Below are 57,671 nucleotides of genomic sequence, written 5' to 3' on the forward strand. Positions count from 1 at the left end.
GCGGCACCGGCAAGACAGCGATAGCCGTCGCCATGGCCAGGGAGCTGGGCGAGGACACCCCGTTCGTGGCGATAAACGGCTCCGAGGTCCTGGCGGCCGAGAACAAGACGGAGTTCCTGATGCAGGCCATGCGCAGGGCCGTGGGCGTCAGGATGAGGGACGAGAGGGAGGTGGTCACGGGAGTAGTCACAGACCTCAAGTACCTCAAGAGGACCTCGCCGTTCTACCCCTACCCCGTCCTCGGGGGCGCCAAGGTGACCCTCGAGACCAGGGACGACTCGGGCACCTTCACCGTGGGCCCAGAGGTCGCGCAGCAGTTCCAGGAGCTCGGCATAAGGAAGGGGGACGTGATAATGATAGACGTCAACACGGGCGAGGTCAGGAGGCTCGGCAGGGTCAAGGAGAAGGCCGCAGTTAGCTATGACATAGACGTCACTGAGAACGTTGAGATACCGAGCGGCAGGGTCAGGTCCAGGAGGGAGATAGTCAGGACCCTCACGCTTCACGACATAGACGCCTCGATAGCGGCCCAGAGGGCGGCCTTCACTATATTCGGCTTCCTGAGGGAGGAGTCCGCAATAAGCGACGAGGTCAGGTCCAGGACTGACGAGCTTGTGAAGAAGCTGAGGGACGAGGGCAAGGCGGAGCTCGTGCCTGGGATAATGTTCATAGATGACGCCCACATGCTCGACATAGAGGCCTTCAGCTTCCTGACGAAGGCCATGGAGAGCGAGTTCGCCCCAATAATAGTGCTGGCCACCAACAGGGGCATGACAACAGTAAGGGGCACCGACGAGGTGTCGCCCCACGGCATGCCGAGGGACCTGCTGGACAGGCTGCTGATAATAACTACAAAGCCATACAGCGAGGACGAGATAAGGGAGATAATAAGGGTCAGGGCCGAGGAGGAGGAAGTTGAGCTGAGCGACGACGCGCTCAGCGCGCTCACCAAGATAGGGGCGGAGAGGAGCCTTAGGTACGCGGTCCAGCTCCTGCAGCCGGCCAAGCTCGCGGCCGAGAGGAGGGGGTCGAGCAGGGTCGAGGCGTCCGACGTGGAGCAGGTGTCGAAGCTCTTCGCTGACCTGAAGACGAGCATAGAGTACGTAGAGAAGTACAAGGACCTGCTGTTACACTAAAACGCGCCGAGCCTCCTCATGAGCTCAGCCATGGACTCCCTGAGGCCCCTCTCGAGCAGGGGCTGAAGTTTTGGGGACGGCCTCAGCAGCGGCGCCCCTGAGTACCTTCTCTGCAGCTCGCTCAGCGCCCCCAGGAGCCTCCTTGAGTACTCCTCGGGCACCCTTAGCGCGTACACGGTGTGCGTGCTCGTCTCGGCCCTCCTGACCTCCTCGACGAGCCCCTGCTCGGAGCACCTGTCGAAGGCCACCAGCATGGCGGCAAGCTTGGTCACGGGGACCCTGTAGGCGTACCCCCTGGAGCCCGTCGAGGTGACATATTCCATCACGGACCTGTTGTCAGGCATGAACGTGGGCCCCCTGACGTTCAGCCCCCTCCTCCTGGCCTCCTCCATAAGCCACGAGACCCTCTCGTAGCTGCTCCTGCTGTTGGCCTTGGCCACTATCTCCACCGGGGAGTCCTCGACCACGTCTGGCAGGGGCAGGTAGAGGGTGTTCTCGGCAGTGACGCTCACGTCTGCGACCCCGGCGCTGTCAAGCTCGTCTGCCACCTCGTCGGGCAGCCTGCCGGCCAGGGAGACGCTCATGAGGTCCGGGGCCACTATTATGAGCCCCCTGTTCCTCGAGAGCGCTTCAAGTATGAACTTCACCATGTGCTCAGTCCTGTCGCCCTCCGGCACCTCTGCAACCCGCTCGTACTCGTAGATCTCAGCGAAGTCAAAGGAGTCCAGGAGGGCGTTGAGCAGGGGCACCTCGTCTATGCTCGGCTCGTGGACGCTCTTGACAAGCAGGGAGACCTCGCCGCCTGTCACCTCAGGGCTCGGGGCCTCCCTCAGCTCGACGCTTGCCCTGTAGACCCTTGAAGTGAGGTATATCCCCTCAAGCTCCTCGGCGCAGTCCTCTGGGGACGCCTTCAAACGCGCTGCCTGTCTAACACTTGGCCTCCAGGGATTTTATGTGAAGCGTTCAGCCCTCGCTGGCCGCGGGCCTCGCCCTCAGGGCGGGGTCAGCTGTTGGCGTAGGCGTAGACCGCCAGGAAGGCAACAGCGAATATCGGTATGAGCAGGAGGTCGCTGGGCGAGTAGAAGGCCTCGGCGTACCAGAAGGCTGAGAAGGTGAGGAGCATGGCTGAGACGAAGTTCTTGAGGAGGGCCACCCTTATCCTGAGTATGTTCTGCTTCAGGAAGTAGGCGAGCACCGCAACCAGGGCCACGCCCACGGCGAAGCCGAGGGCGGCGGAGGCGTAGCTCTCCGGCAGCAGTGCAAGTATAACAATGGCCGCCTCGAGGGCCTCCGTGGCGCCCACGCTGAAGGCGGTGGCGGCCAGCCCCCTGCCCTCCGAGAGCTCCGAGGCCACGGATGTCGTGGCCCCCTTCCTCGACCTCAGCACGGTCCTCCTCGTGCTCCTGGCCAGCCGGAGGCCGAAGTACAGGAGGAGGGTTGCTGAGAACAGGCGGACGTAGGTCACGGGCACCTCCTCTATGACCTTGCCCGCCACGAACGTGGGCACCAGCACCAGGGCCTCGCCGGCAACCATGGCGCCGAAGGACGCCAGCGCGCTCCTGAGCTCGGCGTAGACTGCAACCCCAACCGCTGCTGCCTCGGAGAGCTCGAGCAGGGTTATGCCGAGGGCGGCCAGGGCCACTCCAGGGTCTATCAACCCCTACCCCAGACGCTCAAGCCTCAAGTCTTTTTTAAGCGTTAGCCAGCCTCCCGTCAAACTCTATCCTGAGCCCCCTCAGCGCCCTCATAACCGAGTCCCTGTAGGCCTCAACCCTCTCCCTGGGCACCCTGGCCTCGGCCTGCTTAAGCACCAGGTCCTCAACCACCGCGTACTTCTTGTATGTCTCGTTAAGCCTCCTCCAGTCTATGCCCTTCAGGGCCTGCTCCACCTCAGGGTCCCTCTTTATCACGCCGGCGAGCATGAGGACTGATATTATGGGGTAGCCCACGTAGCCCCTCAGCTTAGTGCCGTTGTCGTCGCTGTACGCCCTGAAGTGGTCCCCCTCCTTAACTACCTTGACGTGGTACCTCCTGTCGCCCTCGCTGCTGGTCACAACGGCCTCAAGGACGTCGGGGCTCACGGTGTTGAGCAGCTGCACCCTGCCGTCCGCTATGGCCCCTGCGGCCTCAAGCACCTTTATCCTCGGGGGCTGCCTGAGCGTCCCTGTCACCTATAAATACGTGGGCCCGGAAGCTATTAACCAGGAACGCCCTTGACTGAGGTCTGGGAGCTCCCCGGCTCAAGGTTTGACTCCTCCCCCAGGTCCATAGCGGTCATACCCATAGGCTCCGTGGAGAGGCACGGCGACCACCTGCCGCTGGGCACCGACGCCATAGAGGCCGCGTGGGTCGCCCAGAGGGTGGCCGACGCCTTAGGCGCCGACCTCTTCCCAACCATATGGTACGGCGTGTCGCCTGCCCTGGCCAGGTTCCCAGGGACGATAAACGTGGAGACTGACGCCTTCATTGCCTATGTGAGGAGCGTCCTGAAGGAGATAGCCAGGAACGGCTACAGGCTCATAGTGATAATAAACGGGCACGGGGGCAACACTACAGCCATAAGGGTGGCAATGAAGGACGCGGCCTACAGCACCGGGGCTACCTTCGTGATGTTCGACTGGTGGAGGGACGCCGGCAGGGAGGCGCTGAGGCAGCTCTTCACGAGCCCGGGCCACGCCGGCGAGGACGAGACCAGCGCCATGCTCTACATAGACGGGGCCCACGTAGACATGTCGGCCGCCAGGGCCTACCCAAGCGGCTGGAGCCCCAGCAGCGAGGGGGAGGCGAGGGACCTGAAGTCCATGAGGAACTCGATGATATACGTCCAGGGGGTGGCCGTGGAGTCCCAGGCGGTGGACCAGGCGCTCTACCCCTACGCGGTCCTCGGCGACCCCACAAAGGCCTCGGCCGACAGGGGGGCAAAGTGGCTTGAGGCAGTCGTCAGCGAGATAGTGGACAGGGTCAGGGGGCTTGCGGGCACCCTTGGTGTGCTTCCTCCCCGCCCCTGAACATGCCAGTTATCACGTAGGCGGCGGCCACGGCAAGGAAGGCTAGGGCGAGCTCCATTATGGTCACCGGGTTTATCTGCTGCTGGGTTATCGAGCTCGCCACCATCTCCCTCACTATAACTATCATGGCCACCTCCACTATGCTCCGTATTGATATGTAGCCCTCCCTCACGCTTATGACTATGGTCCTCATGAGGTCGGCCGCCAGGAGCATAATAATTACAAGGTCCACCATGCTGAGTATCGTCACGTGGGCCGCGGCCGCGTTGCCAGAGGAGAGCTGGGCCGAGGCAGCCTCGACCTCCACCAGGAGGTTCCAGAGCGAGAGGACCATGACCACTATTATTGCCAGGGCTATGAGGAGCTCCACCGCCAGCAGGAGGAGCCTTGAGGTCCTTCCAAGGCTTGCTGACAATAAATTTCCCTGTGGGTCCTGGGCGGCCTGCAAATTAAAAAGGGTCACGGGTCCTTCATTATCTCCTGCAGCTTCTTCCTGGCCTCCTCCAGGGCCATGGGGTCGCTGGGCTTCGTTGTCTTGGGGTCGAACGGGTACTGGCTCATAACTAGCTTCACCTCGCCGTTCTCCAGCTGGGCGAAGAGCTGGGGGAGCCAGGCCATGCCAAGGTCGTCCTTGTCGCCGTAGGATATGGCGTAGACGTAGTCCTCCTTCTTGACCTCAAGCTCGACGTTGAGCTCCTTGGCCAGCTGCTGGGCCAGGTTCATCCAGTTCTTGTGCAGGGGGTGGAAGTCCTCCGTGTCGAGCACAAGCTTAACTACCTTGCCCAAGGCCTCTCGCCTGCCCCTCAGGGTGTCCGAGGGATTTTAAGCGTAGAGGTAAAGGCGTGGCCCAAGGCTTGGGCCCTCCTGGTAAAAACCATTTATTAGTGGTGTACACGGGACCCTGGGGTCAGGCTTGAAGGCCGTGGTCTTCGACTCCCACGGAGGCCCTGACGTGCTCCACGAGGCCGAGGTCCCTGACCCGAGGCCGGGCCCTGGGGAGGTGGTCGTCAGGGTCAGGTACACCTCGCTCAACAGGATAGACGCGCTGGTCCGCAGGGGCTACCCCGGCATAAAGGTGAAGCTCCCCCACATACTCGGCTCTGACGTCTCGGGCACTGTTGAGGAGGTCGGCGAGGGCGTCGACTTCCTGAGGGAGGGGCAGCAGGTGATAGCTGCCCCGGTTCACGGCTGCGGCCACTGCGAGTACTGCCTCACGGGCAGGGAGAACATGTGCAGGCTCTGGTCAATGCTCGGCTTCCAGGAGGACGGGTCGTACGCGGAGCTCGTCAAGGTGCCGGCCAGGGCCGTGATACCCGCCGAGGGTGACCCGGAGGAGCTGGGCGCCCTGCCCCTCTCCCTGTTGGTCGCCTACAGGTCGCTGGTGAGCGTGGCCAACGTCTCCAGGGGGCAGTACGTGCTCATATGGGGCGCGACCGGGGGCGTCGGCACGCTTGCCATACAGGTGGCCAAGGCCTTCGGGGCCAGGGTTATAGCAACGACCAGGAGCGAGGAGAAGGCGAAGGTGCTCAGGGAGGCGGGCGCCGACCTTATAGTTAACACGAGCGAGGAGGACGCGGTCTCAAGGGTCATGGAGTTCACCGACGGCCGCGGGGCTGACGTGGTGATAGACTATGTAGTGGGCACAACCCTCGACAAGAGCCTCGAGGCCCTGGCCATTGGGGGCACCGTAGTTGTCTTCGGCTACCTCGGGGGGCCTGTGAAGGAGATAAACTGGAACAGGTTTTACCTGAAGCACGCAAGGGTAGTCGGCACCCACACGGGGAGCCCGTGGGAGATGGCTAAGGCGTACCAGCTCTACGCCCAGGGCCTCGTGAGGCCAATAATAACTAGGAGGCTGGGCCTCTCCCAGGCGGCCGAGGCCCACAGGGTGATGGAGGAGGGCTCCCTGGCGGGCAAGCTGACCATGAAGGTCGACCTAGGCTAGGACCTTAACCATGAGTATGCCGTCCTCGTCGCCGTAGTACCTGGGGAGCCTCCTCGCCGGCCTGTAGCCGAACTTGAGGTAGAGGTTTATGGCAGGGTAGTTCGTCTCCCTGACCTCAAGCTTGACCGCCACCGCGCCCTCGCCCTTCAGAACCCTCTCAGCCTCGGCCAGGAGGGCCGACGCTATCCCCCTCCTCCTGAAGGCGGGCCTCACCGCCAGCGACGCCAGGTGCCCGACCCCCCTGCCCTCCACGTAGCCCAGGGCGTAGCCCGCGACCTCGCCGTCCTCCTCGGCCACTATCATGAATGAGCCCCTGAGGGAGAGGAGGTAATCAAAGGTCTCCGGCGTGTACCTCTGCCTTGGAGGGAAGCTCTCCTCCTCAACCCTCAGTATGGCCTCGATGTCCTCCGGCCTGTAGGGCCTCAGCCTGACCAAGCTGCCCCACGCCGCCCTGTTAGGCGGGGTTAAAGGCCTTGAGGCTTGGCACATAAGTGCGCCTTGGAGTTAGCGGTTGAGTCAGGGCAGGGCGCGGGGCAGCGAGAGGGCCACAAGGTAAGTCACGGTCAGCGCGAGCACCGTGTAAAACCTGAACTTCACTGCGGTGCTCAGCTGGACCCTCACGACGCCGACCACTATGAGCGTGGAGTAGATGGCCATCGGCGCGACGGCGAGGCTCAGGAGGCCCCAGGGCCACACCATGAAGGCCGGGAGGAGAAGCGAGGTGAAGACCAGGGCCGCGTACAGCGCTGAGGCGGCCCTCATGCCTACTCTGACGGGCAGGGTCCTCACCCCGTGGGCCTTGTCCCACTCGTAGTCCCTCATGTTGTCAGCCAGGAGGACGGACGTGGTTATGATTGACGGAGGCAGCGAGAGGGCCACCTCCCTGAGGGACAGCACGCCTGAGACGGCGTAGGCGGTGCCCACAACCATGATGATGCCCATCAGGAGCACGTCTATCTCCCCTACGCCGCCGTACTTGAAGCCGCGAGGGGCGGGGTAAAGGAAAAGCAGGGGGGAGCCCAGGGCCAGGAACAGCGGGAGCAGCGGCCTGTTGAGCAGAAACGTCGCCAGGGCCACTGTCGCTGAGCCAGTGCCGAAGAGGGCCAGGCTGTAGTTCCTCAGCTGGCCCACGCTCATGCCCAGCGAGTAGAAGCCGTGGGGGTTATAGGTGATCCTCGGCGCTCCGGGCATGTCAACGCCCCTGAGGGTGTCCATGTAATCGTCGAACACGTTCTCAGCCGCGAGGAAGAGCGAGAGGCCCACGGCGGCCACCAGCGTCACTGCAGCCCCTGCTATGGTGAAGCCGGTGTAGAGCCTCATGGCTATGACGCCGCCCGTCAGCGCGAGGGAGACGCTCGAGAGGAGGGCGCACGGCCTCGTGGCCAGGAAGTACCTCCTTAGGCCTTCCCTCAGGCCTCCCTTCAAGCCGACACCCATATTACACCACTAAAGAGTTGTGTAAAAAAGCTTTCATAAAAAGCTGATTATAATGTCGCCGCCTGCCTTCGCTAAGCGTTAATAGCGGCCCAAAAACCGTTGACGTGGGCGGCGCCTTGGACGTCGTGGCGGTCGACGTAGGAGGCACCTTTACGGACGTGATATACGTTGACAGCTCCGGCTCCGTGAGGCTCTCCAAGGTGCCGACGACTCCCAGGAGGCCCGAGGATGGGGTCGTCAGCGGCGTCCGCTCCGTCTCCCCCTCGGGGACCTTCGAGGTGCTGCACGCCACCACTATAGCAACCAACGCCCTCCTCGGCCAGGTGAGGCTCGAGCTCCCAAGGACGGCCCTGTTGACCACGAGGGGCTTCAGGGACGTAATAGAGATAGGGAGGCAGGCGAGGCCAAGGCTCTACGACCTCCTCTTCACCAAGCCGAGGCCGCTGGTGCCGAGGGAGCTCAGGTTTGAGGTGGACGAGAGGACCCTCAGCGACGGCACCGTGGTCAAGGAGGTCAGCGAGCCCGAGCTCGACGAGGTGGCCTCAAGGATGGAGTCCATGGGGGTCGAGGCCGTGGCCATAAGCTTCATCAACAGCTACGCCAACCCCTCCAACGAGGCCAGGGCCAGGGACCTACTGTCGAGGAGGTTCGCTTACGTCACTGCCTCCCACGAGGTCGCCATGGAGCCCAGGGAGTACGAGAGGACCTCAACAGCCGTGATCAACGCGGCCCTGAGGCCCATAGTCTCAAGGTACCTCTCGTCGCTGCGGTCATCGCTGGGCTCCATGGGCGCCTCCTCGCTGTCGGTTATGTCGAGCGCCGGGGGGCTTGTAGACGTCGAGGAGGCGGCCCTGAGGCCCGTGCAGCTGATAGAGTCCGGCCCCGCCGCGGGGGCGATAGCGGCCTCGTGGCTTGCCAGGGAGCTGAAGGTGGGCAGCGCCATAGGCTTCGACATGGGCGGCACCACGGCCAAGGCAAGCTCCATAGTGGGCGGCGAGGTCCAGGTCACAACTGAGTACGAGGTCGGGGGCGAGGCGCACCACGGCAGGGTGGTCAAGGGCTCAGGCTACCCGGTCAGGTTCCCTTTCGTTGACCTTGCTGAGGTCTCGGCCGGGGGAGGGACCATAATATGGAGGGACGAGGCGGGGGCCCTCAGGGTCGGCCCGCTGAGCGCGGGGGCAGACCCGGGGCCGGCGTCATACGGAAGGGGAGGCTCGCAGCCCACCATAACTGACGCCAACCTCGTGCTTGGCAGGCTCGGCACCTCCCTCGCAGGGGGCGCCGTGGAGCTCAGGCCGGAGCTCGCGGCCCAGGCCCTCTCAAGGCTTGGGGACCCCGAGGGCGTCGCCCAGGAGGCCCTGGAGCTGGCCACAGTTGAGATGGCCAGGGCCGTGAGGCTGGTAACTGTTGAGAGGGGCCTGGACCCCTCGGGCATGACGTTAATTGCCTTCGGCGGGGCCGGCCCCCAGGTGGCGGCGGAGCTCGCGGACGAGATGGGGGTCAGCAGGGTCCTCGTGCCCCCTGACCCGGGCCTCTTCTCAGCCCTTGGCCTCCTGGTCGCCGACTCAAAGTACGAGGCCAGGCTCCCGTTCCCGAGGGACCTGGAGGCGGCCTTTGAGGGCCTCGAGGCCTCCCTGGCCAGGAGGCTCGGCAGGGTGGACCACTTCATCAGGCTCCTCGACGTGAGGTACAGCGGCCAGGGCTGGGAGCTCACCATAAGGGCCCCGGCGGACCTCTCGCCCGCCTCGGTCAGGGAGGAGTTCGACAGGGCCCACGAGGCGGCCTACGGCTTCACCTTAGACAGGCCGATAGAGGTGGTCGCCGCCAGGGTCTTCGCAGTTATCTCCAGGCCAAAGCCCAGGCTCAGGGGGCCGCCGAGGGAGGGGGAGCCGAGGCCCGTGGCCCAGAGGAGGGCCTGGATAGGCGGCAGCTGGGACGAGGTCCCCATATACAGGAGGGAGTCCCTGCCCCAGGGCTTCAGGCTGAGGGGGCCGGCGGTGGTGGAGGAGTACAGCTCGACCACAGCTGTGCCCAGGGGGTGGACGCTCGAGGTAGGCCCCATGGGAGTCCTGGAGCTGAGGCGGTGATCAATGGTAAGCTGGGAGGTAGTGCACAGGGCCACGGTGTTCATAGCGGAGGAGATGGGGGTCGCCCTGAGGAGGTCCGCCCTGTCGCCCAACATAAGGGAGAGAGCCGACCACAGCTGCGCCGTTGTCGACAGTGACGGCAACATAGTGGCCCAGGCCGAGCACATACCAGTCCACCTGGGCTCCCTCAGGGTCGGCGTCAGGAACCTGCTCAGGGCCATGGAGTCCGAGGGCGTGGAGCTCGGGGAGGGCGACGTAGTGGTCTCTAACGACCCCTACATAACTGGGACCCACCTCAACGACGTAACCGTTATCTCGCCGGTCTACGTGGACGGCAGGCTCGAGGGCTACGTTGTCAACAAGGCACACCACGTTGACGTTGGAGGGCCGGCGTTCGGCAGCATAAACCCTGACGCCAGGACGATATACGAGGAGGGCCTCGTAGTTCCTCCAGTGAAGATAGTCGAGGGGGGCAGGCTGAGGGATGACATTCTGAGGCTCTACCTGGCAAACGTGAAGTACCCTGAGGCCTCGGAGGGTGACCTGAGGGCGCAGCTGGCGGCCCTGAGGGTCGGGGCCTCAAGGGTCAGGGAGCTGATGGACAGGTACGGCAGGGGCGCCGTCAGGGAGGGCTGGGCCAGGTCGATTGAGTACGCGAGGGAGCTCGCCTCATCCGAGATATCGTCGTGGCCCGAGGGCACGTACAGGGCCTCTGACGTGCTTGAGGTGGGCCCGGGCGAGGGGGACATGGTTAACATAAGCGCGGAGGTCAGCGTCTCGAGGGGGAGGGCGAGGGTCTCACTTAACGCCCCTGGGCAGCTCCAGAGGCCAGTCAACGCAGTCCTTGGGGTGACCTACGCAGCCTCCTCGTTTGCCATAAGGTCCCTCATGAGGGCTGACGTGCCCGTCAACGAGGGGCTCTACTCGACCATAGAGGTGGAGGCGCCGGAGGGCTCAATGCTGAACGCCAGGCCCCCAGCCCCGGTCGCGGCCGGAAACCTTGAGGTCAGCCAGAGGGTCGTAGACGTTATACTCCTGGCCATGTCAGCGGCCCTGCCGGACAGGGTGCCGGCGGCCTCCTCAGGCACCATGATGAACGTCATGCTGGGCGGCGTTGACCCCAGGACGGGGAGGACGTGGGCCTACTACGAGACAATAGGCGGCGGCAGCGGGGCGAGGCCCAATGGCGACGGCGTCCCTGCAGTTCACAACAACATGACCAACACCATGAACACCCCCATAGAGGTCGCGGAGGCCTCGTACCCGGTGGTGTTCACGTCGTACAGGGTAAGGGAGGGCAGCGGGGGAGCCGGCAAATACAGGGGAGGCGACGGCATAGTGAGGTCCTTCAAGGTCACCGCCCCGGCGAGGCTCTCAATAATAGCAAGCAGGTTCAGGTCAAGGCCGTGGGGGCTCAGGGGAGGCCTGCCGGGCGCCCCTGCCAGGGTCACAATAGTGAGGGCCTCGGGCAGGGCTGAGGAGGTCGTGCCCTTCTCCACCGTTGACCTTGGCCCCGGCGACGAGGTAATCATTGAGACGCCCGGGGGAGGCGGCTACGGGAGCCCCTAGGCCTGAGGGGCCCGCCTGGGCCTCCTGGGCATCACATGCAGCAGGGCCAGGGCTAGGGCAGCTATGGCCAGGGCGAGCCCAGCCACAGCAACAGCCGTGGCCCTGGCGAGCGACGACGCCTGCGACGACAGCCTGCTGCCCTGGGCGCTGACCGACGACGACAGCTGGAGGAGCTGGGAGCGCAGTGCGGTGTAGTTTCCGCCTATCCACGAGGACAGCCTCGAGGCCTCGGCCTCCTGGTACGACATGAGCTGCGTCACGTTCTGCCTGAGCCCTGTTATGTTTGCCTCAGCCACTGAAAGGGCCCTGCCCAGCGACGACACGTTAGACTCAAGCGCGCTGACGAGCTCGGCCTCAGCTGTGACGTTAGACCTCACCTGGGAGGCCAGCGACCTGAACTCGCCGACTACATAGCCCGCCTGGCTGACAGCGGAGTTGGCCTCCTGCAGCATGGCCTTGGCGTACGCCAGGGAGGCGTTGATGGCGTACCCTAGGGCCGTCACGTTGGCCCTCAGCCCCTCCAGGCGCTGCCACGCGGCCGTGAGGTTCTCCATGGTCTGGTAGAGCTGGCCCTGAAGCAGGCTTACGTTGAACCTAACGCCTGACAGCTCGTCGCTCAGGCGCCCCAGGTCGCCCAGGAGCTCCTCCCTGACGAGGCTCACGTTCTCCATGGCCTGGGAGAAGTAGTCAGCCACGAGCGACTGGAGGTAGCCCACGGCCTCCCTAACGTAGGCTGGGACCACCACGCTGACCCTCGACCCGGGGCCCACGGCAAGGCCGCTCACGTTGGACCAGAGCATGGTGAGGCTGGAGTTCACCAGGACGACGCGGCCGAGGCGGCTGTAGGCGAGGGTCACGTTGGAGTCGACTATCACCAGGACGCCATAGGAGCTGGAGTAAAGGATAGTCACGTTGCTGCCAACTATGTAGTCAGTCCCCGCGAACACGTCGTTGTAGAGGGCGCCGCTGAAGGTCATGTTCACGTCGTCAAAGTACGAGTTCACGGGGTAGAACTGGCCGGCTCCCAGGGTCCTGTTGAAATAGTAGTACACGGGCACCTCAATTACCTGAGTTTCCACGGGGGCCAGCTGCGAGTAGACCCCCTGGCCGTAGACCTCGATGTCCCAGGCCTGGGGCTGCCCTGAGCTAATGCCGTCAAGGCTCCCGTTGCTCCAGGGCAGCGTCACCGTGGCCTCCCACAGGCCCAGGGTGGAGTTGAACTCCATGGGAAGGGAGGCCGAGGGGCCCCCGCTGGCAGGCCTCACGGAGAGGGTGAAGTAGCCCAGCCTCGCCGGGGTCCCGTTGAGGTAGGTCACGTTGGCGTAGACCCTGATGGGCTGCCCCATCATCGAGTACGCCGGCGCCTTAAGGGTAGCCCTCAGCGGCGGGGACACGTAGACGTAGCCATAGGTGACGCCCTCCACTGCCCCCAGCTCGGCGGAGCTGTAGTTGGTCTCAACTATGACGGCGTAGTAGCCCTGGCCCACGTAGCTGGGCAGCCCCACGCAGCCCCAGTACTCCCCGAGGGCGGAGTTGTAGTAGACGTAGGCCTGGTAGAAGGTGGACACCAGGCCGCTGCTGTTGGAGGCCAGGTAAACTGTGACGTTGCTCCCGCGCTCAATCATGGCCGAGGCCTCAGGCCCCGCCTCAGCAGGGGCTTTCAGGGAGACTGTGAAGTAGAGGCAGCTCCCCGGCGAAGGGGCGTAGCCCCCCGCGGCCTCGGGCGAGTAGCCCACGGCCACCAGGGGTCCTGAGACCAGGGGCAGCGACGCGAAGGCGGGCGGCCGGGCCTCGACAACGTAGTAGCCCGGCAGCCTAACTTCAATTGAGCCCCCTGGCGCTGTCCCCTCAAGCGCGTAGGTGTTGTTGTTATAGCAGTAGTAGAGGACGTCAAACAGCGGCGGCACATTAACCGGGGTCCCGTTGAGCTCGACCACCTCATAACTCATGCCGAGGGGGCCCAAGTGGGGTCCCGGGCTCAGGTTGAGGTCCTCCACGAAGTAGCCAATGAAGGCCTCGCACTCGTAGATCCCCCAGGTGCCGTTGTACCTGGCCTCAACTGCTATCATTGCGGGCCCCGAGGCGTTGGCCGGCACAGTGACAGAGGCCCTCCAGAGGCCGGCCGAGTAGCTCATAGGTACGACCTCGACCACCCCCTGCTGCGCGGTCTCTATGTAGAGGTTCACGAAGCCCGAGGAGACAGTCTCGTTATAATAGGTCACAGAGGCGACCACGCTGAGCCTCTGGCCAGGCAGCAGCTCGGGCCCCTGAGGGCTCAGGCTCGCCGAGACCAGCAGCCTGGGCACGGTGCAGTTTATCGCCCTCAGGAGGGACCCGTTGGCGAGCCACCTGGCCAGCTGGCCCGCGTTTACAGCGCCCAGGCCGTTGAGCACGCTGTAGCCGCGACCGGCGAGCCACGGGAAGCTGTAGCCAGGGTAGGCCTGCTCAAAGGCTGACCTCGTGGACTCGTTGCACGGGGTCCCCCTGTACATGAGGTACAGCGTGGGCGCTATGAGGCCGAGCCTGTGGCCCACGTAGCCCTCAACGTCGGCCAGCTCGCCTGCCACCACTGCAGCTGCCAGCCCGTTGCCCCAGGCGGAGCCCTTGCCGGAGGCGGTGACCACGCTCAGCCCCGTGGCCGGGCTGGCGTCTGCCACCACGTCAGGCGAGCTCCTGCCGTGGGGGAAGCCCTGGGGAGGCGCTTGCCTCAGCAGGCCCTGCCACCACGGCATCGGCTCAACCCCGCTGACCCCGGCCTGGCTGCCCAGGTCGCCCTCAGCTGACCAGGAGGACTGGGCCGTCAGGTTGCCTGAGACAAATGACATGGAGCCCCCCACTGAGAGCACCCACGGCGACGACGCCGGGTAGTAGAGCGAGCCCAGGGGCCCGTAGGGGTAGAGGCTTCCGTTGTTTCCAGTGGGCGCTACAAAGGTTATCCCCTCGGCGGCCCCAAGGGCGAAGTAGACGTCTGCCAGGTAGAAGTTGAAGAGGTAGAAGCCGTAGCCCAGGTAGTTGACAAGGCCCTCGGGGGCCCCGAAGGGAATCAGGACTACCGGCGTCGCGTTCAGCTGGTCCACCTCTGCGGCTATAGCCGAGAGGGGGAGCCCCTGCCAGGCAGCATATATTACAATTGGGGAGCCCGGGGCCATGGAGTGCACTGCCTCGGCCAGGGCCTCGGCCTCCTCGGCCCACCCGGAGTAGAGCCCCAGGTTAGGGTCATAGGGGCCTACGGGCACATATGACACCGAGGCCCCCGGCAGCCCGTAGGCGGCGTCGAAGGCCCTCAGCTCGTCCTCAAGCAGGGGGTCGCCGTAGTAAGTCACTATGCCGACGGGCACCCCGGAGCCCGTCATGTTGCCAACGCCGTATGCCTCCCTGAGCTCGCCCGGCCCGACGCCCTGAAGGCCTGAGGTCAGGCCAAGGGGCTGGAGCGTGAAGTTCGAGGCGTATACGTAGCCCATGCCCGGCACGTATGAGGCGTAGACGAAGTACTCACGGCCCATGTAGCTGAAGTACCTGGCCTGGCCGCCGAAGTCCTCCTCGAGCTGCCCGAGGCGGGCCCCGAAGAGTATCATGGAGCCCTCCAGGACGCCCAGCACCCTGAAGCCCATGCCCTGCAGCAGGGAGGCGTTGCCGCTCACCTGGGACGGAGGGGGGAGCACCAGGGAGAGCATGGTCGAGTTCATCAGGTGGCCGTAGAGGGGGTTGCCCGGCGTCGACGAGGCCTCGGCGTAGAGGAAGACGAGGTCCAGGTCCCTGAGGGGCACGTAAAGCACGGCCACCGTCTCGGGCCCCTGGGACGAGGCCACTGGCAGCGAGGGAATCGCTGAGATCACCATGAGGGCCACGAGCGCCAGGACCAGCCCCTTGGCCAAGTTCATGGGCTGCACCGAATGTTATGACGAGGAACAAATGTAATAAGGGTTAGCCTCCTTTCCTTTAGCCCGCCAAGGCTAGGGCTTGGCCTACTTTAATACCGTTTAGGCCGCGCCTGCATACACGATAAAATACTTTTAACCATCCCATGTTAACACGTAGAGACAGAAAGGGGTTTCCTTTGGACGCAGCTGTGGAGGTCAGGGGCTGAGGGCTGGCTACTTAACCGAGGACGGCGGCTACGTCAGGGTCCTCAGGGGCGTGGACCTCGACGTCCCCAGGGGGCCATAACCGGCGTGGTGGGCGAGTCGGGGTCCGGCAAGTCAACGCTCGCCAACATAATGGTCGGCCTCGTCAAGCTCCCCCTCGTCGTCGAGTCCGGCTCAGTGATGATAGAGGACAAGGTGGACGTCCTGAGGGCCTCCCAGGAGGAGCTCAACAGGGTCAGGGGCACAGTTATCTATCAGCTACGTGCCCCAGGCCGCCCAGAACTCCCTGAACCCGGTGAGGAAGGTCAAGGACACCATAAAGGACATACTGGCCTCCCACGGCATTGACTACGAGGAGCACGTGGACCTGGTCCTTGACACCCTCCAGGAGGTGGGGCTGGCCAGGGACAAGCAGGTGCTTGAGCTCTTCCCGTTCCAGATGTCGGGGGCATGAAGCAGAGGCTCATACTTGCCATGGCCCTCATGCTCAACCCGAGGATAGTTGTAATGGACGAGCCCACCACAGGCCTTGACGTAGTGACGCAGCACGACATACTCAGACTGATAAGGAGGGTGCAGAGGCAGAGGGACCTCACAATGGTTTTCATAAGCCACGACATAGCCACGGTGGGCTACATAACTGACAGGGTCTATGTGATGAAGGAGGGGAGAATCGTGGAGGAGGGTCCGACAGAGGAGGTGCTCATCCACCCAAGGCATGAGTACACGAGGCTGCTCATAGAGAGCGTGCCGAACCCATATTCAAGGATCGAGGCTTAAGAGTGCTTCCAGCGTGGAATTGGTTGGTCGAATGAGCCTTGAGCTCAGCTGGCCCGGTCTCAGTCATAGTCACCGCCTACAACAGAAGGCAGTACCTTCCCTACGCCCTGCGAAGCCTTGAGGGGCAGACCCTCCCAAGGGACAGGTTCGAGGTAATAGTTGTCAAGAACTTCGAGGACAGAGAGAGCGACGAGATAATTCGCAGGAACGGCTGGAAGGGCGTCTACAGCGACGAGAGGTGGCAGGGCAGGTTCCTCCTGGCGGGCCTCGAGGAGGCGAAGGGGGACATAATAACCTTCCTGGAGGACGACGACATGTACAGGGAGGTCAGGCTCGAGAAGGTCTACAGGGGGCTTGGGTCTCACGCCATGTTCTACAACCTGCAGCAGCCCATAGACGCAAATGGCAGGGAAATAGGCGTGAGGCTCAGGCCCAGGGAGCCTCCCGGGGAGCTTGAGGTCAGCGACGCCAGAGAGGTTGTCCTGTATAACCTTGACTTCAACGCCAGCTCCATTGCCGTCCAGAGGCGCGTGGCCGAGAGGGCAAGGCTTGACCTGGTGAGGAAGTCAGTAGACACCGCACTGGCTGCGGCCGCCCTTGAGGCGGGCAGCATAAGGGTTGTGCCTGAGAGGCTGACGCTTTACAGGGTTCACTCAGAGAACACATCGGCCACCAGGGGGCTCACGGCCGAGGCGCTGGCAAGGAAGTACATGGAGTACTACAGGGACTACATGGCGTTAAGGGAGGCAACCACGTCTAAGGTCTCCAGGGAGCTCATTGACTTCAGGGCCACGTACTTTGGAAGCATACTCTGCCTTGGAAGGGGGATTGAGGGCGTGGAGGTGAAGGTGAGGCCCCTGAAGGCCGTCTGGCTCCGCCTGAGGGGCTGGCCGGTGGACAGGGGGGCCGTGCTGGGCTCCATATTGTGCCTCGTGCCTGCGGACCTCGTCAGGGCCCTGCGGCTTCGGTATTTTTATTGCCGGCAGGCGAGGGGCCCGGGGGTCGGCAGTGAAGGCTGCAAAGGCCCTCTTTGTCGCCCCTCACCCCGACGACGAGTGCATCAACGCCGGTGGGCTGCTCTCAATGCTAGTGTCCCTGGGCCTGGCCTGGGACAACCCATCAAGGATAGAGGAGGGCTGCAGGGTCGACCCTGGGTACCTGGACCACTATGTAGGCAGCGCGGCCTCCCTGGAGCTCAACGATGAGAAGTACGTCAAGGCGTGGATAATGCTCAGGGACGCCCCGGCCGACGACAACACGGCCGTTGTTGGCGAGCTTGCTGGGCCCGAGGAGGAGCTCATAGCCTCCCTTCTGCTGGAGTTCAGCAGGGTAAAGCTTGAGCCGGTCCCGTGACCTCAGACCTCAACTACGGCGCCCTCGCTTACCTTGACCTCCCTGAGGGCGCCGTCATAGTATATCAGCGTCCCGGGCGCCCTGGCCCTCACCCTGTTTCCCTCCACAGTGACGCCGGCGGGCGGCACCAGGAGCTCAGCTATGCCTATCACTGCGACGCCGTCCACCACCGGGGAGAGGGTCAGCAGCTCCGCCTCGAGCTCCCCGAGCTCCAGGTCAACGCCCTCGGAGCCGCCGATGACCCCAGCCTCGCCGCTGACGGACTTGTAGTAGGCCAGCCTCTCGGCGGTCGGCGGCCTCGGCAGGTAAGAGGGCCTGAGGGCCTCCCTGACCCTTGAGCCCCTCCTGGTCACGTTGATGCCCCCGACCACGGGGACCCCCGAGGCGGCGGAGGCCACCTTCAGCAGGACGTCCTCGTTGTATGGGTCCCTGAGCAGCACGTCCCTGGTCACGAGGCCCGGCTCGTCAGCCACAGCCAAGGTGCCGTCGGGCAGCGTCAGCCTCCTAAGCAGGTCCACGTTAGTCCTGTCCGGGAACCTGTCTGTTATGTACACTGGCCCGCCGCTAACTGCAGCGGCCACGGCGTAGGCCAGGGCTCCCTGGTCGTAGGACATGAACATGTCGTAGTCAGGGTAAAGTACGGGCGACAGGAAGGTGCCGGCGTAGGCGCTGAACATTATGTGCAGCTTGGCCCCGGCCCTCCAGAAAGGTATGTAGTCCGCCGAGGCCCTGGCGGTCGCCGCCGCTGAGAAGTTAGAGTAGGCCTCAGGCACCAGGGCCATGCACATCAGCAGCTCGAGCCCCTCCCTTGAAGCCACGGACTGAAGGGCCTCCTCGACTTCTCCAGCTGCCTCGGCTGAGGGGACGTCAACGTAGCCGTCGTGGAGCCAGACCTGGTTGTCGACCTTAACGAAGCTGACCCCCTGCAAGGCCATCCAGCCCAGGTAGTCCTCGTAAAACCTGTCGGCCGAGTCAGGCCTCACGAAGTGGCCGTCCCTGACCTTTGCCTTGGGGTAGCGGCCCGCCAGGCCCTCGGACAGGCTCCCCCAGTAGCCGTTTATCGTAGTCCACAGGCCCATCCTGAGCCCCATGGACCTGAGCTCCTCGGACAGGCCCCTCAGCCCTCCGGGGAACTTTGAGCCGTCGGCTGAGAACTCCCTCAGCGACTTCCCCTCAAGGGACTCCCAGCCGTCGTCAACCAGCGCCCAGCCGAGCCTCACGCCCCTGGCGATCAGGGAGCTGACGGTGGCCTTCACGTCAGCCTCGGTAACGTTGCCGAGGAACGCGTTCCATGAGCACCAGCCGAGCCTCCTTGAGAACGATGGCCTGGGCTTCTGGGACCTCAGCCTGACCTTGGCGCGCCCCGAGGTCCTGGCCCACGCCTGGACTATGGCGTCGTATGGGTCGCCCGAGAGCGCATATGCAAGGACGTGGCCTGAGGCCGAGTCAGCAGGGGAGCCAAGGTAAACTGAGAGCCTGGGCCCTGGGCCCAGGTAGCCGGTGAGCCTGCCGGACGATATGGCCACCGCGGCCAGCCACGCGTCCCCCGTGAAGGCTATCAGGCCGGCCGTCAGGGGAGGTATTGAGCCCTCGTCCCCAAGCCATATGGGGTAAAGCCATGACGTTGGCCTCCCTCCCCTGAACTCCCTGGGAGGGTACTCGACGTCGTCAGGGGGCCTCTCAACGGAGGGCGTGGCCCCAGTCCCGAGCAGGTTGTAGTACCTGAAGCCAACTGCATAGGCGGAGTCGGGGGCGGGGTCGTTGGTCAGGGCCAGGCCGCCTGAGACCCTCAGCGAGAGGCCAAGGCTGAGAGGCCACGAGCGATCTACCTGCCCGAGGGAGGTGAAGCTGACGAACAGCGAGCCCCCGTCGTCAGTCACTTCCACCTCGGCCGAGGGGCACCTGAACCTGTTGCCGGCCCCCTCGCAGGCCTCCTCGCCGCTGGGCCCCCTGACGGCGAGCCCCCTGAGCCCTAAGGTCATGGATTTACCACCTGAGTGAAGGCGCAAGTGTGCATAAATTAAACTTCAAGGACCGCAGAGCGCCTTGAGGCGCCTACCACCTCAATGGCCGACCCCGGCCCTGGCCATAGCACTGCCAAGGTAGCCCTCGACGCTCGAGCCTCCCACCAGGCAGTTGAGGGGCTCCTGAAGATCGCGAAGGCCCTGCTTGACGCAGTCGCCCTTTGGCTGCAGCGGGCCTGCGGCTATTAATAAGCGGCTACATGGGCGGCAGAGGCGGCTCCCTGTGGAGGCTCACCCTGAGCGCGCTGTACCCGCGCTACACTACAATGTTAAGAACAACCGTTCTCGTTTATAAGGACTTCTGGGTTCCGCGCTGGACACATTTTTAAATTTCAGGGTCATCACCACCGCGGCGACAGTCTTGAGTCGCGCGCACTTAATAATAGTCCTGTTGGCGTTGATCCTCCTGGCGCCTCAGCAGCACGCTGCAGGCCTCCACGTTAGCAGGCCATCGGTGCCGAGGCTTCCCGTATCGCCATTCCCTGAAGCCACTACTGAGGCGGCTGTTGGGATAAACGACAACGGCACAGCGCTCGTTAACGGCAGCCAGGTTAACTACTACTACACAACCCGCTCCCTGCTGGGTGTCTTCAACTTCTACGGCGGCTCCTTCTACTCCGGCCCGCCGGTCAACGCCAACTGGTCCTCAGTGCAGCTCAACGCCAACCTCAACGTGACCCCTGAGGTGGTGCTCTGGGCCCAGGACGTGATACTTATCTACGCGGCGGGCAACGGCACATACAACGTGACGATTGTGGATAACCTGTGGAACGCGACCAACCCTGCCGCGCTCAGCGCCAGCGGCAATGGAAATGTAAACAGCTACCAGGGGGAGCAGTACTACGCCTACATCTACTCAATCCACTTTGAGAGCGGCGAGCCGTTCCACGTCTACGTCATGATGAACGTCAGCGTCAACGCAGCCATGGAGCCGGTCATATACATGTACTTCAGGTTCGTCAACTCGACCTACGACAGCGGCTGGGTGCTCTACGACACAATAACAGTTAACGAGGCGGCGTCCAACGACAACCCGACCTTCCTCGCGGGCAGCGTGCCCGGGGTGACCAGCTACGATGGCTACCCATACGTCATACAGTTCGTCACGGCCGGCGGCGGGGGAGGGTCAACGCTTTACGCCTACTCCTGGGGCGCCAGCATGATGCTCTACTACAGGTATGACGACAGGTTCTACGCCGTGCCAGGGGCCTTCTCCCTGGAGCCCTCCTACTTCTCCGGCGGCGTGACGGCCGAGAACGTCAGCGCGGTACAGGGCATAACGGAGTACTACTACGACGGTCTCGTGTATCAGTTCTCCGGCAGCAGCCACCAGGAGGCCCTGTGGCAGGACTCGGCAAGCGGCTACTCGCCGGCCCCGAACGAGGTCTCCGTCAACCTGACGCCGGCCGGCGCCCTGTGGGTCGTGAGCGTCAGGGGCGTGAACTTGAGCTTCTCAAGGACGATGGTGGTGACGTCGCCCCAGGCCCTAATTCAGGTGCCCTCCGGCGAGTACAACGTTATTGCTACCCTCTACGCCGGCAGCAGCCCGGTGTACTCCTTCAGCTCTGAGGTGACCGTGGCCAGCAGGCGGCATGTGATAGCGCTTAGCGTGAGCTCGCTGACGCCGTTCATATACAACGGGCAGAGGCTCCAGGCGGGCAACTACACGTTCTACTCACAGCGGCCCTTCGTGGCGAACTTGACCTTCGTAGCCTACACGCCGTCGGCCGGCATCAGGGTGCTCCCCAGCGAGGTCCTGGTCAACGGCACCCCGGCGCACGTCACCTCCCTCCTGCTGGTGGTCTACAGCAACACCACGGTGGCCGAGGGAGCCACGACGCAGTACTACGTCAACCTGAGCCAGTCGGTCCCTGCCAACGTTAACGGGCTCAACACCACGCTGACAAGCGGCTGGTACAACGCCTCGACGAGGATAATCATATACAGGTACTTCTACATCGACGAGGCCGAGAGGCTCTACGTCAGCCCGGAGACCATAGTTGTCAACCTGAGCTCCCCGCTCATGCTGCCCCTGAGGCCTGTGCTGCAGTTCTACGTGACGATAGACCTGCCGAACGGGACCCTGAATGGCTGGTACGCGAACAGCACGGTGATAGACCTGCCGGCCTACATATACGTCAACGGCTCCGCCAGGTACGTGCTCGAGGGCCAGAAGTCCATAGTTGTCAACTACCCGGTTGTCGCGTTGCCCATGTACGTGGCCCAGTACTACGTCGTGGTATTTCTCCCTAACGGCACGGTCAGCGGCTGGTACAGCGCGAGCTCGACGATACAGCTGCCCAGGTACATTAACGTTAGCCGCGACGCGAGGTACGTGCTGGCCTGGCCGAGCAACGTGCTCATCGTCGGAGGCCCGCTCGTGGCAGTGCCCCAGTACGCGGTCCAGTACTACGTCACTGTTTACCTGCCGAACGGCACCATCTCAGAGTGGCTCTACAACGGCAGCATCATAAGGCTGCCCAGGTACATCTACGTCGCCGGCTCCATAAGGTACGCCCTGAACGCCTCGGACTCCCTGGCGGTCACCTCGCCCTTCGCCGTAAGGCCCAGCTACGTGGAGCAGTACCTAGTCACAGTAACATACGCCAACGGCACCACCAGGAGCTTCTGGGCGCCGCAGGGCTACACCGTCAAGCTTGAGGCGCCAGTCCCGCCTCTCCACGCCGTGAGGTGGGTCGGCACCCTGGACCTCCCCAACGGCGCCTCGGTTAGCGTGGGCGGGCCCATGGCTGAGAGGGAGGCTGTAACCATCAACGCGGCCGAGGTCGGGGGGCTGGGGGCAGCGGCCGTCGCAGCAGCGGTCGTCGCTGTGGCGCTCCTGCTGCTGAGGAGGAGGCCTTAGAGTCAGTAAAACGGTTCTTTTTCCCACCACCTTATTACTTCTGGGGCAGAACCCTTGCTGTTTGACTAGAGGCCCAAGGGCAGGAGGGAGGGACCTCTTCGACAGGGACTCGGAGGTCTCGCAGGTCGTTGAGGGCCTGGGCCACCCGCTCACGGTGATAAGCGGCATCAGGAGGATCGGCAAGATCTCGGTGCTCAACGTGGCCCTGAGCGAGGTCAACGCGGTCACCTTAATCATAGACTGCAGGAGGCTCAGGCCCAACTACAGCAGGGCCGAGCTCTACTCCCTGTTCTCGGAGGCCCTCTCATCAAGGCTTGACAGGGTGGTTGACCTGCTGAGGGGCCTGAGGGGAGCGTCCATTATGGGGAGCGGCGTCGAGCTGAGGTGGAGGGGGAGGGACTCCGTCAGCCTGGCCGACCTGCTGGACAGGCTGAACTCGAGGAGGGCCGTGATAGCCCTGGACGAGGCCCAGAGGCTCAGGGGACCCCTCTCTACGGAGGCCAGGGACGCCATAGCCCACGCCTACGATTACGATAGGAACGTGAGCTTCGTGCTTACCGGCAGCGAGGCAGGCCTGCTCTACGACTTCATAGGCCTCGAGGACGAGTCCTCGCCCCTCTACGGCAGGTACTTCAGGGATGTGAGGCTCGAGAGGTTCAGCCGCGGTCAGTCGGTCGAGTTCCTCAGGAGGGGCTTCAACGAGCTCGGCGTTGAGGTAAGCGATGACGTGATTGAGGGGATAGCCGAGTACTTTGACGGAATCCCCGGCTGGCTCACCTTCGCCGGCCTCAGGGTGGCCGAGGGTAGGGGGCCTTGAGGAGGTCAGGGAGGAGGCGGTTAAGGTTGCCGAGGACGAGCTGCTCGACCTGCTGAGGTCCAGGGCATTCACGCCCGAGGTGACCTACAGGAGGTACAGGGCCCTGCTCTCCTGCATAGCCAGGGGGAGCGACAGCTGGGGCAAGGTTATGTCGTGCCTGGGCCAGGAGCTGGGCTCCACGGTCTCGTCCAGCGTCCTGGACAACATGCTCAGGACCTTAGAGAGGCTCAGCATAGTCAAGGACTACACGTTCCTTGACAACGTCTACAGGGAGGCGGCCCTGAGGCTGAGGTAACCAGCGGTCCCTTAAGCTGGCAGGCAGGGGAGGCCGCTCTAGGGAGCAGTAGAGTTGCTTTATAGCTTATAAATTGCTTACAACGAGTTCTTTTGCAACTAAACGAAAGCTGTATACTGAAGTTTACGCACGGCAGTGTTTAAATAGGTCCCCGTGTAAGAAAGTGTAGAATTAGGGAGGTAGGTGTCCGTATGAGGTCCTCACTCAGCACCGCGGCCATAGCGGCCATAGTTATAGTCATCGTGGTGGTCGCCGCCGTGGGCGGCTACCTCGCGTACGTCTCGACGAGGCACCACGTGACCACGACAACGCCCACCACTACCACAACAAGCGTGACGACGCCGATAACGACCACTACAACCACAACTGTCACTACCATAACGTTCTACACGTGGTGGGCGACCACGGGCAGGGTGGCGCTGGACCACCTCATACCGGCCTTTGAGGCCGCCTACCCGCAGTATACCGTGCAGAAGGAGATAATCCCAGGGGCGGGCGGCACCAACGCCAGGTACGCCATAATGGGCATGATAATAGCTGGCAGGCCTCCGGACCTCTTCCAGAGCCTGCTGGGGGCCAACATGCTTAGCTATGCCGAGGCCGCCCCGCAGGGGGTCAAGGCTTTTCTCAACCTGACGCCCGCGTTGAAGTCCATGGGCTTCCTGAACCCCTCCGTGGTCTCCCTGCCCATAATTGAGGCCGCGGCCTACAACGGCACCACACTCAACGCCCCAGTGAGCGTGCACAGCGGCTTCGTGCTCTACATCAACATGAAGGTGCTCAGGCAGTACAACCTGCCGCTGCCAACAAACATGAGCACGCTCATCTACGACACCGTTCAGCTGGCCGAGCACGGCGTCACCCCGTGGATGGTGCCAGGGGCGGACGGAGGTTATGACCAGGAGCAGCTCTGGTTCGCAATATTCCTCTCGCTGGGAGGCCCCAGGCTCCTGGACGAGGTCCTCTACGGCACTGTTAACTTCAGCAGCCCGACCTTCTGGAGCGTCTTCAACGAGACCAACAGGCTGTTCCTCAACTTCACCTCCTACAACTACCCGGCCTGGAGGTCCATGACGTGGTCCCAGGGAATAGCTGACGTGGCCCTGGGCAAGGCCGTCTTCGAGGTTGACGTCGACTCGGCCACTAACTACCTCTACGACTTCGACAACATAACCGTCTACCCTGCCACCGAGCCCTACATAAGCTGGCCCAACGTGACCGTGGTCGCCGAGCCGTTCCCGGGCACGCAGGACTACTTCGTAGTGGTCTCTGACGCCGTAGCAATACCTGTCTCGCCCTACCAGGACGCCGCGCTTACATTCATGAAGTACTGGCTGTCCTACAGCGGCCAGCAGGCCTGGACCAGGTGGAAGGCGGTCACATACTACCTCAACGGCACGGACTGGTACAACACGCCGCAGCAGTGGTGGATGTACCAGCACCTGGTCAACCTGAGCAGGACGGCGCCGCAGAACTTCGTCATAGACCCGCTGTCCCTGTTTGCAGACACTGACGAGACCATCTACAGCGGCCTCCTGGCGCTCCAGAGCACGGGGCCCTCGTACCTGCAGGGCTGGACGTCAATGTTTGAGAACGCCATGCACGAGGAGTGCGAGGAGTGGCTGACAGGCGCAAAGATGGGCCTCGGCTACCTCGGCCTGCCGGGCGAGCCCTTCGGAGGGTACGTGCCGCCGTGGGTCAACCCGTCAACTTTCACGTTCACCTCTAACTACACCTGCCCCTCGTGACCGTGGGCCTCGAGCCCCTTTACCTTGTTTTTAACTTTTTGGTTTCTCCCTCCATCTCTTCCTTCTTCTTCCTTTTCTTTGTCCCCTCAGGGAGCCGATGCCAACCTCTGGCAGCCCCCGCGGCCCTCAGGCACCTTAAGCTTTAGGCTTCAGCTCAAATCCCTGGCCCGCCCACTGCCCGCCAGTGAAAGCCTTGAGGGTCGCGCACGGCCTCATGAGCCTGGGCCTGCTAACCGTTGCACTCTCAGCGCTGACCCTTGACCTGTCGCCCGCCCTCCTCACGGCCGTAGCCCTTGGGCTCGCCACGGTGTTCGCCGCGAACTTCGCCCTCTGGAGGCCCCGCTCGCCGGCCTCCGTGGCCTTAGCAGTTGTCATAGCAGCTGCATACGCGATCGCCGGCCCCAGGGTGCTCATGGCCTCGGTGCCCGCTGGCGTTGCCATGCTCTCCTCGTGGGCGATGGAGCTGGCAAGGAGGAGGGACGCGTCAACGGTCCTGGGCTCCCTCGGGGTCTCGCTGTTGATCCTCCCCCTGGCGTCCCTGGGCAGAGGGGTCCCGGCGGGCATAGCCATCGCCTGGGCGTCCTCGGCCCTGGCGGTCTCGCTGGCCGCCCTGGGCGTCGTGAAGGAGGCGAACAGGGCCAGGGCCACAGCGCTCTCAGCTGTGACGGCGGCCGCCGGCGCGGCCCTTGACTTGGCTCTCGGGTGCCACGCCTGCGCCTTAGCCCTGGCGCCGCCGGCCGCGCTCACAGCCGCGCTGAGCAGGACCTCGCTAAGGGACCTTGGGCCGAGGCCCCTCAGGAGGCTCGGCGTGATCTCCGCGGCGGCGTCCGCCGCCTCCTTCGCTGTCCTGGCCGCCGTGGAGCTCCTCTAGCCACCTGCACGCTATGTCATCCGGCTCCTCGCTGAGCCCCCTGCTCGAGAGGTACCAGCCTATTACCTTGAACAGCGCCTTCCTCAGGTTCTCGCTGAGCGTCGCGGGTGAGACGCCGAGCTCCTTAGCAACGTCAATTAGCCTGGCCCTCCTCTCCGGGCAGAAGGCCCCCATCCTGTAGGCAGTCAGGAGGGCGGCCAGCTGCGCCTGGGAGAGGGCCAGCTCCCTGTAGGGCTCCCTGGAGAGGACCCTGGGACTGAGCCCCCTCTGTTCCAGGGCCTCAAGGACACTGCCGAGCCTGTTCCTGTGGACGATTATATCATAAACTACCGCGTCGCCGCCCTCCGACCTCCCCCCGAGGACTATGACCCCCAGCTCAGAGAGCGCCCTGCACGCCGAGCAGCTGGACGTCGTCACGAGGTATAGGCTCCGGCCTATCTTAACCCTCCTCAGGCCCCTCAGCTCCTCCTCGTCCTCGACCTCGACGAGGTGGGTTGAGAGCCCCCTGCTTGCAGACATCCTCACAATACTGAAGCCTCCCCTGCCCCCGAGCGCCTTGGCTACCTCGCAGTCGTGCCTCGTGAGCCTTACCCTGACCCTGAGCGCGCTTACCAAGCGCCTCCCTAAAATTTTAGGTTATAATGTTAATCCCAGTTAAAGCCCTTAATGAAATTGGTGAGCTGATTGAGCCTCAGGCGTGACGCCCTGCCCGTCCTCTTGGCCATAATAGTGGTGTTCGCGTTCTCAGGAGCGCTCTTCGCCTACACGTTCTCCAGGCTCCCGCCCGTGCCTCCGGCGGTCGTGACCCAGAACGGCACGGTCCTCTTCACGAGGCAGCAGGTGATAATGGGCAAATACTACCTCCAGAAGTACGGCCTGATGGACTACGGCTCCATAGAGGGGATGGGGGCGTACTTCGGGGTCGACTTCACCTCCTACACCCTTGAGCTCTACGAGCTCTACCTGGCCCAGAGGCTCAACCTGACGGTCTCGTACAAAGGCGGGGTCCCTGTCCTGCCGCCGTCTGAGGCGGCCGAGGTCAAGAGGCTCATCCTTGACCCAGGGGGCACGATGAGCTGGGACAGGAACTACACCGTAAGCGACTACATGTTGGGCGCCTTCAACTACGCCGTGGACCTCTACTCCCAGTACCTCGGCCAGAACTCCTCGGAGTTCAGGCTGAGGCCCGACTTCATAACTAACAGGACCGTGGTGAGGGACCTCGTGGCATACTTCACGTGGAGCGCCCTCATATCACTAAACAACTACACCCAGGGGTTCCCCTACATGCCAGGCCTGACGTCGCCCTCCACGAACGCCTGGGCCGCGACCATGATAATGATAGCGGCCATACTGGCGGTAGGCTTCCCGGTGGGGGCCTTAATAGTCAGGGACCTGGTCTCCCACTGGAACGACCCACTGCTAAAGGTTGACCTTCCATCCCCGGGCCCGCGCAGAGGGCCGTCATACCATTCATGGTACTCCTCATGGTGGCCGCCGGCGTTCAGGGCCTCCTGGGCACGTACCTCATGCACCTATATGCAACCCCGTCCCTCTACGGCCTCGACCTCATCGGCCTCCTCCCCTTCAACGTCGCCAGGGCCCTCCACATATGGCTGGCGATATACTGGATAGCCCTCACCTGGGTGGCGTTCTCCCTCTTCGTGCTCCCCTACTTCGGGGTCGAGCTTTCGAGGGGGAAGGCCATAGCAATAATGGGCTTCCTCTCAGCCGTAGCGGTGGCCTCACTGGCAGGGGTCTGGCTCGACTACCTAGGCTATATGCCCTTCAGCTCGGGCCCCGTTGAGCCGTGGTTCATGTTCGGTGCGGAGGGGAGGGACGTAATAGAGGTCGGCTCGCTCTGGCTGCTTCTCACAGCAGTTGGCGTCTTCTACCTCTCCTACCTCTTCCACAGGGCCTCAAGGCTGGCCGCCGAGCCCCTGAGGCCATTCGCCAGCGTGCTCTCCTACGTGCTGGCCGGCTTCGGGGTGGGCGTCGTCGTGGGGGCCCTTCCTGTGGTGAGGCCCTGGCCGTACTTCACCGAGGACGAGTTCTTCAGGTGGATATTCATACACGCCGCCGTCGAGGGCTTCTGGCCCTCCATAGTGATAACGGTCCTCGCGGTCCTCCTCGTCGTCAGGGGCCTCATACCCGCCGGCCTCGCCAGGTCGGTCGTAATGATTGACGCGGTGACCGAGGTCATAACTGGTATGATAGGGGCCGCCCACCACTACTACTGGACTGGCTTCCCGGCCGTCTGGATGTACGTCGGGGCAGCGCTGAGCATCCTCGAGGCAATACCGCTTGGCTTCGCCATGGCATACGTCGTACTAGTCGCCAGGAGGGCCGGCACGCTGGGCACGCTGACCTCCTTTGACAGGACGCTGCTGACCTTCGTGCTGGTCGCTGGGATAGGGGGAAGCATGGGCGTCGTCTTCCTCGGGGCGGGGCTCATAAACGCCCCAATAGTTAACTACTACGTCCACGACCTCCAGTACACGATGGCCCACGCCCACGCGGCGTTCCCGCTCGCCTACGGGCTGCCGAGCATAACGATGTGGTTCGTGGCCCTATACCTGGCAGGCCACGTGAGGGAGTCCCACCTGAAGTACATAAGGCTCGGGGCGATAGGCTACGGGGTCGGCTTCTACCTCCAGGCCCTCCTCTCCCTCGTGCCGCTCGGCGTCCTGCAGACCGTCTACGAGCTGAGGTACGGCTTCTGGTACGCGAAGACGGTCATAGTGCCGTCAGTCGGCCTCGACCCAGCCCCAGGCTTCTGGGAGACTCGGTTAGCGCAGCTGTTCATATGGCTCAGGATGCCGGGCGACCTGACGGCAGCGGCCTCGTTCGCGATAATAGTGGTGCCCATGGCCCTGGACTGGGTCCTCTCAAGGAGGTCCGCCTAACGCTTTAGGCTAGCCCATTTTAACCATAACCCATACCTCCTTTTGGGATCAGCTTGAGGGTAATGGTGGCCAGAGTTTACGAGAGCCGCGAGGCCGGCAGCTGCCTCGTCGTCCTGGCTGAGAGGCTCTGGCCAAGGGGCATCAGCAGGGAGGAGCTCAAGGTGGACGCCTGGCCGAAGGAGCTCACGCCCTCCGACGAGCTGAGGAGGTGGTTCTCCCACGACCCAGCCAAGTGGGAGGAGTTCAAGTCAAGGTACTTCAGGGAGCTCGACTCCCGCCGGGAGGCGGTCAAGGAGCTCTGCTCAAGGATAAGGGAGAGGGGGTGCGCTGTACTCCTTTACTCGGCCAGGGACAGGGAGCACAACAGCGCGGTGGCGCTGGCTGAATACCTTCAGAGGGCCTGCCAGGAGGCGTAAACGTTGAGGCCGCCAACCAGGACGCAGGAGGGGGCTTCAAGGTCTGACCTTCACTGCACATAAAATTCACGGTCTGTCGGAAACCGTTGACAGCGGCAGCCGCGGCTTTGTCAACGTCCGCCCGCCAGGGGCGATAGCGCGGGCTTTGAGGCCCCGCCACCCACGCCCGTTTAACCTACGTCAGCACCGTGGCGTGCTAAAGTTTTATACAAGGCATTTAACCGCGTCCCCACAGTAGGTGGGCGGCCTGATAGGCCCTCCGCCGGAGGTTTGTCAGGCTGAGCTGGTGATTGTTGACCGCGGCCTACTTCAGGGGGCTCAGGGGGCCCGCGGCGGCCCCCATCGCTATAGCGTTTTTCTTTTTCCTCCTCGTCTTCCTGCTCGTCCCCCTCGCGCTCCCAGGCCCGCCCTCCAGGGCCCAGGGTGGCGGAGGGGTCACCATAATAACCGGGCCCACCAACATAACGAGGCCCGGGTACTACGAGCTCGCGGGCGACATATCCTGCGCCCAGCCCTCGGGGATAGCCATAGGGGTGCTGGCGGACAACGTCGTCCTAAACGGGAGCTGGCACCAGCTGAGGGGGTGCGGCGACGGCACGGGCATCTACATAAGGGGAGACAACGTCACAGTCGTGGACCTGACTGTGCTCAACTACACCTACGGCGTCAGGGCATTTGGCGACTACATTACCTTTGACTACCTGGTGGTCAACTCCAACTTCTCAGTGGAGGCCGCGGGCTCCCACATAACGCTCAACAACACCTGGGACAACTACATCTTCGCCGGCCCATGGTTTGCCGGGGGCTACGGCATAAACGTCAGCGGGAGCTACATAGTCATGCGCAACGTCAGCTCCACGAGCAGGCTCAGGGGCTACGGCATAGTTGTTAGCGGCGATCATGTGAGCCTCGCGGGGTCAAAGGACATAGTAGACAACAACACGCTGTCCTTCGAGGGCAACTACATGAACATAAGCAACGTCAGCGTCGTAGCGGTGGGCAACGGCACCGGGGTCAGGGTGAGGGGAAGCCATGTAATGCTGAGAGACGTGAACGTCACGGGCTCGACCCACAGCTATTACTACGCCCCCACGGTCGGCATAAACGTCACGGGCACGGATATAGCCCTGGAGGGCTCCACTCTGTTGGACAACAACATAGCGATCTACGTTGACGGCCGCAACGTCAGCCTAGTCGACGTGAGCATGTACGATAACCTGTGGCAGAACGGCACCGGCCTCGTGGCCCTGGGGGACAACATATCCGCCAGGAACCTGACCGGGGTCTGGGAGGCAGACGACGTGATTTTCAGCGGACAGGGGCTCACGATAAACGGCTCCCTCCTCAAGTTCTTCAAGGACGGCGTGGTGGCCCACGGCGATAACATAGTGGTGGCCCGCGCCTCCATGGCTTACGGGACCAACGGCACCGTCATAGTTGGCGACTGGCCGCTGCTCTACGGGGACAGCGTTAGCGTCTCAACAGACGCCATAAACGTCACGGGCAACGACGCTGCAATACTATATGACAACACATCCGGCGGGGCTGGGATAATAGTGAAGGGCGACAGCCCTGAGCTCGTCGGCGACGTAATCTACGGCCCGGGCAGGTGGGGGCTAAACGTTACTGGCCCCCATCCCGTGATAAGGGACACTAAGGTCCTGTTCGCGCTCACCGTTAACGTCACTGGCAACGACGCGTACCTCGCTGGGGACAACTTCACCTACCCAATGGTCTTCATAAGCGGCAGCGGCCCCACGATTGTGAACACGACTCTCCTCTCATCGTGGGGCCTCTTCATATCGGGAGACCACGTCAACATGACTGGGGTCTCAATAAGCGTGACCCCTCTCAACAACGGCACCGGCCTCGGCATAGACGGCAACGACCTCCACCTTGAGGGCGTCCTCTTATATGGCTCCACTGCGAACATAAGCGGCTACAACGTCACTGTGGTGGACTCCAACTTCACCTTCGGGCAAAGCGCCGTTAACCGCGTACCTCCGTTCACGCTGCTCCGCTACTACGGGGGCAACCTGACCATAGTCAACACCACGCTCTACAACCCCTTCGGCGCCTGCCTCGAGGCGGACGCGAGCGACGTCACCGTGGTGGGCTCGCGCCTGCTCTACGGCTGGTGGGACGTATACATGGTTGGAGACGACCTCAGCGTGAGCGGCACCGAGCTGCTGGGGGCCAAGTACGGGATCTACGTGGTGGGAAGCCACGTCACGCTTAACGACGACAACATATCTGAGGACGGCTACGGCGGCGTCAACATGACCGGCGACTACCTTGTAGTTGAGAACTCCACGTTCTTCTTCGACTGGGGAGGCATACCTCCTTCAGGCTACGGGGTCTACCTCAACGGCAGCCACGCCACCATAGCGGGCTCCAACTTCACGGACGACGTTAACGACGTTGTAATAGTGGGGGACGACGTCACCCTGGCCAACTCGACGCTGGCAAACACCGTGTTCTCCCTGGCGGGGCAGCCGGACAGCTTCATAGCCAGGTACGGGGTGGGCCTGGTCCTCGTCAACTCCACAGGCGACCTGGTCTACAACAACGTCTTCAACAACAGCAGGAACGTCGTCATGGTGAACAGCGAGGCCGCCTTCTACGTGAGCCCGAGGCCGGGCACCAACATAGTGGGCGGCCTAGTGATAGCCGGCAACGCCTGGCTCAGCCCCTTCGGGGGAGGCTTCTCTCAGGTGACCCCGCCGCTGCCCTTCGACCCGTACCTGTGCGACGCGCCCTACGTCAACGGGAGCGTGGTGGACCTCTACCCCCTCAGGTACCCCGCGGCGGCCCCAGCGAGGCTCTACAGGGTCACATTCACGGAGAGCGGCCTGCCGCCCGGCATAGCGTGGTCAGTCAACGTAAACGGGACCACGGTGAGCTCAAACTCAACAAGCATAACACTGCTCATGGCGGCCGGGGAGTACTACTACAGCGTCGGGGCCGTCCAGGGCTATGAGCCCAGCCCGCCCTCGGGCGTGGTGGGCGTCGCGGGCCCCGCGGCTGTGACAATATCGTTCACTGTGTCTACCACGGCGACCACTACGACCAACACCGCGCCCCCGCCGACAACCACGACTACATCAAGTACCTCCACTACTACAACAACCAGCGCCGCGACGGCCACGGCTAGCGCGACCACAACAACCTCGACGAGCAGCACTACGACAGCGTCCAGCGCTGCCACCACGGCAACCACAGCCACGTCGACAACTACGACATCCGTTAGCTCGGCAACCTCAACGGCCCCGCCGCGCAGGCCCGCTTTAACGGGCCTCTACGTGGGCGTGGTAGTAATAATAGTGGCTGTCGCGGCCGTCCTGCTGCTCAGGAGGCGCTGAGCCGCAGGCAAAGGTCGCTGAAGCGATAAACCCATTCTTTCCTTTTCTTTCCCTTTTTGTTAGACTTTTCCCTAAGCCCTCCTTTTCCTGGCCGCCGGCATTGGCCTCCGTGCACGCGCCGACCTTATGGTTACGGCTATAAACGTCCCCACGAGGCACCCAGCGGCCTCGAGGACCCCTGAGACCACGAGGGAGGCCAGGGGCAGGGCAATAGTCGGCAGGCCGGCTACCTCAGCGGCTGCCGCCGCCTCGGCCACGGCTGAGGCACCGGGGGCCAGGTAAGCCAGCAGCCCCAGGGCGGCTGACAGGGCGAACACCAGGGCCAGCCTTCGCCGCGCTCAAGGTCTCACCATGGTACAGGGCTAATATCAATGGAGGGCGTCAACCCTTGCACCAGATATCAATGTATACTCATATGCTTACCGTATTGCGTTATCCCCAGGGGCTTCAATAGCATCTCCTCAATACACTGCGTGGAGGCGCATAATCTAAGCTCCTCCTTGTTACTAGCCCATTAGTGCACATCTTAAAGCAGGTAACAATTTTATGCAAATATTAACATCAAGGCTTCAGCATGACCACCCTTTAGGGTGATCATTTATTATGATATGAATAAACTATTTTAAATCGTTTAGGCTATTCTAGACTATTGAGAATATGAGAATAGAGGTGTTGAGGTGCCTCAATTGGCACTTAACAAGTATGTTTACTTCGATGATAAGGCCGCCACCAGTTGGGTTGATCATAGCGTCGGTAGGGAATTAGCGGATAAATTGAGAAAGGCCTATGGTTACGTAATCGTTGATTATAATGGCGTAAAGAGTTCCATGGAGAATGCCATAAAGAGTGATACGGCACATGAGTACGCAATAGTCTTCGCTAATGACGTAATTCCCTATGAGCTATTCAGCGATGACATAGACCCAATGAATAGCTTACTAATGCGTTTCATAGCCAAGGGAGGCACGGTTGTATGGATTGGGGACGTACCATTTTGGTTCAGGACTAAGCAAGGTGTTCAGGGAGATAGAGATAGCACCTTCGATAAACTCTTACCATTTAAGGCATTAGGGGTCTTCACTGTGTTTACGGAATCGCCAAAAACGGCATCAATTATATGTGTTGACGGTAAGTGCGCTACCTGGATCTCAAGAAGGCCAATAATTTACCCAAGGGATGTTGAAACTTATAAACTCACAGAGTGCGAGAAGGGTCATACGCATAAGTATATTTACCCACTAACGAGCGTATTAACTATCGTTCGAGGTCTCTACCCACTGCCCGGGGGAGAGATCGAACTAACACTCCAAAAGCCAAGGTTAAGGTGGTGGGAACGGATTATGAGAGCAATAGGTATACGTAGAGTGGAAATCGGCATTGGGCCAGCCTCGGTAAAGCTTGAAGCTTCTGAGCCTGGGCAGGGGAAAACATCAATAACGCCTTACTGGGAGGCAGTGCCAGCCTGGATCAAGTGCTTCGGGAGGGGCCACTTCATAAGACTATTCGACGAACCCTGGAACCCAAACACAATAAGCAATAAAGATCTCGAGGACAGGGCGTTCATAATAAACCACTTCGTTGAGGAGGTTTCGCGGATCAAGCATTAATGCTAGCCCTAATCTATGCATTTTCGGCGTCTTTTAAATATAGATCAACATAGTCTATTGATGGCCAGCAACCAAGGAAGCTAGGTAGTAAGATAATCAACCTGCAGGTCAGGCCGATCCAGGCCTATCGCTAATATCCTGCCAACGCCTCCGCAAAGATACTCTTAGACATGAAGGTTATCTGCTCAATAGCCTTTACAAGGACTTCCTTAAGTCCATGGGGTCCCTAAGGTCTGTCACTTATGATGCAACTGCGTTAGCGCTGTTGATGAGTTACTTAAGGGAGGCAGAGGTGAGACCAATGGAGGGGTTACTAAGCAACAGTCGCCGCCCCTTAAGAAGACATAGTCTCAGTAAATGTTAACGGGAGCCCAAGGTCATTGGAGGTAGCCAAGGGGAAGGCTTCGGCCCTGCTGGACCCTCGATGTGTTAACTTAAGGGTGTGAGACCTTCGGCCTAATGTAGTACGACCTGCCTGAGGCGCTCGGCGGCCTCAGAGGCCTTGACGTAATAGATATTGGCGCCAACGTAGGCGACTCGTCCATATTCTTCGCCATAAACGGCGCCAGCACCGTTGTAGCCGTGGAGCCCCTGCCGAACCTGGCCGAGTGTGTTAAGAGAAATGTTATGCTTAATGGGCTCAGCGATAAAGTAAAGGTATTAAATGCCGCTATTGGATACAGCGCCTCAAAGATTAGGGTTCCCTGCAGGTACTCGGTGCGTGACTCCAGGGCTTCTCGGCTGTCTCGTCAACAGCGCCAGGCAATGAGGGGTGCTGGGTCCCTGCGGTCAGCTTAGGAGCCGCCGTCAGAGGTGAGGAGCCCCTACCTACTATAAGGTCGACTGCGAGGGGTGTGAGGCCGATTTAGTTAGCAGAGAGCCCCACGCAATCAAAGCGTTTAAACATATGTTTTGGAGTCGCATCCTCACGTCACTGGAATTCCTCACGAGGGACTGATATCGTCAATAGAGGGCCTTGGCTTTACCTGCAGACGCCTTAGAGTCACTGTGGCTGACACTGCCACCTTCTGTTGCGCCAAGCGATGAAATTGCTGACTATTGGCCGCGGCCCTGGTTGGAGTCCCAAAGAGGGCTCGGCTAGGCGTTCTTTTCGTTCACAGCTCTGATGCGAGGAAGACTTAAATTGAGCTCCTACCTAAGGACTAGGCTCCTTAATGCGCTGGTTTTCCTTAGAAAATATCTGTTTTTTAGGGCACCTTCGCTTAAAAGCTGCCCATTTAACTCCACATGGAGGATTTCCTAAACATTTTTAGTGTAGAAGGGTCAAACCATTTTAAGGACTATTCAAAGGCTGGGAAGTGCTGAGTAAATGTCGCTGAGGGCCAGGGTCTTCAGGGGGGCCGCCAAGCTGCTGTCGGCGAGCACCTTTGTCACGCTTCTTCAGTTCGCCTTCTACCTCACCATTGTCAGGGTGCTCAGGCTTCAGGGCCTAGGCGCCTACTTTGACACCACAATAATATGGGGCTTCATAGGTTTTGCCCTGACGTGGCCGGCCCAGGGCTTCGGAAGGTTCGTGACGGGTGAGTACCAGGCAGGCAGGGTTGAGAGGGCGAGGCACCTCTACAGGCTCGGCGTGATGATCGGCCTCCTCGGCGGGCTCTCGGCGGCCACAGCCTTCATTGTGTTAGCTCCCCAGGCCGCGGCCCTTATGTTCAGGAGCGCCCACTACACAGGCCTCGTCAGGGTACTTGCAGTTGACATGGTCCTCAGCAGCTACAACGCCTACGCCGGCATAGGCCTCGGGGCCACCATGAGGTTCGGCAAGATATCACTGGTGCAGGTCCTCTGGGCGCTTGCAAGGTACCTGACGGGCATAGCGCTGCTTGTTGCGGGCTACGGGCCGGCGGGGCTCATAGCTGGCTGGGTGGCCGGCGACCTGGTCAACGCGGTCTTTAACACCTACTGGTCCAGGGACCTGCTCCTAGGCCCCACGTCGGCCCACCCGTTAGGTCCTGTGATAAAGTTCGCCGTGCCCCTTGCCCTCAGCGGCGCCGTGGTCTCAGTGTTGCAGAGCTTCGACAGGATCTTCGTGCTGGCCAAGTTGGGCCTCGCGGAGCTCGGCTCCTACTCAACAATAATGCTGGCTTCAACGGTGCCCCAGATGCTCCCGGGAGCCATAGCGGGGGCCCTTGGGCCTGCCATGATAGGCCTAGAGGAGAGGGGGGAGCTGAGGCCGGAGACTGTGGAAAAAGCCGTTAGGTACGTCACGACGCTCTCAATACCGCCCCTGCTCCTCATAGCTGCTGTTGGAAGGCCCCTGGTGCTCCTCTTCCTGGGGCCCAATTTCGTCCACGACTGGGAGGCCTTCACCATACTGACGGTGGGGCACAGCCTCATGACATACGACATACCGATAAGCATGGTCCTAGCAGCTAAAAGGGACTCAAGGGCGTTGGCGATGCAGTCAGTGGTAACCGCCGCCACTATAGCCCTGCTTGCGCCGCCCCTCATAGACCTCTGGTTCGCTGCGGGGGCGGCAATAGCCTACGTGGTCGCCAGGCTAGTGGGCTTTCTAGCAGTGGCGATGCCCAGGGTTAAACGCTATGGCCTGCTGAGGATAGACTTGGGCGAGTACACAAGGCTTGCGCTTACCTCAATAATTGTGTTCGCCGGGACCCTGTCCCTTGGGCTTGCCACTGGGCTGAGGCTAGTCCTCCTGCCGGCCTACATAGCCTTTGGCCTCGCCATAATGTGGGCTGCCGTCAGGGCCCTTCACGTATTGGACGCTGACGACTACGGGGCCCTGATGGAGGCCCTGCCAGCCGAGCTCCACGGGATGATGTCGCGGCTGTGGAGGGGGCTCGGGCTCCCCATGCCCAACGGGTACTTGGACGACACCAAGTAGCTTTGCAAAATCTATTACTTGCCTATGCAAACCCTCGCTATCTGCGATTCTTGTTATAATTCTGTTATTCCTTAAGTCATTGCGGTGTTATACTTTAGGGACTTTATTAAAAGCTCTTGGAACCTGTCTTGATTTGAAAAGCTCTTTGTACGACGTTATTTAACCTTAATTTATAGTTGCTCCAAGAAAAACTACTGGCCGTCTCCACAGATCTTTTAGATAATTTAAGCCACAGGTCTTTATCTTGTATTATCGTCTTGATTACTTTTGATGCTTCATCAATATTGCTATATCCTAGCATAGGGTCTATTCGAGACGCTATGTCCATCCAGCCTCCCCCGTCCCTGTAGACCACTGGTACGGCGCCGGCGGCCGCTCCTTCAGCAATCGCAATGCCGAAGTGCTCGGCAAAGAGAGGGTGGAGGTAAACCTTAGCCTGAGAATAAAGCTCGATCAATCTGTTTTTAGGTACATCCTTTTCAAGAGATACATTTTTGAGTTTTAGTTCATCGATTAGAGTCTCAAGCTGACTTATTACTTTCTGAGAACCCGGTGTTTTAGTAGAACCTACAATCACAAAACTCACATTAGGCAATTTAGATGCAACATAAATTATAGATTTTAAGTTTTTCCCAGGACAATACCTAGAAACCGTTAGCGCTAAATCTTTTTTAATAGAGGGATCGTACATGGATGCATAGGCCTCATAATCAATCGGCGGATACACTATTGAAGCGTCTTTAATAAGCTCATTCATCTTACCGATATTACCTATTTTTGATAGAATAGAATACAACTTTATCAATCTCTCTTTAGTCCAGGACGAATTAACCGCTACTAGGTAGACATTATTGCTATTGTTAGGTCTTTTCTCATAGTTCCTAAGAATGTTGTACTCCTCATGTAAAATAAGCTTCTTATATAACTTAATAAGAGGGAATTTACTATTTGGAATATTTATGTGAAGTAAAGGTATTATCCCTACCTCCTCTACTATAGTCGGATAATGAAGGTACATGATGTCGCCGGGCATTATATCAACATAGTGAAAGTGAATTAGAGAGGGAACTTGCATTGATATAACTATATCATACTCTTTTCTAAGGTCATTGATGAATTCGAGAAGCTTCTTATATACGTGTTTATGCTCGTGTTTATATTCCTGTAATATCTGATAACTAACTAAAATATTTCTTTTTATTAAAAAATTAATCAAAGGGCTTTTTTCATCTACTAATATCAGCTTAGGAAATACACTAAATCCGCTGTTCTCTGCCACCGTTTTTATTATATCCTTTTTAGCGCAAGATGTGTAGAGATCTACCTCATGTCCTTGCTCGCGTAACGCCTTGACTGTCTTGAAAGCTGCTATTTCAGCTCCGCCCGCAGTGTCACAAAAGTTCGTATGATATACTGCTACTTTCAAAGCTGTTCCCAACTAAAAGATCTTACTTTTCCTTTTAAATTCTAAAGTTGAACGTGGCTCTTGACGCAACTATTTATTCGCCTCTCAAGTTTAAATCAAACACTCAATTAAAACTTAAATTAATGTTAGATTAATGAAGATATAAAGAAAGATAATCCAGGATGCTTATTAATTAGTATTAAGTTAATTAGTATTAAGCCTAAGAACTGTTATGTGTTCGTCGCGAGGGAACATGTAACTAACGGGTACTTGGACGACGCTAAATGACCTCACGCAACTCGGCCGCCAGGCTTCTTCGAGTAATGGCTTCCCGCTAGCATTTAGCAGGCGAAGGCCTCCCGTGGGAAAGGTTTTATTTTTGGTATACGCGACGTCGCAGGGTAAACGGGTTGCCCTTTGAGTTCGAGAGGCTCGACATCCCAGACGTGGTCCTCGTTAAGCCAAAAGTCTTCAGGGACCAGAGGGGCTACTTCATGGAGACCTTTGTTGCGAAGACCTTTGAGCAGGCAGGGGTCAAGTTCAACGTTGTCCAGGAGAACCAGTCGTACTCAAGGAGGGGCGTGATCAGGGGGCTTCATTACCAGAGGGGGCAGTGGGCCCAGGCCAAGATAGTGAGGGCCGTCAAGGGGGAGATATACGACGTGGCCGTCGACATAAGGCCCTGGTCGCCCACCTTTGGAAGGCACGTGGCCGTGAGGCTGTCCGAGGACAACGGCTACGCCCTCTACATACCGAGGGGCTTCGCCCACGGCTTCCAGGTACTCAGCGAATATGCAATAGTGGTTTACCTTGTTGATAACGACTATGCCCCGCAGGCCGAGGGAGGCATAAGGTGGGACGACCCCGACATAGCTATCAGCTGGCCCATAAGCGGCCCGTTGCTCTCTGAGAAGGACGCCAGGTGGCCAACGCTGAGGGAGGCCCTGCAGGGGGGCCTCATACCGTGAGGTGATAACATGGGGGAGAGTTACCTGGTGCTGGGAACCGGCCAGCTGGGCTCCGAGCTGGTTGAGCTCCTGAGGGGCGAGAGGGAGAAGGGGAAGGACGTGGTTTACACATACCACGGCTCTGACCCCTTCGGCTTCGGCCAACAGCTTGACGTGACCAATTTCGAGCTGCTCGAGGACCTCGTAATAAAGGCCTCCCCGGACGTCATAATAAACTCCGTGGCCATGACAAACGTTGACGCGTGCGAGAGCGACAGGGCGAGGGCGCTTAAGGTCAACGCTGAGGCGGTAAAGCACGTGGCCAGGGCGGCGAGGGTTGTCGGCTCCTACCTGGTTCACGTGAGCACGGACTACGTCTTTGACGGGACGAAGGGGCTGTACAGGGAGGACGAGGAGCCGAACCCAATAAACTACTACGGTCTCACGAAGCTCCTGGGCGAGGCGTACGCCCTCTCCTACGACGACTCCCTAGTGGTCAGGACCTCGGGGGTCTTCAGGGACAAGGGCTTCCCCTCGTTCGTTATCAGGCAGCTCAGGCAGGGCAGGGCAGTGAAGGCTTACGCTGGCTTCTACAGCCCAATATCGGCCAGGAAGCTGGCCGAGGCGATACTCGCGCTTGCAGAGCTCAGGAAGACCGGGATCATAAACGTGGCGGGCGAGAGGGTCTCGAGGTACCAGCTCGCCGTTGAGGTAGCCAAGGCCTTTGGACTTGACCCCTCCCCGGTAACGGAGGTCAAAGAGGTGGAGGGCTGGGTCGCCAAGAGGCCCTACGACTCCTCCCTGGACATTTCAAGGGCCAGGGCGCTGCTTAACTTCGACTTCTACAGCCTTAAGGAGAACCTGAGGCACGCGGTGGTGTGAGATGGAGGCTGTTGTGCTTCACGGCGGCCAGGGGACCAGGCTCAGGCCGCTGACCCACACGGGCCCGAAGCAGCTCATAAAGGTGGCCGGCAAGCCCGTCTCCCAGTGGGTCCTCGAGCAGGTGAGGGACGCCGGCATAAAGGACGTTATAGTTGTGCTAGGGGACAACAACCCCCAGAGGGTCGTTGAATATTACGGCGACGGCTCCTGGCTCGGCCTCAGGATAAGGTACCTCTACCAGGGGAGGGCGAGGGGGCTGGCGGACGCCGTCTACAGGGCGAAGAACCTGGTCGGCGACAGGTTCATAGTCTACCTGGGGGACAACGTGGTGCCCTACGACATTAAGAGGCTTCTCAGCTTCAGGGGGTCCGCCTCAATACTGCTGGCCAGGGTGCCCAACCCGCAGAGGTTCGGCGTCGCGGTGCTCAAGGATAACAGGGTCGTCAGGGTGGTCGAGAAGCCGAGGGAGCCCATAAGCGACCTTGCCCTGGTGGGAGTCTACGGCTTCACAAGGGAGGTCTTCGATGTCTTAGAGGGGTTAAAGCCCAGCTGGAGGGGCGAGCTTGAGATAACGGACGCGATACAGGGCCTCATAGACAGGGGCAGGGAGGTGACCTATGACGTCGTTGACGGCTGGTGGAAGGACACGGGGACGCCCGAGGACATACTGGAGGCAAACATGGTGCTGCTGGACAGGCACGCCACGAGGTCAATAAAGGGAGTAGTCTCCAACTCCAGGATCGACGGCAGGGTCATAGTTGAGGACGGCGCCCAGGTGGTTAACAGCAGGGTGGTGGGGCCCGCCTTCATAGGCAGGGGCTCTGTCGTCAGGGACTCCTACCTGGGGCCCTACACCATGGTCGGGGACGGCTGCACTGTAGAGGACTCCGAGGTTGAGAACTCCGTCATACTTGACGGGGCAAGTGTGGCTGGCGTCTCGCTGAGGGACTCTATAATAGGCCAGGGGTCCAGGGTGGCCAGGGGAAACGGGAAGCCGAAGGCCATGAGGTTAATAGTCGGCGAGAGCTCCGTGCTCGAGGTGTGAGGCTTGACTGAGACCGTCAGGGTTGCGGTGCTCGGAGGGGCCGGCTTCATAGGCTCGGCTGTCGTGAGGGAGCTCAACAGGAGGGGGATGAGGCCCCTCGTGTTTGACCTGCTCACCTACGCTGGAAGGCCTGAGAACCTCCAGGGAACCGACCACGAGTTCGTCAGGGGCGACATAAGGGGGCCGGAGCTCCACGAGGCCCTCTCCAGGTTCAGGCCTGAGGTTATAATTAACCTGGCCGCGGAGACCCACGTGGACCGCTCCATATACTCCCCCCAGGACTTCGTGACGACCAACGTAATTGGAACCATCAACGTGCTTGAGGCCGCCAGGAGGCTTGGGGCCAGGCTGCTCCACGTGTCAACCGACGAGGTCTTCGGGGATGCCTCAGTATATGGCTGCGCTGATGAAAGCTCGCCGCTCAGGCCGTCGTCGCCTTACAGCGCTTCAAAGGCCTCCGCGGAGCACTTCGTGTTCGCCTACGTCAGGACGTATGGGCTCGAGGCGCTGGTGGCCAGGCCTTCAAATAACTACGGGCCGAGGCAGCACCCTGAGAAGCTCATACCTAAGGCCATAATCAGGACGCTCCTGGGCCTTGAAGTGCCTGTCTACGGCTCTGGGCTGCAGAGGAGGGACTGGATGTACGTTGAGGACACGGCGAGGCTGCTGGTAGACCTCGCCTTAAAGGGGGAAGCCGGGAGGGGCTACAACCTGCCCGGGGGGCGCGTGGCCGCCAACCTGGAGATACTGAAGCTCATAGGGAGGGCCCTGGGAAGGGAGGTGAAGATTAAGCACGTGGAGGACAGGCCCGGCCACGACGTTGAGTACTGCATGAGGCCAAGCTTCAGCTACTGGACCACGCCGCTGGAGGACGGCATTGGAAGGACCGTTAAGTGGTACATTGAAAACCAGGAGTGGTGGAAGCCGCTGTTAGGTGAGAAGTTCTTCATAAACGAGGTTCCATGGAGATCTATAAGCTGAGGCCGCCTTTCAGCCTCAGCGCTCAAATAACTTGCCTAAGATGGGTTCACGTATAAAGAGTGCAAGTAACGGTGCATTGATACGTTAGGGCTCAAGAGCTTCTGACCGCATATAAGGTGCCAACCGCTGGCTTTTCGGTCTTGAAGGGGCCCGTGACAGTGACCTTAAATCCGAGCGTCTCTAACCTACTCTTAAGGATTTCGTATCCATAATGATACTCCATCATGATCTGCTTGAAGCCAGCTATTTGATCGCTGCACAATACAGCTTCATACTCGCAGCCCTCGCAGTCCATCTCAAGCACGTCGAAAGGACCAAACTTCTCTACAATATAGTCAAAGGTACATAGAGGCACCTCAACAGATTCTAGCGCACCTGATGCCATTGAAGCGTTGCCGTGCGTGGGGTCTTCTTTATTAGGCTCATCGAATGTATAGTAGGCGTCGTAGGTCACCAGGAAGGTCCTATGGACAGGACGCTTTGGAAGGGCTATGTTGCCCGACTTCCGGCTTATCCCGCAGTTAAGTAAAATGATCTTATCGGAAAGGCCGTTAGCCTCAACGTTATACTTGGCCATTTCAAAGGCCCAGGGGGAGGGCTCAACGGCGATTACCTTCTTCGCCCCCCTCGCTGCGAACATTAATGGCGAGTCCCCAACATACGCGCCTATCACTAGGACGTTCTTATTGCTCACGTCGAGCTTCTCGTAAGTTTTGACTGCATCGTAAAACGTGAGCAGATCATGCGTCCTTAGCGAGTAGGTTCTCCCGCCATAGAGGAACTTCAAAGTGTAGTTAGTAGACTCGTCATAATTGTCAAGCAGCTGAACTGGCCCCTCATTCAAGAGCTTGATCAGTGCAGTAAGGATTCCAATCTCATTAAGAGGGGCTACAATCCTCTTACCATTATGACCTACTACTATCTCGTTGTTTTCCTTCTTGAGATAAACATACTGAACGCCAGGTTCTGCAAGAAGGTGAGCTAACGCGCCTACGTCTCTTTTCTCGCCACAGAGCTCTACGCCCGATCTTTCCTTAGCGCAGCCTTTTCCTTTAATCAGAAGATTTAGCAGCACCAGAGGCCAATTAGTATAGGCCTTTTTATATATTTTTATTACATTAATTAATCCTTTGACTCTGCTCATCGGCTTCAATGTTTAACGCTCCTCTTAAAATATCACAGGCTAAGGCCATTAAAATTTTCTCAGTTTTATTTTTATGATTTAAGATTTATAATATTTAAAGCACTTTAATAACGGTCATCAATTAACATTTTAGAATAATTAAAATAATTACTCATTGTTTTCTTTAATTTTACAACTAATCGCAAAGCTGTCAATATCGTCCTGTTAAAAGCTTTACTATACTATTACTATTTATCCTACTTACACCTAGAGGTGGATGAAAAGATAGTTTTACCAAATCTTATCTTAATTAAGACTTCTATGCTATACGGAAACCTCAATTAGTATAGATGTATCAAGCTCACAAACTTTAAATAAAGAGAAGTTTTTAATAGTCCCCGTCACATTTCTTTTTAGATCACGCATGCCTGTCACATACAACATCTCAAGTATTACACAAAGGACCAAAATTCATATAGGTTACGGACGTAACGCCAGGTGCTCCTTCTGCTACTACAGGGCCCTGATACACAACCCTAACTTGCCTGTAAAGCTCATTAACGACCAGCTGAGGCTCGCCTACAGGCTCGGCCACAGGGACATAGACTTCACCGGTGGCGAGCCAAGCACAGTGCCTCACATAGAGAATTCCATTGCCTACGCGAGGGAGCTGGGCTACAGGAGAATAAGCTTCATAACTAACGGCATAGTCCTCGCGGACGAGAGAATCTACAAAAAGTTCATTGATGCTGGCCTCAACGAGACCCTCTTCTCGCTGCACGCTGCAAGGAGGGAGACCCACAACACCCTCGTGGGCATACCGGGCGCCTATGACAGGATAACAAAAGCCATGAGAGTCGCCATGGACCTCGGGGTCATCAGGAGGACAAACATTACCATAACAGCACAGAACTACAGGGAGCTGCCAGAGTACGCTGACATAGTCCTCAAGTATGAGCCGGAGAACGTAAACTTTATCTTCTTCAACACGTGGACCACGAAGGACGTTGAGATAAACAGGCACTTAGTAAGGTACACAGAGGCCATGCCATACCTCATTAAGGCCATAGACGTCTTAGAGAAGGCAGGCGTGAAGATAGCCGTTAGGTATATTCCTTACTGCGTAGTCCCCGAGCCCTACAGGAAGTACGTGGTGACTTCTCGCTGAGGCCCCACGACCCATATGAGTGGGCCTTCCCGTTCGCGATGTTCTCAGAAACTATAGCCTATAAGTACACAGAAACCAAGAACCCAAACATAAATGTCGAGCTGTAATGGCTAAAGTTCGTGAACAAGTTGAGGTTGCGGCTTTTGAGGGGGGTTGGCGTCCTCAAAATTGGCGATCTTATGAGTAAAGTTAAGATAAGGCTCTACGAGAAGAGATTCACAGAGTTAGTCGATATGATGGCACATATCGAAACGTGCGACTTATGTAAACTTAGAAGTTTATGCGACGGAATAAAGCATGAATATCTACAATTATTTGGAGGGGCGGAGTTTAAGGGGGTAACCTGGTGAGCAGAGTTACAGTAATAGTGATCGCCCATGATAGAAGGCAGTTCTTGCCAGATGCGCTTAGGTCGATAGTCACGCAGACTAGGAGACCTTATGACGTTATCGTTGTTAAAAACTTCAAGGACGACCAAATAGATGAGTACATAGAAAGGTCAGGCTTTACGTCAATTCTCCTAAGTGATGAAAGAGGAGGAGCAAAATATGAAAGAGGCTTAAGGGAGGCCGACACTGATCTTGTAGCCTTTTTGGACGACGACGACTATTATTTAAATCGAAAACTGGAGGTCGCTCTTGAGGCGTTCGAAAAAACTGCTAACCTAGGCTTTTACCACCACAATGTAGTCATAGTCGATGCCAAAGGGATTGAGCTCCCATGTACGACAGATATAGCTTATTATTGTGAGAAGAAACTGAATAAAAAGATTTTTTTAAATAATAACGATAAATATTTAAAAATCGACTGCATCTCTCATCATGGCGATCCCCTTTTCTGGCTTGGATTCAACTCAAGCTCAATAGTTATGAAGAGAGACGCTATTCTTCCTTTCCTCGATGTCCTAAAGAAGCTATATTATGCGCAGGACGGGCTTTTCTTGATCTCTGCTCTAGTTTCGCCTTACGCCCTACTTCATGATCCGATTGAGCTGACGGCCTACAGGGTTCACGGTTCTCAAACCACGAGGTCGTACAATGACCTCGATTCTTTAATAAGTATATCCAAACGGACGATAAATGACTACGAAGTTCTATCAGACCTTATAAGCGAGCTTGGTCTCCATAATTTAATCAATTTAAGTAAAACAGAGTTTAAGAGGTCTTATGATTGGTCTAGATTGTATTATGGGGTCTCCTTAGGAGACTCGGATCTTGTACGAGAGGCTATTAAAGAACTGCTTAATGATAAAGAGAATAGAAGGAACTTTGCGAAGTCTACAAAGTTAAAGTTTAAGATTTTTTATATGTCCCTATCAGTTCCGATTATTTCAAAAGTTCTTATAAACTATGCTGCCACAAGAATTTTGAGAGTTAGTATAAAGGATTTACAGTCGTTAAGACGCAAGATAAAAGGGGATGTCATTAATAATGTTTAGGGCCTTTCATAAGTCATAAGTAATTTAAGTAATTAATATGTGCATTTGCGTTATAACAAAAATAAATTGGGGCGTTAGTAGCCCTGCCTCTGGAGCTCCTCCTCAATTGCCCTCCTGGCCCTCTCGACGACTAACCTGAAGTCCCACCTCCTCGCGGTCTCAAGGCCGCCTTGGGCCAGAGACCGCCTCAGCTCCCTGTTGTCAAGAACCTGCACCAGGAGGTCTGCTATCTCGCTGGGATCAAAGGTCTTAGCTACCACGGCGTTGTAGCCGTTCACCATGTAGTCCATGTTCCCTTTAGCGTTGGTGCTTACAACGGCGGTCCCGCAGGCCATGGCCTCAAGGGGAGGCAGGCCGAAGCCCTCGGCCCTAGAGGTAAATAGGAAGACGTCAGAGGAGCTGTAGATCCTCGCAAGTTCCTCATCACTTACGCCGCTCCGGTAGAACACATAAGGGAACTTCGGCCTGAACTTAAGCCTAAACTCGTCCTCGGTGAACTCTGATATCACAAGCACCTTAAACTTAGTCCTCATAGCGGCTAAGTTCAGCGCCTCAACCGTAATGTCAGAACCCTTAAGTCTCTGCCGGCGCAGAATTACGCTTACCAATGGCTTCGTCGCCTCTCGTGACTTTTCTGGGGTAAAACGTGTCAAGGTCTATTCCATTGCCTATGTAATATATTTTCGCCGAAGGGTTTTCCGACTTTACGATTTCAGTTGTATAGGACGAAATTGAGAGGAAGCCGAGGGGCGCCCTTAAGACGGCCTTAAATAGCCTGAGCCCAGCGTTACCCAAAGACTCAGCTACTAGCTCAGGGAAGTCCTGGAGGAGGATCATGGGCTTAGTGTCGCTCTGCAAGGCTATGAATGCCGTCGGAAACCACGTAGCAATGGCGACGTCAACGCCCTTTAGTAGCCTGAGCAGCGCGTGGTGCTCGTCAAGCCTGAAGCCCGTTAGCCTCTGAATCACAAAGTCTAATGTAGGTAGACCGGCCTTGCCCTTGCGGCCCAAGACCCTTTTGCCGAAGTTCAACAGCGAACTTAATATGGATGGCATTTTGGGCTTACTATAGGGACCCTGTACTGGGGCCACGGATTACCTGGCTCTGGGGAGACGACCTTAGAATCGAAATGTTTTCCTAGAGCGCTGGCCAACGTGAGTGCCACACGTATGCCGCCGGCTATGAAGAGGCCAGGGACGATGAAGGCAATTTTATGCCTCTGTTCTGCATGCAACGCGCCTGAAGCCTAGGAACTATGTGGCCTGGTGGTAATATAAGTACATTTTATGGTTTTGATGTGCTTCTTAATGGCAGAAATTGCCTTATAATAATACAGGTATCGCGGGCACTGGCGTCTCTACAACTATTATTATATTTGTTGTGTTGTACTAAATACTAACTTTATGGCCGCCCTTTTAGGAACACTTTAATACATCCATGCTAATTCAAAATCAATAAGGGCTACAGGTTACATGAATTCAACGGATGATTTGCAGGTCTCAGTCATAGTTACCGCCCACGGCCGTAGGAGGTACCTTCCCCACGCGCTGCGAAGCCTTGAGGCGCAGACCCTCCCAAGGGACAGGTTCGAGGTAATAGTTGTCAAGAACTTCGAGGACAGGGAGAGCGACGAGATAATAAGGAGGAACGGCTGGAAGAACATAGTCACCGACGTCGTGCCCCTCGGCGGCAAGATAGCCATAGGGTTGGAGGAGGCAAAGGGCGACATAATAACGTTCCTGGAGGACGACGACATGTACAGGGAGGACAGGCTCTCATACATTTATAGGGCCTTTGCGTCGTTGCGTGACGTAGTTTACTTCCACAACGAGCAGGTAATAATTAACGAGGAGGGCAAAGTGATCTCTGGCAAGAGCCAGTTTCCTGCAGTCAAGGCTCGGAGGGATTTCGTCCTTAGCTCTTCCCTGCTCTCAAAAGTTGATGAGAGGCTGGGCGTCTGTTACTATCAGCTGCTCCCTCTCCTCAGGGAGTTCTGTTCATACCCTCCTCACTTCAATAACAGCTCTATTGCAGTCAGGAGGGAGCTGCTTGATAAGGAAAAATTGAAGCCTATGGAGGGGCCAGGATTTGATCATATGCTTTTCGCCTTAGCCCTGAGGCCCAGGGACGAGCGCTCGGTCCTCTACCTTACAGGCGAGCCGCTCACATATTATAGGGTCCACGGCAACAGCTTTTCCGCTAAGGCCTATGGCAAGATTAAGGCCTCCCATTTTAAGGACCCGAGGCTAGTTGAAAGGATGATGTGGCTTCTTAAGGTGAACAGAGGGGTCAGCTGCGTGGCTGAAGAGCTCCCAGAAGGGTGTAAGTGTAACAATTATGAACTCTCTGCAACCCTCGTAAGGCTGGAGGCCCTGTACCTTCCAACGCGGCTTGCCAGGGAGCTCTCACAAAGCTTAGTGTTGCGGCCCTCCGAGCTTCTCAAGTATCTTCGCTGCGGTCTGGTCAACTCGGCGCTGTCGAAGGAAAGAAGCGTCACTTCGTTAGTTATACGCGAAGCGCGGTCACTGATGTACACGACGCTCCCCTACGTGTTGGCCTTCATAGATAGGATAGCCCCTCACGGCTCCGACGTCCCCTTACGCCTTAGAATGATGCTTGAAGCGGTAAGGGCAAGGCTCGGGGCGAGGCTTAGGCTTTCTCGCTAATAAATGCATTGAATTTTTAATTACGCGTTCCTAGAAGCAGTAGTTCCTGGTAAGGCCTTTTGCAGGTCTCAGTCATAGTTACCGCCCACGGCCGTAGGAGGTACCTTCCCCACGCGCTGCGAAGCCTTGAGGCGCAGACCCTCCCAAGGGACAGGTTCGAGGTAATAGTTGTCAAGAACTTCGAGGACAGGGAGAGCGACGAGATAATAAGGAGGAACGGCTGGAAGAACATAGTCACCGACGTCGTGCCCCTCGGCGGCAAGATAGCCATAGGGTTGGAGGAGGCGAAGGTTAACAGAGTTAAGTGGTTGCTAAATTTAGCCAAGTAGCATAGCTTTTGGCATAGCTTTGTGAGTAAGGAGCTTCTGCAGGAATGCGCCTGTAACGCCTATAGCTTCTCGTCAACTATTGCTAGGTTAGAGGCCTATACGTGCCAATGCCGCTAGCGAGAACGTTATCTCAAAGCTTGACGCCCTCAGTCGGTGAGCTCGCAAAGATCGCTAAGTGCGCCGTGACGAACTTTGCTTTGTCGTCGAGCAAGGAAAGCGTAAAAATATCAGGTACCCTGAGATTTCTTGCATTCCTTTTTATGCCTTATGTTTTGGCACTCGTGGACAGAGCCTTTCCTCACAATTCTGGCGTTCCCTTGTATGTTAGAAGGGTGCTGAGCTTCTTAAGGTCAAGGTAGATTAATCCCTTTAGGGTTTGATGGAAAGCAAAGCAAAAAACGCGCCCTATCACTCTAACGTTGAGGGTTAGATGCAAACAATAACAGCAATCATTACAGTACACAAGAGTAGAAAGCAGTATCTGCCTCAGGCCCTGGCCTCAGTGCTGGCTCAGGAGACGGGGAACTTTAAGCTGGAGACAGTTGTTGTTGCAGATTACGAGGATGACACAAGTGGCCTCGCCACGGGCGTCAGGTGGGTCTCCGTAGACAATGAAAGCCTTGGAGCAAAGATAGCCGAGGGCATAGAGGAGTCAAAGGGTGATGTAATTGCCTTACTGGAGGACGACGACGTGTGGCTGCCGGGCAAGTTGAGGTTCGTGGCTAGTCGCTTTAAGGAGGTGAGGGGCCTCGCGTTCCTTCATCACCTCTACCTCACGACCTATGACGACCTGACCCCGATTACTAAGACTATTAGGGGGTGCTACGAAAGAGTCCTCCTTGACCCGTCGAGGGGAGCGCGCAACCTTAAACTGTTGTACCCTTACTGCGTCGCTAACAACAGCTCCATAGCGATCTCAAGGGAGGCGGCCGAGGGCATTATTGAGGGCCTCAGGAGGATCCCTGGGGCCTCCGGCGTCGACAGGTTCATATTCGCTGGCTCATTAGCTTATGGCCCCGCGCTCCACGAGCCAAGGGTATTGACTCTCTACAGGAGGCCTGGCCTTTTACCAGGCCGAGGTAAGCCCGCGGGTCTGACCGAGGAGGGCCTCGAGTACTTAAAGTGGTCGAGGATTGCGTCATGCGGCGATCTCGTGGCAATTGCTGAGGGGGCCAGGATCCTGGCCCGTGCTAAGCTCATGGGTATTGCTAGGTTTTTTGAGAAATATGCCATATCCTCGGCAATTTCATGCTCATTGGCTCAGTTAGCTCTTAGCAAGAAAGGCGCGAAGCCTGGTGAGGCCTATTGGAGCTTTGGAAGGGCGCTGCTGGAGGGAGCCTTTATGCTGACAGGGCCCGCGCCGTTCCTTGACGGCATACTGTCTTTATTAGCGCCCTTTAAGACTTTTGACAAATTAATCATGCCGGCGTTAGCCCTGCTTCATAGGCCTAGAAGGTAAGGCAAATTAAATTGATAGAAGGCTTCACCACTCTTGGGTTATCATTTATTGAGCTTCGATACGATATCGTGTGAATAATGGAAGAACCACCTCGCAGGATCAGGCGAGTACTGAATAAGGGACTCGCCTATGAGCAGCGACCTTGTCACAGAGTCCTGGCTATTTGAAAACAGCTTTGCTATAAGTGGCACTAAACTTATCGTCGGAAGTTGTATGTTAAGTAGCTTATGTTTAGTAGGTAGGGAGGCTATCCCTAGGGTTCTCATAATGAAATTCTTGGCGCAAGATATACGTCCTATGTCTACATAGCTGGCCTCTTGCAGTAACGCCAGGTCCATCAAATAGTGAATATAAGTCGTAATCCATTTCCCGCGTAGTCCAGTCAGTTGATGGTAACGACCTGGAGTGCTAACTCCCTTTAAGGTTAATATCTTAGGGGTTATATATAGGTCTCCTTGATCAATCAGTGAAATATAGAAAAGCCAGGGGTCGATATAGATAAGATGTTTTAATATATTAAGCCTTTTTCAACTATCTCCTTTTTAATAGCGTGATTGCTATTAAAAAGGGGCCCAAGTAACTGTTATCAAAAGATCGGTCACCCTTCTCTTTGCACAGCCTTGAATTAGCATATCATGATATAGTAATGCTCCCTTGGTCCAAGGTAAACTCCTTTATCATCAATATAACCATAGTCATTATGAAAATAAACTAAATTTTATGACTAATAAACGTCCTATGTATAAACTTTAATCGATCGGCATCGTAAACGTCATCGTCCTCTAAAATAGTAATGATCTCCCCTCTGGCTTCTTCTACCCCTACGGCTACCTTGCCTCCAATGTGCGGTTCCAAAGTAACTATATTTTTCCATCCGTTTCGCTTAACTATACTGTCTATATAATAATCTTCGTAAGGCTTAACAACTATTACATCAAATAACGCTTTATCCAAGCTCTGCTGCTCTAAGCTCCTTAGCGCTCTTGGAATGAAATTCCTCCTTTCGTGAGCTAATACTATAACTGATATGAAAGGCTCTGGCACTGCGTGCTCCGCTAAATCTTCCAAAGTTGAGGTTATATTTATTTACTCATTCTCTAAAAAGCGCATGTAGAACCCTAAATTTACAGAAGCTCCTTGTAAAAATGTTCTAAGCTATCAACTATCCTTTCTTGATTCCATTTAGCCAAGGCAGCTTCCCTTGCTCTTAAGCCCATGTCTCTTAGCTCCTCCCTTGATATAGAACTTGTCTCTATCAAAGACCTCGCAAATTCCTCCACGTTGTACACGTTGACGTGAAATCCCGTTACCTTATCCTCTACCTGCTCGACAAGCCCTCCGTTACCTTTGGTGACAACAACGGGCCTTCCAGAGAGCATGGCCTCTGTGACAACCCTTGACCAGGTATCAAACACCATGGTTGGAACAACTACAACGTCAACGTCCCTGAGCAGCTCCTTAAGCGAGGAGGCGTAGTTCTCAAAGGACGCCCAACCGGTTAGCTCCACCTTATCCCTTATCCCCAGCTCCCCTACTAACCTTACAACGTTGGGGCTTGCGAGCCCGCCGTATATCTTAAGTCTTAGCCTAGGGTTTGCTTTGATGGCCAGGGCAAAGGCCTTGATCAGCTGGAAGACGCCCTTACCCTCGTCGGGGTAGCTCAGGTAGGCGAAAGTGAAGGCGTCGGAGGACTCATAAGGTGAGTACTCTATATTGTAAGGCATTAAGGCGTTAATATAAACGACCCTTATCTTGGCCCCTTCATAACCTGCCTTTACGAGCAGCTCTTTGGTAGACCTGCTTACAGCCAAAACTGCGTCGGACCCCATTAAGTTCCTCCTGATCCACGACCTCTTCAGCTTCCAGTAGAGGGCCTCCCCCAGGGCAAAGGCCTTTCTCGGCCCTCTCCTCCTGCTGTAGATGCACTTGGCGGCCTCCAGCACGCTTGAGGTGCAGCCGCAGGCGTTGTAGCCATAGGCGTTAAAGTAGCATATGGGCCATGGGTACTGAACGGTGATCGCACTCTTAACGCCCTGACCGTGAGCAAGGTAGGCCAGCTCATGCATGGCGTTCATTGAGTGGACTATGGAGTCCTTAGATGGGTTGATGGCGTTCAAGGCTTTTCTCGCATAAGTTGGAAGGTTGACAGCCGCCTCATAACCAAGGGGCTTAAATGAGGGGGGCCTAGGAAGAACGTTGAACTCTGAGGGAAAGGTTGTCCACAATCTAACTTCATGTCCCCTCTCTCTAAGCTTTTGGAAAATCACTTTTGCGGTGGCGTAGGTACCTCGTTGGTTGGTCTCTATAACTAGATTAACGTTAAGACTCTCCAATTTTCTGTCGCCAAGCTATAGGTCATTAACTTTAAGTTTTAAATGTTACCAATACCTATAAGAAACCTCTTCTATAGAGCTTCCTAGTACAGTGTACAGTACAAAAAGAGCCTCGGCCTGCCTCCGCTTGAGGTCATGGCTTGCAGCACGCCAGTAGTTATGACCAAGAACCTGGGATTCCTCTCCTACGCTAGGCATGACTATAACAGCCTGATAGTAGAGGAAAGGAGCCTGGAGTCAGCGACGTCTACAGTCTCACAGCTCCTTGACAACCCGGCCTTAGCTGATGAGCTTTCCCTTAGATGAGCTTTCCCTTAATGCTAGGAGAACCGCGGCTAACTTCAGGTTTGAGGACTTCATGAAGAGGTTTAAGGCGTGCATAGGTCTCTCTTAATAGGCCTTATTTAACATAGGAGGTCAAAGGAACTTGGTAATTATATTGATCAACCTATCAACGTATGCGCCAAGCGAGAATCGCTGCGCGGCACTTCTCATCAGGCTCGCCTTCTCATAGTCCCAGAACTCGACGGCCTTTTCAACCTTATCTATGGCTTCATCAATGCTGTTGAACATGTACTCCTCAGGCGCGTAATCTAAGTGCCTCAACCCTCCTGACGACAGGCAGGGCTCTGGCAGCCATGCCTTCAACAACCGCTATTCCAAAGCCCTCAACAAACATGTTAGCGTTGAAGTAGACCTGAGAAGTCTGAAGGTACGCCTTCTTAGTCGGCTCGTCCGCGTTTGGAATTACCTTAACGTTGCGCAGGAGCCTTGAAAGCTCCGTGAGCGAGCTGACGTTTTTGACGGAGCCCATAACTACGAACTCGTAGTCAAGGGAGGAGGCTACCTCCTTAATTACCTTAAGCATGTAGTCGTCCAGCCTATGGACAACGACGATCCTTTTGGGCCTTGGAGAATAGGGCCAGTCGTCATACCCTTTCTACGTGAACTGGTGGATGAAGGATCTTAACGTTGGTGAGCCCAAAAGGGCTCTTGGCCCCTGCCATAGTGAACGTGGAGTTCACCAGGACAAGCCTGCTATTCTCCTTCGCTTTTCCAGCCTTTCCAAGGAACTCCCTCCTGACCCCCACTGAGGGAAGAGCTTCAGCTTGGCCTTAGCGCTGCTCCTGAAACCGTAGTCTATGTTGAACTGATGAAAGTAAATTATGTCGGTGTTCACGGGCTACACGTCGCCATGAAAGTTAAACCTTGACTCGCAATCGGAGGGAAAGGACTGAAGAGCGTCCAGTATTATATTAGCTGTGGAGGTCGGTAGGGGCCTCCTGAGAGCTACCTGCACACTTCCCATGGACAGAAGCCTCCTTAAGAACCAGCTGCTTACTCGCCTGGTGACCAGCGTCACGCGAAAGCAGCCATTCATCGCAGTGACTCAACAGTGTTAAGGACAATTAGCTGGATGCCGCCAGCGCCTCGGCGTCGTCTAACAACAGCAAGCAAACGTTTAAGCCCCACCGCCCGAAGGCTACGCCTCAGCTTTAATTTAATTTCTGCCAGGCTTTAGCAGGTTTATAATGGGTTCAAAACCTCGGTGGCTGCAGTGGTGTTTCAAGGCCTCTGTCTCTACGGCACGGTGCTGAACTCAGTTAACACAGTCGAGGCCTCCGTCAGGAGCGTCTACAGGCCCGACGCGGAGATAGTCGTTGTAGACGGAGGCTCAAGGGACGGAACCTACGAGAGGCTCCTTGAGATTGCCAAGGACTACAACGTGAAGGTGTACAGGCTGCCTGGATCCACCAGGGGCAGGGGCAGGGACTACGCGCTGCGCATGTGCCCAGAGGGCTCCTACGCGGCATACTTTGACCTTGACGACGAGTACAACGCTTACTTCCACAGGGCTATAGAGTGGGGGATGGCCACTGGCAGCCAGAGGCCTCTGCCATACCTTGCGAAGAGGGACTACGCGGTTGCCAGGGGAGGCTGGAGGGACCTCAACTACGCCGAGGACATAGAGTTCTTCACGAGGGTCGGCTTCGACTTTCACGTGCCGGTGCTGTTCAGGAGGCCTTTATCAAGGCCTCATGGAGGGCGCCCGCTGGGAGACGCTAGGCGTTACATGAGAGGTACCCTTAGCGCGGTCTCTAGGTCTGTAAGAAACGTCATTGACCTAATTAGAGGCAATGGGTTTAAATATAGCGAGTTTGCGTCCCTGCCTTACATAAGGCGAAGGCCTTACCTCCTCGTGGCCCCAGTCCCGCTGATTTATACTGTGGCACTAGTCAAAGGCATATACAGGTACGACCCGCTACTTAACAACTATGACTTAATGTTTAAGTACATGGTTAGCGGGCTCGTGGACCCAATTAAGGAGGTCGGGGCCGACGGCGACCATGCGGTGTTCTCAGTACTTCTCTCAACAGCCAGCAGACTAGGTCTTAACTGGGTAGTTGCAAAGGTCAGGTCAGCTAACCTTAAGCCCTACACATGCGGCCAGGGCGACTCAAAGGTGTTGGTAGGCGTGGCCTCCAGTGAGGCCCTGGCATCAGTGGGCTTCAGGGACTGCGCCGAGGTGGATTCGCCATGACAAGGATTTCCGTCGTCGTCCCCACCCTGTGCAGGCCTGAGCTCAGGGACCTACTCTCGTCCCTGGGCCTGCAGAGGAGGCGGCCGGACGAGGTGATTATAATATATGCATGCGAGACGGCAAGGCTTAGACCCCTGGTGGAGGACGAGCCCCTGCCCATACAGGCCTACTCCCAGAGGGGCGTTGGGGTCACGGAAGCTGTCAACCAGGGCCTGGAGTCCGCCGAGGGGGAAATCATAGTAATCGTAGATGATGACGCTGTGATTCCCTCCTCCCTCCTGCTGAAGTACGAGGAGCTTTTGGGAAAGCTGCCCAGGGCCTTCGCCGGGGCGTGCAGCCGCGACATACTTTATGAGAGGGGCAGGGGTCCCGTGAAGGGTCCCGACGACAGCGCCCTCGTAAAGCTCTACAGGAGGCTCTACGTGGCTAACCTAGTGAAGCCCTACCCAGGCCTTGAGGTATTTGCAAGGGGCGTCTTCGTTGACAGGGGGCTGAGGGTCAGGCACGGGCCCTGCATACCTGATGGCGACTGCATATCCCTCCCCTTCAGGGCCGTAAACATGGCTCTTAGAAAGGAGGCGGTTGATGGCTTGAGGCTCCCAGAGGACAAGGACCTGGGGGCGGCGAGGGGCTTCGAGCAGCTGCTGGGGGTAATGCTGGCAGCAAAGGGGTACCTCTACGCATACACGTCGGACAACCCAGTTTACCACCTTCACCACACCAGCATCTCAAGGTCCCATAGGTCAGAGGCCGAGGAGAGGGCCATGAGGAGGTACATGGCTGAGGCCCTGAGCAGGCTAAACGGATGAGAGGAAGTCAAGGAGCCTTGAGGCCTGCTCGTCCCACGTCGGGAGCTTGGCCCTGCCTGAGAAGGGTCCCCTGGCCCTCCCCGCAAGGTTTGCTACAGCCTCGCCGAGGTCAATGCCTGGGATCGCCAGGGCCAGCGGGTACCCCTTCAGCGCCGCCGCCAGGATGCCCTCAAGCGACTTGGGGGTGGCAACCAGCGGCAGCCCCGCTGAGAGGTAGTCCATCACCTTCATGTGAACCCCTGTGCCCGAGACGTTAAGCGCTACGGCCACGTCAGCAGAGCAGAGCAGGTCATCAAGGTCGTCAACGAAGCCCACGTAGAGGACGCTGTCCGAGAGCCACCCTGGCCTCATGTCAGAGCCCCCCGCGACCACAAAGACGACGCCATGCTTACCTCTGCTCCCCCTGCTCATGGTCAACAGCGCCCTGAGCGCGTCCATGTTAGGGCCGTACCTCAGGCTGCCATGCATGACAGCAACGACCTCCCCCTCCCTTACCCCCCACGAAGAAAGGACTGCTCTTAGCTTACCTCTCCCCCTGCAGCTGACCTCCCTCAGGCCCGGCACGAGCACCAGCTGCCTCTCGGCCTTAACCCTGTAGAGCCTCCTGGCCTCCTCAAGGACCCGCTCGCTGATTGCAACCACCGCGTCCGCGCTCTCATACATGGCCCTCTCGAAGGGGACCACCGAGGCCCTGCACGCAAGCCCCCCGCACACCTCAGCCTCGTTGCCGTGGCTGTCATATACAAGGGGCACCCCGGACAGCCCTGAGGCGAGGAGAGCCCACCTGTTGATGCCGTACACGTGTTCAGCAATGATGAAGTCGGAGCCCCTGGCCGCCTCCGTTATTGCGGCCAGCGAGCTCATGCCTCCGGCCCAGGCAGCAGCCCTACCTGGGAGCGGCCTGACGACCTTGAGCTCTGAGGCCCAGGCGAGCCTCTCGGGGTGAGCGGCCCCCTGCGTTACGAGCCTGACCTCAGCCTTCCTGGCGACCCTCGAGTACAGCTCGTAGGTCCTGGCCTGCTGCCCCTTCCCAGGCACGGAGAGGTCCGTGTCGTCAACCAGGGCTATTATCAAGTTTTCAACCCTACGCTGACAACATATCGCTGCAAGAATATAGCCTATGTTCTTGCAGGCCCTTTATATGCAGGAGTCTCTTTTGAGCAAGCATAGCACTGTGCCAGAGGAAACAGAGGTTAATAGAGTTCACTCTTTGGCATGACACGTTTCATCGAATAATCATACTAAAATTTCCGTTTCATATTATGTTCATATTTCATATCATATCATATATATATCATATATATAGCTGCTACGCAACGGGAAAGGCCTTATCCGAATAGGGCAATAGAACTTGACAAGAAGTCGTGA

Annotated in this window: 55 protein-coding genes and 1 pseudogene (1 of these 56 only partly in view); 35 read left to right on the forward strand and 21 right to left on the reverse strand. The window is 58.1% G+C overall.

The window, feature by feature from the left end:
• Positions 1-1,136: the 3' portion of a RuvB-like helicase gene (locus tag ACZ5OO_RS07395; protein WP_464078575.1), read on the forward strand. It extends 214 nt beyond the left edge of the window; only the last 1,136 of its 1,350 coding nucleotides appear in the window; its start codon lies beyond the left edge, outside the window; it ends in the stop codon at positions 1,134-1,136.
• Here ACZ5OO_RS07395 and ACZ5OO_RS07400 read toward each other — a convergent pair.
• From ACZ5OO_RS07400 to ACZ5OO_RS07410, 3 genes are all read right to left on the reverse strand, one after another.
• A complete protein-coding gene (locus ACZ5OO_RS07400; protein WP_464078143.1) occupies positions 1,133-2,050 on the reverse strand; it encodes a hypothetical protein in 918 nt (305 codons plus the stop codon). The genes ACZ5OO_RS07395 and ACZ5OO_RS07400 overlap by 4 nt on opposite strands.
• Positions 2,051-2,139: 89 nt before the next feature.
• Positions 2,140-2,793 carry a hypothetical protein gene (locus ACZ5OO_RS07405; protein ID WP_464078144.1) on the reverse strand — a complete coding sequence of 218 codons (654 nt, stop codon included), beginning with the start codon at positions 2,791-2,793 and terminating at the stop codon, positions 2,140-2,142.
• 34 nt (positions 2,794-2,827) lie between these two features.
• Entirely contained in the window at positions 2,828-3,307 is a 480-nt protein-coding gene (locus tag ACZ5OO_RS07410; protein WP_464078145.1) for a hypothetical protein, read from the reverse strand.
• A gap of 42 nt (positions 3,308-3,349) precedes the next feature.
• Here ACZ5OO_RS07410 and ACZ5OO_RS07415 point away from each other — a divergent pair, with 42 nt between their 5' ends.
• A complete protein-coding gene (locus ACZ5OO_RS07415) occupies positions 3,350-4,144 on the forward strand; it encodes a creatininase family protein (RefSeq protein WP_013266546.1) in 795 nt (264 codons plus the stop codon).
• Here the strand turns inward: ACZ5OO_RS07415 and ACZ5OO_RS07420 are convergent.
• Together ACZ5OO_RS07420 and ACZ5OO_RS07425 are read right to left on the reverse strand one after the other, a co-directional pair.
• Entirely contained in the window at positions 4,098-4,559 is a 462-nt protein-coding gene (locus ACZ5OO_RS07420; protein WP_464078146.1) for a phosphate-starvation-inducible PsiE family protein, read from the reverse strand. The genes ACZ5OO_RS07415 and ACZ5OO_RS07420 overlap by 47 nt on opposite strands.
• 44 nt (positions 4,560-4,603) lie before the next feature.
• A complete protein-coding gene (locus ACZ5OO_RS07425; RefSeq protein WP_013266548.1) occupies positions 4,604-4,930 on the reverse strand; it encodes a hypothetical protein in 327 nt (108 codons plus the stop codon).
• Positions 4,931-5,066: 136 nt separating this feature from the next.
• Here ACZ5OO_RS07425 and ACZ5OO_RS07430 point away from each other — a divergent pair, with 136 nt between their 5' ends.
• The gene (locus ACZ5OO_RS07430; RefSeq protein ID WP_464078576.1) at positions 5,067-6,089 is read left to right on the forward strand and encodes a zinc-binding dehydrogenase; all 1,023 of its coding nucleotides are present in this window, start codon (positions 5,067-5,069) and stop codon (positions 6,087-6,089) included.
• Here ACZ5OO_RS07430 and ACZ5OO_RS07435 read toward each other — a convergent pair.
• Together ACZ5OO_RS07435 and ACZ5OO_RS07440 are read right to left on the reverse strand one after the other, a co-directional pair.
• The gene (locus ACZ5OO_RS07435; RefSeq protein ID WP_048812770.1) at positions 6,081-6,524 is read right to left on the reverse strand and encodes a GNAT family N-acetyltransferase; all 444 of its coding nucleotides are present in this window, start codon (positions 6,522-6,524) and stop codon (positions 6,081-6,083) included. The two genes, ACZ5OO_RS07430 and ACZ5OO_RS07435, sit on opposite strands and share 9 nt — an antisense overlap.
• 81 nt (positions 6,525-6,605) lie before the next feature.
• On the reverse strand, positions 6,606-7,526 hold the full coding sequence (locus tag ACZ5OO_RS07440; protein WP_464078147.1) for a UbiA family prenyltransferase: 921 nt from the start codon (positions 7,524-7,526) through the stop codon (positions 6,606-6,608).
• Between the two features lie 104 nt (positions 7,527-7,630).
• Between ACZ5OO_RS07440 and ACZ5OO_RS07445 the strand changes: the two genes are divergently transcribed.
• Both ACZ5OO_RS07445 and ACZ5OO_RS07450 read left to right on the forward strand, forming a co-directional pair.
• Positions 7,631-9,613, forward strand: coding sequence for a hydantoinase/oxoprolinase family protein (locus tag ACZ5OO_RS07445; protein ID WP_464078148.1), 1,983 nt, complete (start codon positions 7,631-7,633; stop codon positions 9,611-9,613).
• 3 nt (positions 9,614-9,616) lie between these two features.
• Positions 9,617-11,182, forward strand: coding sequence for a hydantoinase B/oxoprolinase family protein (locus ACZ5OO_RS07450; protein WP_464078149.1), 1,566 nt, complete (start codon positions 9,617-9,619; stop codon positions 11,180-11,182).
• Here the strand turns inward: ACZ5OO_RS07450 and ACZ5OO_RS07455 are convergent.
• Positions 11,179-15,063 (reverse strand): hypothetical protein, encoded by a 3,885-nt coding sequence (locus ACZ5OO_RS07455; RefSeq protein ID WP_464078150.1) that lies wholly within the window; start codon positions 15,061-15,063, stop codon positions 11,179-11,181. The genes ACZ5OO_RS07450 and ACZ5OO_RS07455 overlap by 4 nt on opposite strands.
• Before the next feature lie 294 nt (positions 15,064-15,357).
• On the opposite strand from ACZ5OO_RS07455, the gene ACZ5OO_RS07460 reads away from it, so the two are divergent.
• Genes ACZ5OO_RS07460 through ACZ5OO_RS07480 form a run of 5 tightly spaced genes read left to right on the forward strand, consistent with a single transcriptional unit; the run spans position 15,358 to position 17,400 of the window.
• Complete coding sequence (locus ACZ5OO_RS07460) at positions 15,358-15,615, forward strand: ATP-binding cassette domain-containing protein (protein WP_464078577.1); 258 nt, start codon at positions 15,358-15,360, stop codon at positions 15,613-15,615.
• Entirely contained in the window at positions 15,530-15,721 is a 192-nt protein-coding gene (locus tag ACZ5OO_RS07465; protein ID WP_052296725.1) for a P-loop NTPase family protein, read from the forward strand. Before ACZ5OO_RS07460 ends, ACZ5OO_RS07465 begins: the two co-directional genes overlap by 86 nt.
• A complete protein-coding gene (locus ACZ5OO_RS07470; RefSeq protein WP_464078151.1) occupies positions 15,718-16,047 on the forward strand; it encodes an ABC transporter ATP-binding protein in 330 nt (109 codons plus the stop codon). Before ACZ5OO_RS07465 ends, ACZ5OO_RS07470 begins: the two co-directional genes overlap by 4 nt.
• A gap of 38 nt (positions 16,048-16,085) precedes the next feature.
• On the forward strand, positions 16,086-17,252 hold the full coding sequence (locus ACZ5OO_RS07475) for a glycosyltransferase family 2 protein (RefSeq protein ID WP_464078152.1): 1,167 nt from the start codon (positions 16,086-16,088) through the stop codon (positions 17,250-17,252).
• Between the two features lie 22 nt (positions 17,253-17,274).
• A complete protein-coding gene (locus ACZ5OO_RS07480) occupies positions 17,275-17,400 on the forward strand; it encodes a hypothetical protein (RefSeq protein ID WP_464078153.1) in 126 nt (41 codons plus the stop codon).
• Between the two features lie 2 nt (positions 17,401-17,402).
• Here the strand turns inward: ACZ5OO_RS07480 and ACZ5OO_RS07485 are convergent, their stop codons facing one another.
• A complete protein-coding gene (locus ACZ5OO_RS07485; RefSeq protein WP_464078154.1) occupies positions 17,403-19,382 on the reverse strand; it encodes a Sip1-related alpha-galactosidase in 1,980 nt (659 codons plus the stop codon).
• Positions 19,383-19,785: 403 nt separating this feature from the next.
• On the opposite strand from ACZ5OO_RS07485, the gene ACZ5OO_RS07490 reads away from it, so the two are divergent.
• From ACZ5OO_RS07490 to ACZ5OO_RS07510, 5 genes are all read left to right on the forward strand, one after another.
• Positions 19,786-22,287 (forward strand): thermopsin family protease, encoded by a 2,502-nt coding sequence (locus tag ACZ5OO_RS07490; RefSeq protein ID WP_464078155.1) that lies wholly within the window; start codon positions 19,786-19,788, stop codon positions 22,285-22,287.
• Positions 22,288-22,348: 61 nt separating this feature from the next.
• Positions 22,349-23,104 (forward strand): AAA family ATPase, encoded by a 756-nt coding sequence (locus tag ACZ5OO_RS07495; protein ID WP_464078156.1) that lies wholly within the window; start codon positions 22,349-22,351, stop codon positions 23,102-23,104.
• A complete protein-coding gene (locus ACZ5OO_RS07500) occupies positions 23,040-23,399 on the forward strand; it encodes a hypothetical protein (protein WP_464078157.1) in 360 nt (119 codons plus the stop codon). Before ACZ5OO_RS07495 ends, ACZ5OO_RS07500 begins: the two co-directional genes overlap by 65 nt.
• Before the next feature lie 191 nt (positions 23,400-23,590).
• Positions 23,591-25,147 carry a glucose ABC transporter substrate-binding protein GlcS gene (gene glcS / locus ACZ5OO_RS07505; protein ID WP_464078158.1) on the forward strand — a complete coding sequence of 519 codons (1,557 nt, stop codon included), beginning with the start codon at positions 23,591-23,593 and terminating at the stop codon, positions 25,145-25,147.
• 193 nt (positions 25,148-25,340) lie between these two features.
• Positions 25,341-26,018 (forward strand): hypothetical protein, encoded by a 678-nt coding sequence (locus ACZ5OO_RS07510; RefSeq protein WP_464078159.1) that lies wholly within the window; start codon positions 25,341-25,343, stop codon positions 26,016-26,018.
• Here ACZ5OO_RS07510 and ACZ5OO_RS07515 read toward each other — a convergent pair.
• The gene (locus tag ACZ5OO_RS07515; protein WP_464078160.1) at positions 25,917-26,633 is read right to left on the reverse strand and encodes a helix-turn-helix domain-containing protein; all 717 of its coding nucleotides are present in this window, start codon (positions 26,631-26,633) and stop codon (positions 25,917-25,919) included. The genes ACZ5OO_RS07510 and ACZ5OO_RS07515 overlap by 102 nt on opposite strands.
• Positions 26,634-26,864: 231 nt before the next feature.
• Here ACZ5OO_RS07515 and ACZ5OO_RS07520 point away from each other — a divergent pair.
• The 4 genes and pseudogenes from ACZ5OO_RS07520 to ACZ5OO_RS07535 all read left to right on the forward strand — a co-directional run.
• Positions 26,865-27,221, forward strand: a pseudogene (locus ACZ5OO_RS07520) (nitric-oxide reductase large subunit); the annotation flags it as partial.
• Between the two features lie 272 nt (positions 27,222-27,493).
• Positions 27,494-28,924, forward strand: a complete 1,431-nt coding sequence (locus ACZ5OO_RS07525; protein WP_464078161.1) for a cbb3-type cytochrome c oxidase subunit I — start codon at positions 27,494-27,496, stop codon at positions 28,922-28,924.
• A 62-nt stretch (positions 28,925-28,986) separates the two neighbouring features.
• A complete protein-coding gene (locus ACZ5OO_RS07530; protein WP_464078578.1) occupies positions 28,987-29,340 on the forward strand; it encodes a DUF488 domain-containing protein in 354 nt (117 codons plus the stop codon).
• A 293-nt stretch (positions 29,341-29,633) separates the two neighbouring features.
• Positions 29,634-32,702, forward strand: coding sequence for a hypothetical protein (locus tag ACZ5OO_RS07535; RefSeq protein WP_464078162.1), 3,069 nt, complete (start codon positions 29,634-29,636; stop codon positions 32,700-32,702).
• A 71-nt stretch (positions 32,703-32,773) separates the two neighbouring features.
• On the opposite strand, the gene ACZ5OO_RS07540 is transcribed toward ACZ5OO_RS07535, so the two are convergent.
• A complete protein-coding gene (locus tag ACZ5OO_RS07540; protein WP_464078163.1) occupies positions 32,774-33,019 on the reverse strand; it encodes a hypothetical protein in 246 nt (81 codons plus the stop codon).
• Positions 33,020-33,388: 369 nt separating this feature from the next.
• On the opposite strand from ACZ5OO_RS07540, the gene ACZ5OO_RS07545 reads away from it, so the two are divergent.
• The 3 genes from ACZ5OO_RS07545 to ACZ5OO_RS07555 all read left to right on the forward strand — a co-directional run bounded on the left by ACZ5OO_RS07545 (position 33,389) and on the right by ACZ5OO_RS07555 (position 37,175).
• A complete protein-coding gene (locus ACZ5OO_RS07545; RefSeq protein WP_464078164.1) occupies positions 33,389-34,309 on the forward strand; it encodes a hypothetical protein in 921 nt (306 codons plus the stop codon).
• A 555-nt stretch (positions 34,310-34,864) separates the two neighbouring features.
• Complete coding sequence (locus tag ACZ5OO_RS07550; protein ID WP_464078579.1) at positions 34,865-35,107, forward strand: hypothetical protein; 243 nt, start codon at positions 34,865-34,867, stop codon at positions 35,105-35,107.
• Positions 35,108-35,639: 532 nt separating this feature from the next.
• Positions 35,640-37,175: a lipopolysaccharide biosynthesis protein gene (locus tag ACZ5OO_RS07555; protein ID WP_464078165.1), complete on the forward strand. Its 1,536-nt coding sequence runs from the start codon at positions 35,640-35,642 to the stop codon at positions 37,173-37,175.
• Positions 37,176-37,281: 106 nt separating this feature from the next.
• Here the strand turns inward: ACZ5OO_RS07555 and ACZ5OO_RS07560 are convergent, their stop codons facing one another.
• On the reverse strand, positions 37,282-38,613 hold the full coding sequence (locus ACZ5OO_RS07560; RefSeq protein WP_464078166.1) for a glycosyltransferase: 1,332 nt from the start codon (positions 38,611-38,613) through the stop codon (positions 37,282-37,284).
• Between the two features lie 377 nt (positions 38,614-38,990).
• Between ACZ5OO_RS07560 and rfbC the strand changes: the two genes are divergently transcribed.
• The 4 genes from rfbC to ACZ5OO_RS07580 are packed head-to-tail and all read left to right on the forward strand — an operon-like array spanning position 38,991 to position 42,435.
• Positions 38,991-39,548 carry a dTDP-4-dehydrorhamnose 3,5-epimerase gene (gene rfbC / locus ACZ5OO_RS07565; RefSeq protein ID WP_464078167.1) on the forward strand — a complete coding sequence of 186 codons (558 nt, stop codon included), beginning with the start codon at positions 38,991-38,993 and terminating at the stop codon, positions 39,546-39,548.
• 9 nt (positions 39,549-39,557) lie between these two features.
• Positions 39,558-40,409 (forward strand): SDR family oxidoreductase, encoded by an 852-nt coding sequence (locus ACZ5OO_RS07570; RefSeq protein ID WP_464078168.1) that lies wholly within the window; start codon positions 39,558-39,560, stop codon positions 40,407-40,409.
• 1 nt (position 40,410) lies between these two features.
• Positions 40,411-41,454, forward strand: coding sequence for a glucose-1-phosphate thymidylyltransferase (locus ACZ5OO_RS07575; protein WP_464078169.1), 1,044 nt, complete (start codon positions 40,411-40,413; stop codon positions 41,452-41,454).
• A 3-nt stretch (positions 41,455-41,457) separates the two neighbouring features.
• Positions 41,458-42,435, forward strand: coding sequence for a dTDP-glucose 4,6-dehydratase (locus tag ACZ5OO_RS07580; protein ID WP_464078170.1), 978 nt, complete (start codon positions 41,458-41,460; stop codon positions 42,433-42,435).
• 91 nt (positions 42,436-42,526) lie between these two features.
• Here the strand turns inward: ACZ5OO_RS07580 and ACZ5OO_RS07585 are convergent, their stop codons facing one another.
• The gene (locus tag ACZ5OO_RS07585; RefSeq protein ID WP_464078580.1) at positions 42,527-43,579 is read right to left on the reverse strand and encodes an FkbM family methyltransferase; all 1,053 of its coding nucleotides are present in this window, start codon (positions 43,577-43,579) and stop codon (positions 42,527-42,529) included.
• Positions 43,580-43,982: 403 nt separating this feature from the next.
• On the opposite strand from ACZ5OO_RS07585, the gene ACZ5OO_RS07590 reads away from it, so the two are divergent.
• From ACZ5OO_RS07590 to ACZ5OO_RS07600, 3 genes are all read left to right on the forward strand, one after another.
• Positions 43,983-44,726, forward strand: a complete 744-nt coding sequence (locus tag ACZ5OO_RS07590; protein ID WP_464078171.1) for a radical SAM protein — start codon at positions 43,983-43,985, stop codon at positions 44,724-44,726.
• Between the two features lie 119 nt (positions 44,727-44,845).
• On the forward strand, positions 44,846-45,076 hold the full coding sequence (locus ACZ5OO_RS07595; protein WP_464078172.1) for a hypothetical protein: 231 nt from the start codon (positions 44,846-44,848) through the stop codon (positions 45,074-45,076).
• Positions 45,073-46,164 (forward strand): glycosyltransferase family 2 protein, encoded by a 1,092-nt coding sequence (locus ACZ5OO_RS07600; protein WP_464078173.1) that lies wholly within the window; start codon positions 45,073-45,075, stop codon positions 46,162-46,164. Before ACZ5OO_RS07595 ends, ACZ5OO_RS07600 begins: the two co-directional genes overlap by 4 nt.
• A gap of 74 nt (positions 46,165-46,238) precedes the next feature.
• On the opposite strand, the gene ACZ5OO_RS07605 is transcribed toward ACZ5OO_RS07600, so the two are convergent.
• Together ACZ5OO_RS07605 and ACZ5OO_RS07610 are read right to left on the reverse strand one after the other, a co-directional pair.
• Positions 46,239-46,772, reverse strand: coding sequence for a glycosyltransferase family 4 protein (locus ACZ5OO_RS07605; RefSeq protein ID WP_464078174.1), 534 nt, complete (start codon positions 46,770-46,772; stop codon positions 46,239-46,241).
• The gene (locus tag ACZ5OO_RS07610; RefSeq protein ID WP_464078175.1) at positions 46,738-47,196 is read right to left on the reverse strand and encodes a hypothetical protein; all 459 of its coding nucleotides are present in this window, start codon (positions 47,194-47,196) and stop codon (positions 46,738-46,740) included. The genes ACZ5OO_RS07605 and ACZ5OO_RS07610 overlap by 35 nt, the downstream gene beginning before the upstream one ends.
• A gap of 459 nt (positions 47,197-47,655) precedes the next feature.
• Between ACZ5OO_RS07610 and ACZ5OO_RS07615 the strand changes: the two genes are divergently transcribed.
• The 3 genes from ACZ5OO_RS07615 (at position 47,656) to ACZ5OO_RS07625 (ending at position 50,619) form a co-directional block, all read left to right on the forward strand.
• Positions 47,656-48,831, forward strand: coding sequence for a glycosyltransferase family 2 protein (locus ACZ5OO_RS07615; protein WP_464078176.1), 1,176 nt, complete (start codon positions 47,656-47,658; stop codon positions 48,829-48,831).
• 59 nt (positions 48,832-48,890) lie between these two features.
• Positions 48,891-49,160: a glycosyltransferase family 2 protein gene (locus ACZ5OO_RS07620; protein ID WP_464078177.1), complete on the forward strand. Its 270-nt coding sequence runs from the start codon at positions 48,891-48,893 to the stop codon at positions 49,158-49,160.
• Positions 49,161-49,590: 430 nt separating this feature from the next.
• Positions 49,591-50,619 (forward strand): glycosyltransferase family 2 protein, encoded by a 1,029-nt coding sequence (locus ACZ5OO_RS07625; RefSeq protein WP_464078178.1) that lies wholly within the window; start codon positions 49,591-49,593, stop codon positions 50,617-50,619.
• A 711-nt stretch (positions 50,620-51,330) separates the two neighbouring features.
• Here the strand turns inward: ACZ5OO_RS07625 and ACZ5OO_RS07630 are convergent.
• Together ACZ5OO_RS07630 and ACZ5OO_RS07635 are read right to left on the reverse strand one after the other, a co-directional pair.
• Positions 51,331-51,663 (reverse strand): glycosyltransferase family 2 protein, encoded by a 333-nt coding sequence (locus ACZ5OO_RS07630; RefSeq protein ID WP_464078179.1) that lies wholly within the window; start codon positions 51,661-51,663, stop codon positions 51,331-51,333.
• Positions 51,664-51,743: 80 nt separating this feature from the next.
• Complete coding sequence (locus tag ACZ5OO_RS07635) at positions 51,744-52,952, reverse strand: glycosyltransferase family 4 protein (RefSeq protein WP_464078180.1); 1,209 nt, start codon at positions 52,950-52,952, stop codon at positions 51,744-51,746.
• Positions 52,953-53,087: 135 nt separating this feature from the next.
• Between ACZ5OO_RS07635 and ACZ5OO_RS07640 the strand changes: the two genes are divergently transcribed.
• Positions 53,088-53,258, forward strand: a complete 171-nt coding sequence (locus ACZ5OO_RS07640) for a glycosyltransferase (RefSeq protein WP_464078181.1) — start codon at positions 53,088-53,090, stop codon at positions 53,256-53,258.
• A 111-nt stretch (positions 53,259-53,369) separates the two neighbouring features.
• Here ACZ5OO_RS07640 and ACZ5OO_RS07645 read toward each other — a convergent pair whose 3' ends face one another.
• From ACZ5OO_RS07645 to ACZ5OO_RS07655, 3 genes are all read right to left on the reverse strand, one after another.
• Positions 53,370-53,558 (reverse strand): hypothetical protein, encoded by a 189-nt coding sequence (locus ACZ5OO_RS07645; protein ID WP_464078182.1) that lies wholly within the window; start codon positions 53,556-53,558, stop codon positions 53,370-53,372.
• Entirely contained in the window at positions 53,533-53,820 is a 288-nt protein-coding gene (locus ACZ5OO_RS07650) for a glycosyltransferase (RefSeq protein WP_464078183.1), read from the reverse strand. Before ACZ5OO_RS07650 ends, ACZ5OO_RS07645 begins: the two co-directional genes overlap by 26 nt.
• A 61-nt stretch (positions 53,821-53,881) precedes the next feature.
• Entirely contained in the window at positions 53,882-54,043 is a 162-nt protein-coding gene (locus tag ACZ5OO_RS07655; RefSeq protein ID WP_464078184.1) for a hypothetical protein, read from the reverse strand.
• Positions 54,044-54,501: 458 nt separating this feature from the next.
• On the opposite strand from ACZ5OO_RS07655, the gene ACZ5OO_RS07660 reads away from it, so the two are divergent.
• Positions 54,502-55,494, forward strand: coding sequence for a glycosyltransferase (locus ACZ5OO_RS07660; protein ID WP_464078185.1), 993 nt, complete (start codon positions 54,502-54,504; stop codon positions 55,492-55,494).
• Positions 55,491-56,303, forward strand: a complete 813-nt coding sequence (locus ACZ5OO_RS07665; protein ID WP_464078186.1) for a glycosyltransferase family 2 protein — start codon at positions 55,491-55,493, stop codon at positions 56,301-56,303. Before ACZ5OO_RS07660 ends, ACZ5OO_RS07665 begins: the two co-directional genes overlap by 4 nt.
• Here ACZ5OO_RS07665 and ACZ5OO_RS07670 read toward each other — a convergent pair.
• Positions 56,292-57,377 (reverse strand): glycosyltransferase, encoded by a 1,086-nt coding sequence (locus ACZ5OO_RS07670; protein WP_464078187.1) that lies wholly within the window; start codon positions 57,375-57,377, stop codon positions 56,292-56,294. The two genes, ACZ5OO_RS07665 and ACZ5OO_RS07670, sit on opposite strands and share 12 nt — an antisense overlap.
• Positions 57,378-57,671 lie beyond the last annotated feature (294 nt).

This window comes from Acidilobus aceticus, assembly GCF_055392325.1.

Bases quoted from the DNA above. Each gene is read 5' to 3' on its own strand.
- glcS (WP_464078158.1), top strand. From the start codon at position 23,591: ATGAGGTCCTCACTCAGCACCGCGGCCATAGCGGCCATAGTTATAGTC.
- ACZ5OO_RS07525 (WP_464078161.1), top strand. From the start codon at position 27,494: ATGGTACTCCTCATGGTGGCCGCCGGCGTTCAGGGCCTCCTGGGCACG.
- ACZ5OO_RS07665 (WP_464078186.1), top strand. From the start codon at position 55,491: ATGACAAGGATTTCCGTCGTCGTCCCCACCCTGTGCAGGCCTGAGCTC.
- ACZ5OO_RS07640 (WP_464078181.1), top strand. From the start codon at position 53,088: ATGGCTTGCAGCACGCCAGTAGTTATGACCAAGAACCTGGGATTCCTC.
- ACZ5OO_RS07470 (WP_464078151.1), top strand. From the start codon at position 15,718: ATGAAGCAGAGGCTCATACTTGCCATGGCCCTCATGCTCAACCCGAGG.
- ACZ5OO_RS07455 (WP_464078150.1), bottom strand. From the start codon at position 15,063: ATGAACTTGGCCAAGGGGCTGGTCCTGGCGCTCGTGGCCCTCATGGTG.
- ACZ5OO_RS07575 (WP_464078169.1), top strand. From the start codon at position 40,411: ATGGAGGCTGTTGTGCTTCACGGCGGCCAGGGGACCAGGCTCAGGCCG.
- ACZ5OO_RS07480 (WP_464078153.1), top strand. From the start codon at position 17,275: ATGCTCAGGGACGCCCCGGCCGACGACAACACGGCCGTTGTTGGCGAG.
- ACZ5OO_RS07590 (WP_464078171.1), top strand. From the start codon at position 43,983: ATGCCTGTCACATACAACATCTCAAGTATTACACAAAGGACCAAAATT.
- ACZ5OO_RS07450 (WP_464078149.1), top strand. From the start codon at position 9,617: ATGGTAAGCTGGGAGGTAGTGCACAGGGCCACGGTGTTCATAGCGGAG.
- ACZ5OO_RS07585 (WP_464078580.1), bottom strand. From the start codon at position 43,579: ATGAGCAGAGTCAAAGGATTAATTAATGTAATAAAAATATATAAAAAG.
- ACZ5OO_RS07440 (WP_464078147.1), bottom strand. From the start codon at position 7,526: ATGGGTGTCGGCTTGAAGGGAGGCCTGAGGGAAGGCCTAAGGAGGTAC.
- ACZ5OO_RS07650 (WP_464078183.1), bottom strand. From the start codon at position 53,820: ATGCTTAAGGTAATTAAGGAGGTAGCCTCCTCCCTTGACTACGAGTTC.
- ACZ5OO_RS07555 (WP_464078165.1), top strand. From the start codon at position 35,640: ATGTCGCTGAGGGCCAGGGTCTTCAGGGGGGCCGCCAAGCTGCTGTCG.
- ACZ5OO_RS07625 (WP_464078178.1), top strand. From the start codon at position 49,591: ATGCAAACAATAACAGCAATCATTACAGTACACAAGAGTAGAAAGCAG.
- ACZ5OO_RS07570 (WP_464078168.1), top strand. From the start codon at position 39,558: ATGGGGGAGAGTTACCTGGTGCTGGGAACCGGCCAGCTGGGCTCCGAG.
- ACZ5OO_RS07530 (WP_464078578.1), top strand. From the start codon at position 28,987: ATGGTGGCCAGAGTTTACGAGAGCCGCGAGGCCGGCAGCTGCCTCGTC.
- ACZ5OO_RS07485 (WP_464078154.1), bottom strand. From the start codon at position 19,382: ATGACCTTAGGGCTCAGGGGGCTCGCCGTCAGGGGGCCCAGCGGCGAG.